The following is a 57,671-nucleotide window of genomic DNA, read 5'->3' on the forward strand; positions in this document are numbered from 1 at the left end:
GGGCGCTTGGATCGCTGGGGCTGACCGGGTTGGAACAGGGCTCATGAGGCGGGCTCGGGCTGACGACGACCGGGCCATTGTGGCCCGGCGCCGGCAGCAAGCCCGTTGCCGCGCCGATCAGTCGCCGAAGACCACCGGCTTGCGCTGCGAGGCCCAGCCTTCGAGCTTGGGCCCGTAGACCTCTTCGATATGGTTGCGCTTGACCTTGAAGGTCGGGGTGATGAAACCGTTGTCCACCGTCCAGGGCGTGGTGATCACGGTCACGCAGTCGAGTTGCTCATGCGGGTCGAGCTTGGCATTGACGGCGGCCAGGTGGGCGCTCAGGCCTTCGCTGATGGCGCTGCGGTCGGCCGCGCTGGCGCTGGCCACGGTGGGCGAGAGCATCACGATGCCGACCGGCTGGCCCAGATTGGCGCCGGTGACCACGCAGGCCTCCACGCCGGGGTAGGCGCCCAGGCTGTCTTCGATCGGCGCGGGCGCCACATACTTGCCCTTGCTGGTCTTGAACAAGTCTTTGACCCGGCCGGTAATGTGCGCGCAGCCATGCTCATCAATCTTGGCCTTGTCACCAGTGCGGAACCAGCCGTCCTCGGTCATGACCTCGGCGCTGAGCTTGGGCTCTTTGTAATAGCCCAGCAACAGAGCCGGGCTGCGCATCTGCAACTCGCCATTGGCGGGGTCGATGCGGCATTCCACACCCTTGTAGGCGGGGCCCACGCTGCCGGTCTGGTCGCGCCCGGGGATGGTGATGTGCGAGACCGCCAGGTTCTCGGTCATGCCATAGCCCTCGTTGATGGGCAGGCCCAGGCGGCGGTACCAGTTCAGCAGAGCCACCGGCATGGGTGCGGCGCCACCAGCGGCGATGCGGCACTGATCCAGGCCCAAGGCCTTCATGATCTTCTTGCGCACCAGGCCACCGATGATGGGTAGCGACAGCAGGAGCGCCAGCTTTTTCTCCGGCATCTTGGCTTGCACACCTTGCTGGAACTTCACCCACAGGCGCGGCACCGAGAAGAAGATGGTGGGCCGGGCGCGCTGCAAGTCAGCGGCAAAGCTCTCCAGGCTTTCGGCGAAAAACACCGAGAAGCCAAAGTGCAGCCAGCCATGCTCGACCAGCACGCGCTCAACGACGTGGGCCAAGGGCAGATAGCTCAGCATGCGGTCTTGTGCGCCGATATCGATGCGTTCACGCGCCGCGCCCATCGCCCAGGCAAAGGCGCCGAAGCTGTGCATCACGCCCTTGGGCGCGCCGGTGGTGCCCGAGGTGTAAATCAGCGTAGCCAGCTCATCGGCCTGGCGTAGGGGCTGGCCCTGGATGGGGGTGTTGCGGGCGCAGATGGCGTCCCAGCCTTCGTAGGCTTTGATGGCTTCAGGCGGCGACAGCGGGTAGCTGATGCAGGGCAAGCCTTCAGGCACGCCGGCCTTCATGCCGTCCCAGCCATCGAGCTTGCCGATGAAGCAGGCACGCGCCTCGCTGTGGGTCAGGATCTGGCGAATGGTCTCGTGGGCCAGGGTCGGGTAGAGCGGCACCGAGACATAACCCGCCATCCAGATGGCCAGATCACTCATCAGCCACCAGGCGCAGTTCTTTGACAGGATGGCCACTTTGGCGCCGGGCTCCCAGCCTTGTGCGCGGCCCATCGCCTGCAAGTGGGCGGCCATGCGGCGGGTTTGCTCACCCACCTCGGCCCAGGTGAATTCCTTGACCTGGCCGCCGCCCATGGGCTGCGTTAGCACCACACGTGTCGGATCGGTTTTTTCCCAGTGATAGAAGCGTTGCAAGGCCAAGCTATCGGCGGCAAGGGTAGGCATTGTGTTTGTCTCCTGTCTTTTATGTCACGCAATCTAGCGCGTTCGGGCGATTGAGATTAGCGGGTAATCCGGGAGAAGGCGTCGATTAGAGCCGCGGCTCGAACAATCGTGCTGTTTGCGCCCACTCGCCAAGGGCTGCGCCTGCGCTAGCGCGCAGTACAGGCGGTCTTAAGGTGTCGGGGAACCGCCCCTGGCCCGTTTGCTGGGCAGGGGCAGGGGAGGTAGCGCGGCCGGGTCGGGGCGATCCGGGCCGATCAGCCGGCTTCGGCCTGCTGCAGCGCGCTCAAGGCGGCATTCAGCACGGCCGGGTCGGCGGCCAAGTCCGCTTGCTGGGGCAACTCGGCCAGGGCTGCGGCGCCTTCGCGCTTGAGGCGGGCCACCCATTGCCCGGCGGCACGGCCTTCGGCAAAGCCCTGGCTTTGCAGCAGCAGCGTGCCGTCGACGGCGTTGAGCTTGAAGTAGAACTGGCCGTCGGCCTCGCGGTATTGCTTGAAGACGGGCAGCGCCGGCTTGGCCGCCTTGGCGTGGCCCGCTTGCGGGGCGGCAGCGCTGGCCACAAAGCTGCGTAGGCCCACGGCCTCGCGGGCACGCGCCAGCAAGGGGCCGGCCAGGCGGCGCGCCTTGGCGGCACCTTCTTGCAGAATGGCTTCGAGGCGCTCTGGGTGAGCCATCAGCTCGGCATAGCGGGCACGCATCGGGCCAATCTGTGCTTCGATCAATTCGAACAGCTGGTGTTTGGCCTCGCCCCAGGCCAGGCCAGCGCGCAAGGCGGCGCGGAAGTCGGCGCGCTGCTGCGGCGTGGCGAAGGCGTCGTAAATGGTGACCAAGGCCTGGCCCTCGGGGTCCTTGGGCTCACCGGGCAGCTTGGAGTCGGTGACGATGCGCGCAATCGCTTCCTTCAGCGCCTTGGCGCCGCCTTCGAACAGCGGAATGCTGTTGTCGTAGCTCTTGCTCATCTTGCGGCCGTCCAGGCCGGGCAGCAGGGCCACATCGTCCTCCACATTCGCCTCGGGCAGCACGAAGAAGTCCTGGCCGCCGCCGAACTGGTGGTTGAAGCGCTGGGCCACATCACGCGCCATCTCGATGTGCTGAACCTGATCGCGCCCGACCGGCACGCGGTGGGCGTTGAAGATCAGGATGTCTGCCGCCATCAGGATGGGGTAGCTGTAGAGGCCCATGGTGATGCCGGCATCCACGTCCTCGCCGGCAGCGGTGTTCGCATCGGTGGCGGCCTTGTAGGCATGGGCCCGATTCATCTGACCCTTGGAGGTGACGCAGGTCAGCAGCCAGGTCAGCTCAGGGATTTCGGGGATGTCGCTCTGGCGGTAGAAGGTGACCCGCGAGGTGTCCAGACCGGCGGCCAACCAGGTGGCGGCGATTTCCAGGCGCGAACGCGCAATCCGCTCCGGCTCATCGCATTTGATCAGGGCATGGTAATCCGCCATGAAGAAAAAGCTCTCCACGCCGATTTCCTGACTAGCGGCAATGGCGGGGCGGATCGCGCCGACGAAGTTGCCGAGGTGCAAGGTGCCGGTGGTGGTGATGCCGGTCAGAACGCGTTGAGTCATGGTGGGTCAGGATGCTGTGCTTGAGATCGGAAACGCGGGCGGCGGCCAGCGCGGGTGGCGCCTGGGCTGCTGCCATGTCTACCCGCATTGTCTCAGCATGTGAGCTGCCCGAAATTGTTGCCCAAGCGATGCGCCAACTTGCTCAGCCGGCTGCGCGCCAGCAAGAATCATGTGGAGCTTGCCGTGCCAGCGGCTAGGATGGCTTTGACCTTTCCTCTTCACTGTCCTTGTGGCTTGCGTACCTTCTGCCGGCTAGGCTGCAATGCTTCTGGAGTTTCATGACCGCCCTGATCCTCACTGGCGCCGGACTGAATGCCCTTTTGGGGCTGGCTCTGTTGATGCTGTGGCGTCAGGCGCCGCAGCATCTGTATGTGCGCTACTGGGGTTGGAGCTGGATTTTGTTGTCGGGCGCGCTGGCTTTGGGCCTGGGTTTGTTGCCGGAACAGGACGGCAGCTTCGGCCACAAATTGTTGGTGGGCACGGCCGCCGCCCTGGCGATGGGCTCCATGGCTTTGCGTACCGGCGGTGCGCGGATTTACCGCCGGCTCAGCTGGAGGCGCCAAGTTTGGTTGCCGATTTTCCTGCTGCTGATGGGCAGCCTGATGGGCTTGGCGGAATTGGACCACCGCTACGCCGTGCTGGCTGCCTCTATTTATCTGGCCGTGGGTGCTTGGCAATGCGCTTGGTGGCTGGGCCGGGGAGGCAATTCGGGCGAACGTTTTGTGGCCATGTGCTTTGTCACGGCCGGGTTTGCCCATATCTTGACGCCAGTTTTTGACCCCCTGGGGCGCTCGGCCGTGCCGCATATTGCGGGCCTGTTTGTGCAAACCACCTTGTCCTTGGGGCTGATGTTTTTGTCGGTGGCGCGCGCGCACAAGGAAGCGCGCCAGCAGGCCGAGCGCTTTTCTCAGCTGGCCGAGCATTCCCTGCAAGGCCTGCTGGTGGTGCAGAACCACAAGCTGGTCTATGGCAACCCCGCGGCCAAGAGCATCTACGGTGTGACGGACGCGGACTTGGCGGTCAGCCGCAATCTTTTGACCCGTTTGGTGCCCCCAGACCAACAAGAGGCGATTCGTGAACGCAACCGCCTGGTGATGGCCGACCCCAAGGCCCGTATCGAATGGGAGGGCGGCCGCATGACCATGGACGGGCGGCAGATCTATGTGCGCGGCTTGTCCAGCCATATCCAGTGGGACGGTCAACCCGCCGAGCTGATGGTGATGATCGACGACAGCTCGCGCCAGCGTGCGGTGGACGCCTTGCTGCGCCAGGCCATGCACGATGAGTTGACCGATTTGCCCAACCGCAACTTCGCCGTCGAGCGCCTGCGTCAGCTCACCCGCACCGGCTCCGCGCCCTTTGCCCTGATCTCGGCCGACCTGGACCGCTTCCAGCTGGTCAACGAAAACCTGGGCCATGAGGTGGGTGACGCCTTGCTGCGAGCGGTGGCCAAGCGCCTGAGTCTGGAGTTGCCGGTGGAAGCCACCTTGGCGCGCCTGGGCGAAGACCAGTTTTTGGTGCTGCTCGAAGGTGTGGCCGAGCCGCAGGCGGTGCAGAGCCAAGTCGAGCTGCTGCTGGATTTGCTGCACAGCCCCTTCGCCGTGGAGGGTGCCGAGTTGTATGTGCACATGTCGGTGGGCGTGGCGCTGTTCCCGCGCGATGGCCTGGACGGGGCCAATCTGCTACGCGCCGCCGATGCGGCCATGCACCGGGCCAAGGCGCGGGCCGGCACGGCCTTTGTGTTTTTCGAGCCCAGCATGAAGGGCGATTCGCGCGCCCGCCTGGAGGCCGAACAGGCGCTTGGCCGCGCCATCGCCGAGCAGCAATTTGTGCTGGAGTACCAGCCCAAGTTCTTGTCGCACTCACGCAAGCTCTGCGGCTTTGAAGCCCTGGTGCGCTGGCAGCGCCCCGACTGGGGGCGGGTCAGCCCGGCGGACTTTGTGCCCGCGGCAGAGCGCACCGGTCAGATCAATGCCCTGGGCGGCCTGATCCTCGATATGGCCATGCGCCAGCTGCGTGAATGGCAGGACTTGCATGGGCGGGTGCTGAGCCTGGCCGTCAATGTCTCGCCGCTGCAGTTCGAGGATGGCGCTTTTGCCAGCGGCCTGCTGGGCGAGCTCAAGGCCCGTGGCCTGCCCGCCACCTGCCTGGAAATCGAGATCACCGAGACGGCGGCCATCGCTCATCTGGATCAGGTGATGCCGCAGCTGCGCCTGCTGCGCGCGGCCGGCGTCTTGTGCGCGCTAGACGACTTCGGCACCGGCCAGTCCTCGCTGACCATGCTGCGCAATCTGCCCATCAGCGCGATGAAGCTGGACCGCAGCATGATCGCCCCGCTGCCCGAGGCCGGCGCCAGCGCCGTGGTCAAGGTGACTTGCGCCCTGGGTCAGGCGCTCAGCCTGGACATCGTGGCCGAAGGGGTGGAAACCGAAGAACAGGCCGCCGCCGCCGAGCAACTGGGCTGCACCCAGCTGCAAGGCTATTTGCTCGGCCGGCCTTTGTCAGCCGAGCAGGCGGGCGCTTTGCTGGCGGATTGGGCAGGGCGCGCGGCCTAGGCAAAGGGCAATGCCGGGGACGCAGCGCGGGTCAGCGTCCGCCTTCGGAACTGCTTACCTTGTCGCCATCACCTCACCCAGGCGCACCGGCCCGGCCGGCTGCCACGCCGGGTTGAAGGCCAGGGCATCGCCCTGCCCCTTGGGGAAGAGCATCACCACGGTGGAGCCCAGCAGGAAGCGGCCCAGCTCATCGCCCTGTTTGAGCACGATGTTCTGATCGGCGTATTGCCAGTCCCGCAAATGGCCCGGGCGCGGCGGGTTGACCACGCCATGCCACACGGTGGCCATGCTGCCCACGATGGTGGCACCCACCAGCACCATGATCCAAGGGCCTTGCGGCCCTTCGAACACGCAGACCACGCGCTCATTGCGCGCGAATAGGCCCGGCACGCCCTCGGCCGTGACCGGGTTGACCGAGAACAGCTCGCCCGGCACATGGATCATGCGCAGCAGGCGGCCATCGCAAGGCATGTGGATGCGGTGATAGTCGCGTGGGCTGAGGTAGAGGTTGGCGAACAGGCCGTCGCGGAACTGCGCGGCCAGCGCCGCGTCACCGCCCACCAAGGCGGTGGTGCTGAATTGATGGCCCTTGGCCTGAAAAATCTGCTCGCCCTCGATGCGGCCGAACTGGCTGATGCGGCCGTCCACCGGGCAGATCAACTCGGCCGCCGCAAGCGGGCGGGCGCCGGGCTTGAGGGCGCGGGTGAAGAATTCGTTGAAGCTCGCGTAGCTGGCGATATCGGGATTGGCCGCTTCGGCCATATTGACCTCGTAGCGGGCGACGAAGCGGCGGATCACACTGGTGGTCAAGCCACCCAGTCGGGCCGAGGCGAATTTGCCGGCGATCCAGGTCAGTGCCTGCTTGGGCATCAGGTATTGGGGCAGGACTTTGATGCGGGCGTTAGGCACAGTGAAGACGGGTGAGCTGAAGCGGTGCGGGATTGTAGGTGGGCGCTGGGGGCTCTGGCGGGGGTGGTTACGATAGTCACTTAAGAATCAAATCGTATGGACAGCATGGAAATCTACCTCGACGCCAATGCCACCACCCCGGTGTTGGCGCAAGCCGCACGCGCCGCTATGCAGGCCATGGCGGACGACTTTGGCAACCCCAGCAGCGTCCACAGCACCGGCCTGAAGGCCCGCGCCATGATGGACGCCACGCGTGAGCGGGCCAAAGCCCTGCTGGACACCGGCAGCGGCCAATTGCTCTTCGTCAGCGGCGCCACCGAGGGCATTCAAACCGCCGTGCTGTCGGCCCTGCACGCCTTGCGTGAGCGCCGCGATGGCGGTGACCTTCAGGCTGAACTGCTGCTCTACGGCGCCACCGAGCACAAGGCCGTGCCCGAGGCGTTGCGGCATTGGAACGATGTGCTGGGCCTCGGCCTGCAGGTCCTAGCTATTCCGGTCGACCGCCTGGGCCATCACGATTTGGACTGGCTGCGCCGCGAAGCGCCGCGCGCCGGCCTGGTCTGCACCATGGCCGCCAATAACGAAACCGGCGTCATCAGCGACCTGGCCGGCATTGCTGCCGCGCTGGGCAGCAGCCCCTGTTTCTGGATGGTGGACGGCGTGCAAGCCCTGGGCAAGCTGCCGCTGAAATTAGCCGGCACGCGCATCGATTACGCGCCCTTCTCCGGCCACAAGCTGTATGCGCCCAAGGGCATTGGCCTGCTCTATGTACGTGAGGGCGCGCCCTTCACCCCGCTGATGGCGGGCGGCGGGCAAGAGGGCAGCCGCCGCTCGGGCACCGAAAACATGTCCGGCATTGCCGCTCTGGGCGCCGTGCTGGCGGCGCTGCACGATGGCCAGACCTTCCGTGACCACGCCACGCTGAGCGTCTATCGCCAGCGCTTGGCCGATGCCTTGCTGGACGCCTTCCCCGGCCTGGTCTTCAATGTGCCGCTGGATCAAAGCCTGCCGACCACGCTCAATTTCGCCGTGCCGGGCCTGAGCTCGCGCCTGCTGCAAGACTTGTTTGACGCCGCCGAATGCCGCATCAGCGGCGGCTCGGCCTGCAGCGCCGCCAAGGCCCAGCCCAGCTTTGTGCTGCAGGCCATGGGCTTGCCGGATTGGCAGGCGGCCGGCGCGGTGCGCCTGTCCATCGGCCCGGCGGTGGACAAGGCCTTCATCGACGAAGCCTGCGCCCGCATCCGCGCCTGCGGTGAATCGCTGCGCCGCAACTGCATGAGCCCGGCGGACAACCTGGCGGTGGAGGGCGAAGGCATCACCCGCTTCACGCTGGAAGGCGCTTGCTGCTATTTGATTGCCGATGCCGCCGCCAAGCGCTGCGTGCTGATCGACCCCTTGCCCGAACAAGTGCCACGCCTGGCGCAATTGCTGGCTTGCCAGGGCTATCCGCTGCTGGCCGTGCTCAGCACCAGCGGCGACGCCCTGCATGCCGAGGCGCGCCAATTGCTGGCGGAGGAGCTGCCAAGCTTGGGCGCGGATTGCGTGCAAGACATCGACGCCCTGGGCTGGCCGGCGCCAGCGACGAGTATTGATCTCGGCGCCCAGCAACTCAGCCGCGTGCGCCTGGGCTCGCCAGGCGATCGCCCGCAACAAGCCCTGCTGCTGAGCCGTGAGGGCCAAGCACCCCACATCGTCTTCACGCCGCTGGGCGTGGAGGAGCTGCCGGCTGAAGCGCTGGCGCAGCTGCCGGCCCACGCTTTGTTTGCGCCGGCGCAGGACGCGGCACAAACACTGGCGCAAACGCTGGCGCAGCGCGCCGCGCCCGATAGCGCCACGCCGGACCTGCAACTCGAGGCGGCCCAGCTGGCCGAGTTTGTTGCGAAATATCCCGATGCGCTTTTGATCGATGTGCGCGAGCCCTATGAGCAGTTCCTGACCAATAACCTCGAACTGGCGGGCCTGGGCCCACGCCAGGCCGTGCCGCTGTCGCGCCTGCTCAATGCCCTGCCGGATTGGTTGGCCGCGCCGCGTCCGCTGCTGCTGTACTGCCGCAGCGGCAACCGTAGCCGCCAGGCCGCGCAAGCGCTGGCGCGTTTGGGCCACACGCAGGCTTGGTCGCTGAGCGGTGGGTTGGCATTGTTGCCGGCTCAGGCCGCCTTGGGCGCCGCGCTCAGTGATCCAGCTTTGATGGTCTGAGGCCGGCTCGGCAAGGGGCGCCAAGCGGGCAAGGTGTCCGAACCCGCCGCGCCTGGCCCAGCAATGAATGGTCAAATAGGCGTTGGCTCGGCAGCTCTTGCTGGGCCAGAACTTTCTTGCTCCAGCGCCCATGTCAGACCTTTCCGATTCCCATATCCACAGCTCGTTTTACCGCTTTGTCACCCTGGCTGAGCCGGAGCGCGTGGCGCAGCGCCTGCGTGAGATCAGCACTGAGTTGGGCGGCAATATCCTGGTCGCGCCCGAAGGCATCAGCGCGGCGATTGCCGGGCCGGCGCAGGCGCTGGCCAAGTTCGAGCTGGCCTTGCAGCAAGATCCCGTTTTCGACGGTGCCTTCACCGGCATGTGGTTCAAGCACAGCGCTTGCACGACCAAGCCTTTCACCCTCATCAAAGTGCACACCAAGCCCGAAATCGTGGCCTTCGGTGTGCCGGGCGTCAGCGGTTTGCCGGATGCCAGCAAAGCCAATACCCATGTGCCGCCGGCGCAGTGGCGCGAGCTGATCGCCCAGCCCGATGTGCTGGTGCTGGACAACCGCAATAGCTTCGAGTTCAAGCTCGGCCGCTTCAAGAACGCGGTGGACCCGGAAGTGGCGCATTTCCGCGACTTCCCGGCCTATGTGGCCAGCCATGCTGAGGAATGGAAGGCCGAGGGCAAGCGCATCGCCATGTATTGCACCGGCGGCATCCGCTGCGAGAAGACCAGCGCCTGGATGCAGGAGCAGGGCCTGGACGTCTACCAACTCGATGGCGGCATCGTCAACTATTTCAAAGCCCTGCCCGACGCCGAGCGCGACTGGGAGGGCGAACTCTTCGTGTTCGACAAGCGCATCGCCATCGACACCAAGCTGCAGGAAACCTCCACCACGGCCGAAGAGGTTTACGCCGGCCTGCCCGATGAAGCCTGGCGCCTGGCCCGGGCCAAGCGGCTTGACCCTGGCGCCTGAGGTCTTCAGCCCAAACACGGATAATTGCACTCGCCGCCCCTGCTTGCGGGCGGCCCATTCCCTACACGCCCACGCCTCATGTCCAATTTGATCGTCCACGGCGGCACGCCACTTGCCGGCCGCATCATTCCTTCGGCCAATAAGAATGCCGTGCTGCCGGTGCTGTGCGCCACGCTGTTGACCCGTGAGCCGGTGCGCCTGCGCGGCGTGCCGGAGATCACCGACGTCAAGAAGATCCTCGAGGTGTTCCGCAACCTGGGCAGCTTGGTGTCCATGGACTACGCCAGCGGCGTGCTCGATGTGCACCACCGCGACACCCATTTCGACGCGGCCAAAGACCGCCTGCCCGAGGAAATGCGCAGCTCCATCATGCTGGTGCCGGGCCTGATGGCGCGCTTCGGTGCCGCCCGCATCGAAGACGATGTGACCGGCTGCACCCTGGGCGTGCGCGAGATTGACCCGCATGTGGAAGTGTTCCAGCGCTTCGGCGCCGAGGTGACGCGCCAGCCCGACGGCCTGGTGCTGCAAGTGGCCCAAGCCAAGCTGCGCGCCAACGATCACTGGACCGACTACGCCTCGGTCACCACCACCGAGAACTTCGTGCTCTGCGCCGCCCTGGCTGCTGGCCGCTCCACCCTGACCAATGCCGCTTCCGAGCCGCATGTGCAGGAGTTCTGCACCTTCTTGCAGATGTTGGGCGCCAAGATCGACGGCCTGGGCACTTCGCGCCTGAGCATCACCGGCGTGGACGCCCTGGGCGGCGGCGAGTTCACCTTTGCCGAAGACTTCCACGAAATCGTCACCTTCTTGGCCCTGGGCGCCATCACCGGCGGCCAGGTCGAGGTGCGCAACTCCACGCCCGAGCAGTTCCCCTTGTTGGACCGCACTTTCGCCAAGTTCGGCGTGCAGATCGTGCATGAGAACGGCTGGTCCCGCGCGGTGACGAATGGGCCGCTCAAGGTCAAAGAACCCTTTACCCGCAACATCTTGCAAAAGGTGGAAGCTGCTCCCTGGCCCTATGTGCCGGTGGACCTGCTGCCGATCTTTGTGGCCCTGGGCATCAAGGCCGAAGGCAGCGTGATGTTCTGGAACAAGATTTACGACGGCGCCATGGGCTGGACCTCGGAGCTGAGCAAGTTTGGCGGCCATGCCTTCTTGTCTGACCCGCACCGCATGGTCACTTTCGGCGGCAAGCCCCTGCATGCCGCCGAGGTCGAAAGCCCCTACATCATCCGCGTGGCCATCGCCCTGCTGATGGTGGCGGCCAGCATCCCCGGCCGTTCAGTGATCCGCAACGCCACGCCGATCCGCCGCGCCCACCCGCAGTTTGTGGAAAACATCTGCAGCCTGGGCGCCCGCATCGAGTGGGTGGAAGGCGAGTAAGGCTAGGTGGCGGTGCTGTTGTTCTTGATGCGCGCCAAGCTGGGTGCGGCGCAAGCGACGCTTGCGGCTTTGGCGGGCATGGCCATGGCCCTGAGCGCTGGCGGCGCAGCTGCTGGCCCCGTGGTGGCCGCTGCGAACGCATCTCCGGCTGCATCGCCCGGCGCGTCGTTCGCGCCGACGGTGGTCGCCGCTGCCGAGCCACCGTTCACGATGCAGTGGCTGGTGCAAGACTACCCGCCTCATTTCAGCTACATCAATGGCCGCGCGCCGCGCAGCATCGACGACATTGGCCGCGGTGAGATCGACGGCTTCTTGCGGCTCATGGTCGAGCGCATGCCGCAGTTCCGCCATGGGTTTGTCGATGCCGGCATGCCCCGCTTCGAGACCCTGGTGCGCCAGGGCCAGACCATCTGCTCGGTGCTGCATGTGCGCACGCCGGAGCGCCTGAGCTGGCTCTACTTCACCCATATGTATCCGCCGCAGTTTTCGCGCCAGATCCACGTCATCGTGCGGCGCGACAAGCTGGCCCAGTTCACACCGGACGCCGCGCAGCCTTTGAGTTTGAGCGAGATCTTGCAGCGCAAGGACCTGGTGGGCCTGCTGCCGCGCGGGCGCTCCTTCGGCCCCAAGATCGATGCCTTGCTGCAGGCCCAGGGCGAGCAAGCGCCCAAGACCTTGCCCAGCGGGCGCGGCAACCATTTATTGGCCATGCTTCGCGCGCAGCGCATGGACTACACGCTGGAATACCCCTCTATCGTTGACGAGTTCGACAAAAGCGCCGAGGGCAGTGCGGCTGGCCCCGAATTGGTCAAGCTGCCGATTGCCGAGGGCCGCAGCACGGCGGTGGCCACGGCCGCATGCAGCCGCACGCCCGAGGGCCGCAAGGCGATTGCCGCCATCGACCAGGTCGTGCGCAAGCTGGCACAAGATCCGCAGCGCGAGGCCTGGATCCGCGCCTGGCGCGGCCCGCAGGCCGACGAGCAGGACCTGGTCAATATCCGCCGCTATATGGATGAACGCGCACGCAGCGGGCCGCAAATCGAATGAGTCGCTAGTGAGTCAGCCGTGAGCCGCCCGCCCAAGCTTGATTTGCCGCTGCGCAACGGTGTGGCCGCCAGCGCGCTGGCTTGCCCGGCCGGGCATTGGGCCACGCTGCTGGACTTTTTGAGCGAGCGCCTGCCGCGCGTCAGCCGGGCCGATTGGCTGGCGCGTCTCCAGGCGGGCGAGGTGCTGGATGCTGAGGGTCAGGTCTTGCCTGCCACGGCGCCTTACCGGGCCAGCAGCCGCATCTACTACTGGCGCCACCTGGCGCAAGAGCCGCAGATTCCGTTCGAGGCAGAAATCCTGTTTCAGGACGAGTATGTGTTGGTGGCCGATAAGCCGCACTTCCTGCCGGTGCTGCCGGCCGGCCGTTATGTGCAGCAGACCCTGCTGACCCGCTTGCGCCAGGCCACGGGCCTGGCCGAACTCACGCCTGCGCACCGCATCGACCGTGAAACCGCCGGCCTGGTGCTGTTCAGCCTGAAGCCGGCCACGCGCGGTGCCTATCAAAACCTGTTCCGCGACCGCGCCGTCAGCAAGGTTTACGAGGCGATTGCCCCCTTCCGGCCAGAGCTGAGCCTGCCGCTGCTGCGCTGCAGCCGCCTGGAAGAACGCAGCGAGGCCTTTATGCAGATGCAGGAAGTGGCGGGTGAGCCCAATGCCGAAACCCAGATCGCGTTGCTGGAGCGGCTGCCCGATGGTTTGGCGCGTTATGAATTGCGACCGAAAACCGGGCAAAAGCACCAGCTGCGCGCGCAAATGAGCGCCCTGGGCCTGCCGATTCTGGGTGACCGCATCTATCCGCGCCTCTTGCCGGAAGAAACCGAGCCGGACTATCGCCAAGCCCTGCAACTGCTGGCGCGCAGCCTCAGCTTCACCGACCCGGTGACGGGCCAGCTGCGCCACTTTGAGACGCGGCTGGCGCTGACGGGGGCGGTGCCGCTGACGCTGACGTAGTTGCCGTCGCCGCCGTCGCCATCCCCATCGGCGTGGTCTCCAGCTTGCGCCTGATCATGGCGATGTGGGTGCGCAGGGCGTAAAGCTCGTCGGCATAGCTCAGTGGCACCTTGATGCCGGCCACATGGGCTTCGATTTGATCCAGCTCCTGCTTGAGCTGATCCGGCGCGCGCTGGCCGGCCGCCAGCTCCAGCTGACGTAACTGGCCATACCAGCGGAACACGCGCGAACGCAGGCGCAACTCAACGATGGGCGGCAAGAAGCGGGAGGCCGGCAAGAGCACGGCCAGCAAAGGCAGCAGCACGATCCACATGCGGTCGAAGAAATTGGCCAGCCAGAAAGGCAGATAGCGCTGCAACCAGGGCGGGCCGCTGCGGTAGAAGCGCTCGGCCTCGGGTGAGACCGGGAAGATGGGTGCTTGCAGATTGGGGAACTCACCCTGGCGGCTGAACCAGCCGGCCTGGCTGTGCACCTTGACGGCCGCTTGCACCAGCAATTGCACCAGGGCCGGGTGCAAGTCTTCCCGCACCACCAGGGAGGCGGTGGTGGCGATCATGCGCACCTCTTTGGCCGGGCGGTCGGCCGCGGGGTCGATCAGGCCGCGCGGCATGCGCAGCGGGTGCAGAAAGCCGAGCCGGCGCACATAGGCCTCGGCCTGCTCAAACTCGAACAATTGCACGCCGGGCGTGTGCAGCAGGTATTGCACAAACGGCGCTTCCGGGGCGGCGACCATGGCCAGCGCATCGTCCTGGCCCTGCACCAGGCTGACGACACCGTTGACCGTGCCGGCGCCGCCGCGATGCAGGGTTTGCGCCGGCACGCCGCCCAAGGCCGCAATCTGGCGGAACATCGGCCCGGTGCCAGCACCCGCCGGGCCGCTATTGATGCGCCAGTTGCCGAGCTGATTCAAACGCGTCAGCGGCTTGCCGGCGAGCAGGCGCTGGGCGCTGTCTTCGCGGTAAAACAGCCACAGCGGCTCGTAGGCCACGCTGCCCAGGGTCACCAGGGTGGGCTCGGGGTTGTCGCGATCGGGTGGCTCCACGCCGCCCTGCACAAAGGCGGCATGCACGCCGGAGCGGGGGTCGCGCAGCAAGGCCAGGTTCTCGGCCGACCCTTGCGTCGGCCGCAGCTCCAGCTTGACGCCTTGGGCTTGCAGCAAGGGCACATAGCGCTTGGCAAACTCGGCATAAGCGCCTTGCTCAGGCCCGGTCGCCACCACGATGCGCTTGGCCGGCGTGGGATCCAGCAGCCAATAGGCCAGCACGAGCAGGGCGGCAGTCAACACCAGCACAAAAGCCAAGGCCCAGGGCCCGGGCTCGGGCAGGAAGCGCGGTTGCTGGCGGGGGGCAGGCGTGGACGTTGGGGCGGCGGTGCTCATGGCGGCACGATAGCGCAGGGGCTGGCTTGATGGGCGCTGAGTTCGCTTAGGCCAGCTTGCTTGCAGCCTCGGCCGCTTCCAGTGCGCCCTCCAAGTAGCCCCCCGAATGCGGTGCGAATTCGGTGCCAGCCAACCAGAGTCGGCCTTGCCAATCGGCCGGCACGCGGCCGGGCGCATAGCTGGGGTGATGGCCGAGGGGGGCATGGTCCAGGTGATGCGCGGTGTAGGGCTCGCTGGCCCAGTCCTGCAGCGCGGTACTCAGCGGCCGTCCTGCTTGAGGCCCGAACAAGCGCGCCAACTGGGCCAGCGCCCGCTGACGCAATGCTTCTTCGCCCATGCTTTGGCGCTGGGCGGCTGATAAGCCGATGAAGCCGAACAGCGCAGCGGCCTCGCCGCTTGGGCTGGAGGCGTCGTGGATCTCCGCCATGGGCCCGCGCTGGCTCATGGCCGCACCCGACAAGCCTGCCTCGCGCCAAAACGCACGTTCATAGACTGCAACAAACTTGGCTTGGCCGGCCATCCAGGTCGGCGTCCGGCGCCAGGCTTGCACTTGTTCGGGCGGCCAAGCGGGCTGTGCCGGCAACTCCGCCAGCAGGCGCGGCGGCAGCGTGCTGATGACGCCAGCGGCCGGCTGCACATCGCGGCGCTCGCCTTGGCGCAGCAGCAACTCCACGCCGCCTGCGGGCCGCAGCTGCAGCCCTTCCACCACCGTGCCGGGCCGGTAATCCACATCGCTCAACAAGGCTTGTATGCCCGAGACCAGGGCGGCCATGCCGCCGGCAATGCGCATCGAACGCGGCGCTTGCTCCCAGCTTTGGCCCAGGCGGCGCAGGCTGCCATCCTGCCCTTCGAACAGGCCGGCGCCCTCGCTGTGCTGCGGGTAGCTGCTGAGCCCCAGGCGTTGCACCCAAGCACTCAGCAGGGGGTTGAGCTCGGGCCAGTACCAGGAGGGGCCCAGGTCCAGCTGATGCGCGGCGGCCTCAGCACCGGGCAGGCTCAGGATGCGGCCACCCGCACGCTCGCGCGCCTCCACCAGCAGCACCGCGCGGCCGGCCGCTTGCAAACGCCAGGCGGCATGCAGGCCGCTCAGGCCCGCGCCGATCACCACGATGCTTGATTCAGACACGTCTTGCTCTCTCTTGCATTTTTTGACTGTTGCCGTTCGCGATGGTCAGCACGCATTCACTCAGCCGCGCAACAACTCCGCCAGCGCCTTGGCATCCAGAACGGTGGCCTCTTCCTGCCCTTCCAGAATGCCATCGGCCAGGCCGCGCTTGTCGCGGTGCAGGTCGATGATGCGCTCTTCCACCGAGCCGGCGGTCACCAGGCGGTAGACCGTCACCGGGCGCTTCTGGCCCATGCGGTGGGCGCGGCCGGTGGCTTGGTCTTCGGCGGCCGGGTTCCACCAAGGGTCGACGATCAAAACGTAATCCGCCATGGTCAGGTTGAGGCCGAAGCCGCCCGCCTTCAGGCTGATCAAGAAGACCTCACCCTCACCGCGCTGGAAGGCCGCCACACGCTTGGTACGTTCGGCCGCCGGGGTGCTGCCGTCCAGGTATTGGTAACTCACGCCCATGGTGTCGAGTCGCTCGGCCAGCAGCTTCAGGTAGTCGGTGAACTGGCTGAACACCAAGGCCTTGTGGCTGCCGTCGACCAGCTCGCGCACCACGCGTTCGAACTCGGCCATCTTGGCGCCCACCAGGCCCAGCTCCGGCGCCACCAAGCGCGGGTCGCAGGCGGCGCGGCGCAAGCGCATCAGCTCGGCCAACACCTGCATGGGCGCGGCCTGGCCACCCGCGGCGGCCTTGGCCACGGCCTCGCTGGCATTGCGCCGCAGCGCTTCCAGAAAGCTTTTTTCCTCGCTGCTGGGTTGCACCAGATGGACGATCTCGGTGCGCGGGGGCAGGTCTTGCAGCACTTGCGTTTTGGTGCGGCGTAGCAAGAAGGGGCTGACAAGGCGGCGCAGGCGCTGGCGGGCGGCGTGATCCTGGTGCTTCTCGATCGGCGTCGCGAAGCGCTCGCTGAACTGGCTGGCCGTGCCCAGCAAGCCGGGGTTGATCAGGTTCATGATGGACCACAAATCGGCCAGGCGGTTTTCCACCGGCGTGCCCGACAAGGCCAGGCGGAACTCGGCCTTGAACTCGGCCACCGACTTGGCCCGCTTGGTGGCTGCGTTCTTCAAGGCTTGCGCCTCGTCCATCACCAGCGTGGCCCAGGGCTTGTCGGCCAGGCTCTCGCCATCGATCTGCGCCAAGGCGTAAGAGACCACGATCACATCGCCCGGCCCGGCCGTGGCGATCATGGCGGCACGCTCCGCCGCGTTGGCGCTTTCGCCGTAGATTTTGCAAGTTAGGCTGGGGGCGAAGATTTGCGTCTCGGCCTGCCAGTTGCCGCACACCGAGGTGGGCGCCAGCACCAGGGCCGGCCCGGCTTCGGCGCGGGTCAGCAGCAGGGCCAGGGTCTGCACGGTTTTTCCTAGGCCCATGTCATCGGCCAAGCAGGCGCCCAGGCCGGCTTGGGCCAGCCGGCTCATCCAGGCAAAACCCTCTTGCTGATAACTGCGCAATTCAGCGCGCAGGCTTGGCGGCACGGCGGGCTGAAGGGCCGCGGCCTGGGCCAGCGCGTCCATGCGGGCCTGCCAGGGTGAATCGCCGGCCAGCTGCATATCGTTCAAGGTTTCTTCCAGCCAAGAGGCCGCCGCCTGGGGCAGTTGCAGCTGATCTTTCTTGGCCACGGCCAGGGCGTCGAGGTCGCGCAATTGCTGGCGCAGCTGCTCGCTCAGGGCCAGGTATTCGCCCTCGCCCAGGCGCACAAAGCGGCTGCGCGAGGCACGCGCCAAGCTCATCAGCTCTTGCAGGCTGAGCACGCGTTGCTCGTCCAATTTCGCCTCGCCCTGCAGGCCCAGCCAGTCGCGCCCGCTGCTGACCTGCACATTCAGCGCCGGGCTGGCCAGTGGGCTGACGCGCAGGGGCTTGCCCTTGGGCCAGTCCAGCGCGGCGATGCCGGGCAGGCCGGGCAGCAGCTCGACGGCGTGCAGGGCTTCTTCCGGGTCATTCAACTGCCAGGGCGAGGCGGGGCTGAGTTCAGGGTCCAAAAACGGCAGGGCTTCCAGCACCTGCTCGCGGGCAGCTTGCTCGGCGGCCAGGTCGCGTTCAGTGGCCAGGCTCACGCCTTCGTGCATGCACATCAGGCGGGCGCGGCCCTGGCCCGGGGTGACGGCGGGGCCGAAGGCGCCGAAGGGCTGGGCCACCAACTGCAGCTGCAAGCCCTCGCCCAGGGGTTTGAGTTGGGCGCGCAAGCGGCTGTCGCCCGCCACCACCTGGCCGGCTGTGGCGTCGCTGTGCAGCTGGAAATGCGCGCTCAGCACTTGCAGGGCCGCACCCAGCTCAGCGGTGGCGCTGGCGGGCACGGTCCAGCCCTGCGCCACCAGTTCGGCCACGCGGCGCTGCGCCGCGCTGATGCGGATCAGGCGGGCACGTTGCGGGCCGTCGCGCACGATGCGCAAGGCCTCGCGCTTGGCGCTTTCCAGCTCGTAATTCGTGCCCATCCAGCCGTCCAGCCGGGGCGCGCCGCGCGGGATCAGATCGGGCAGGATGCGGAATTCGAAATGTTCCCCGTCGGCGCCGGTTTTCTTTTGCACTTCCAGCTCGGGTTGGGCTTCGAGCAGTTCCAGCCATTGGCCGGGCGCGTCGGCCAGCATCACGGCGGGGTGGCCGACCAGGGCGATGGCCGCCTGCGTCACATCGAGCTGAAAGCTGTTGGCGCCGCTGTAGGGGCTGCGTTCGATGTGGCGCAGCACGGCGTTGTCGCGCGCATGCGGTTGGCTGTTTTTCTTCAGCTTGGCGAGGCTGATGGGTTTGAGCTTCTCGACACCGCGCGCGCTCACGCTGCGCTCCAGCGGCTCCAGCTTTTGCACGCGGGCTTGGCTGTCGAGGGTGAGCGACCAGGCCAGGTCGAGGGCACTGGCCGTTGCACCGGCTTTGCCTTCGGGCTCGATCGCCAGCGCGGTGATGGCGGCCAGGGCGTCGCGCCAGGCTTCGCGCGGGCCACCGAGGAAGGAGACGGGTGCTTGGGCTTGGGCTTGGCCGCCCAGCGCGACCGTGATGCTGCCGAGTTCCAGCCGTTCGGCGGCCTGGGCAGTCCAGGCGGCATGCCAGAGCTGGCCGGTCTTGGTCAACTGGTTCACCAGGGTTTGGGCGGCCAGCGGCTCCCAGCCCGGCGCTGGCTTGCCCAGCCAGGCGGCGAGCAAGAGGCGGTCGGCCGCCTGGGGCAGGCCATGCTCGCGCACTTCCAGGGCGGGCACATATTGCAGGCAGGCCGGGTCGAAAGTGACCTCGCCCAGCCGCGCGCCAATCACATGGGCCCAGCGGCCCCATAACTCATGCGGCGAAGGGCTGCGCGAGCCCGATTCGCTCACGCAGTATTTGCGCGCTGCGTCCCAGAGCTTGGGATCGTCTTGCGCCAGCAAGCAGCACACATAGATGCGCGACAGGTCTTCGCTGAGCGGCGCGCGGCGCAGCTTGTGGGCCTTGCGCACTTCCTTGATGCCCAGCTCAAAAGTGGCGGCGGCCTCGGCCCATTGCCCGCGGGCGGCGGCTTCTAGGGCCTCGAAGGCTGGCAGGGCCGGGTCCTCCAGGCCGGCCAGCAGCTCACGCATGGCTTTGAAGTTCAGGCCCAGCGCTTGCCGCTCGGCCAGCATGGCGCGCTGCGCTGCCGGCACGTCCAGCGGCTTGCTCGTGAAGCGCGCCAGCAACCATTGCTCCAATTGCAAGGCGCGGGCGTCGTCCGCCGGCAAGATGCGCAGGGCTTGGGCCAGCAAGGTTTCCAGCAAATCAGGCGCCACCCGGCCCAGGGCCTCGGGCATCCAGGGGCGGCACAGCACATCGCTCATGCGAGCGGGCTCTTGCAACTCATGCCAATAGACCAGGCGCGACTCGAAGTCGACCCGCGGCATGCCCGAGAACATCAGCAGGCGCAGCAGTTTGCTGCATTCATCGCCGCTGCGAAAGCTCAACCAGTTATTGGGCTGCAGCGGGCTGCCGTGGCCCCCGGCCAGCACCCAGGCCAGCCAGCGCCAGTAGTCCTTGGCCTCGGGCCGCAGCAGCAGGGTTTGCAGGCGTTCGCTGTGTTCACGCACATCGGCCACATAGCCGCGCCCTTGCTGCAGATGCAGCAGGCCACGGCGGTGCAGGGACTTCAGGCATTTGCTGATCTCGGCCGGCGTGAAGGCGCGGCCCGAGGGATAGCGTTGCGCATCGGCCGCTTGCAGCCAAAGCCGCAGGCCTTCCACCCCGCGCGTGTTGCCGGCCAGCAGCAGGGCGTCCAGCAGCACTTGTTCGTCGGCGCTGAGTGCACCGGAAGGCGGGGTGTCGTCAGCATCGTCGTCTGAATCGCCTTCGGCCTCGTCCTCCGCTGCTTCGTGCACTCGCCCGGAAGCGCCTGTGTCTTTGGCTTTGCGCCGCTCAAGCTCACCGGCCGCTTTCAAGGTGCGCGCTTGTTCCAGCAACTCCTCCAGCGTCATGCCGGTCTTGCCCGTGGGGGTGATGAATTTCAGGCTGGTAGCGCCCTTGTTTTTGTCATTGGTAGCCATGATGCGCCCAGCAGTGAAGGGCGGAGTATGCCAAGGGCTGGCGCGCCTGGCCCGGGGTGTCAGGCAGCTTTGCCGACGTGAAGGAAATCACGCATTCACGCCGGGGCATACGCGGGGCGTTCGCCTGCCGGAAAAAACCGGTATTGCGCACTTGCGTGTCTTGGCTGGGTGCGTACATTGCGGTCTCTGGGCGCGTTTCTGCGTGAGAGCACAGCATCTCACACATGCCGCGGCAGGATCCCAAAATCCCCATTTGACCCCCTTCATGAAAATTCGCGTCCTCGGTTGTTCAGGCGCTATCGCCGCCGGATTCAAGACCACCGCTTTCCTGCTGGACGACGATGTGCTGATCGACGCCGGAACCGGCGTGGGCGATTTGTCGCTGGAAGCGCTGGCTCGCATTGATCACATCCTGGTCAGCCACTCCCATCTGGACCATGTGCTGGCCATTCCGCTGCTGGCCGATTCGGTCTTGCGCTTGCGCGCCGCGGCCGGCCGCCCGCCGATTCAGGTGCATGGCCTGGCGCCCACGCTCAAGGCGCTGCGTGATCACATCCTGAACGGTGTGATCTGGCCCGACTTCACCCGTCTGCCCTCGGCCGAGCATCCGGTGCTGAGCCTGCATCCTTTTGAGATCGGCGATCGCCTGCAATTGGGCGAGCGCCAGGTCGAGGTCTTGAGCGCCGCGCACACCGTTCCTGCGGTCGGTTTTGCCGTGGACGGCGGCCCGGCCAGCGGCCACGCCCACTGGGTGTTCACCGGCGACACCGGGCCCAACCCGGCCCTGTGGCGCCGCTTGGCCGAACTCAAGCTCTCGCACCTGGTGATCGAAACCGCCTTCAGCGACGAGGAACAGCAAGTTGCCACCGTCAGCAAACACCTCTGCCCCGCCTCGCTGGCCCTGGAGTTGCAGCATCTGCAAGGGCCGGTGGAGGTGCACATCACCCACATCAAGCCCGGCGAGGTGGACGCCGTGATGAGCGAGATTGCCGCCCTGAGCACCGCCCACAAACTTGCACCTTTGCAGGCCGGACAGGTGATGGTGCTGTAGCCCTGCACCCACGATCTCCTTTTATTGGGGTCAGAGTCGATTAATCCTTGCTGCGATTAATCGACTCTGACCCCAAAATTTTTTCTGGCGCCGCGTAGTGCGGACGTAAATTGTCACTTCCTTGTGCCTCAACCTCTTTGTGTCACCTGGGTTGACAATTTTTGTCAGCCCGTGAGGCCCTTGCCCAGCCGGAGCGTGACGAAACGCACGAGAAGAGCGTTGAAACAAGCTGGCACGACCCCTGCATTCAAGGGGGTTGTCCCCCACCCCTCAACGGCTTTTTTATTTGGCTTCGGCCAGGAGATCTCCATCATGAACATGAAGCGCGTCCAACAAGGTTTCACCCTGATCGAACTGATGATCGTCGTGGCCATCATCGGTATCCTGGCTGCTGTGGCCATTCCTCAGTACAAGGACTACACCTCCAAGACCAAGGCCGGCTCGGCTGTGTCCAGCATGGACGGTGTGAAGAAGGCTGTTGCTCTGTGCGCACAGGAAAATGCCGGGTTGGCTGGTTGCAATTCTGGCGCGTTTGGTATCCCTGCCTGGACGCCCACCAACATCCTGACTACGGTTGTTGCCACGAATGGCGTCATCGTCGCTACCTTCACGCCTGCAGCCAATGTTGGCGCCGATCTGGGTGGCAAGACAATTACCTTTACCCCAGTGTTGACCGATGCGCGTCTGTCGTGGACGGTTGCAACCAACGTTGACCAGACAGCCGCGAAGGCTGTGTATGACTCCATCATCAAGAATTCGACCGCTGCTGGTACCTGATACTGATAGCGAGTCCAGGGTCGACATCATGGTCGGCCCAATCAAAAAAGCGCCTCTTGAGGCGCTTTTTTTTGCTTACCCGGCGGCCGAAACCGCTGGCATGGCAATCTCGGGCTATATCGCCCCTTAAGTCGCTCCTGGGCTTCGCCATTCGAGCCGACATTTGCTGCCGGGCTTGCTGGATGGCGCAAAGGGTCACTCTTTGCTGGCATCGACGGCTTGTGTCATCTTTGTTGACGCGTTTGGTCAGCGCCGGCCTGGTCCTCAGGACGATTCCGTGTGGAAACTCACAAAATGGCCTTGGCCAGGCTTGGCACGCGCCATGCGTTGAAGAGTTGGCGTCGCCCCATTTTCGTCAACCCTCCGCTGCAATACCAGGTGCCTCACATCATGAACATAAAGCGTTTCCACCAAGGTTTCACACTGATTGAATTGATGATCGTCGTGGCGATCATCGGCATCTTGGCTGCGGTAGCGATCCCCCAATACAAGGACTATGTCGCCAAGAGCAGGGTCGCGTCGGCCATCTCCAGCATGGACGGTGTGAGGCTGGCTGTCGCTGTTTGCGCCCAAGACAGCGGCACCGTCACAGGCTGCAATACGAGTAGCAATGGCATCGCTGCCTGGACGGCCACCAATGTGTTGACCAACGTTGAGGCCACAGACGGCGTGATCGTGGCCACCTTCATGCCGGCCACCAAGGTGGGGGCCGATTTGGGTGGCAAGACGATCACGTTCACGCCCAACTTGCAGAATTCACGCCTGTCTTGGGCGGTTTCGACCGATGTAGATGTGGCGGTGATCAGAGATGCGATCGTCAAGAATTCAACGTCTTGATGCTTTTTTGGGCGCCCCGATTCGCGTGACCAAAGCATTGGCTTTTGCCGCAGCCGGCCAGGGCTGCTTTTTAGCTAAATAGAGAACGACGAGCTTGTTGATGCGAGAGATTGAGCGCGGCCGCGATTGGCGTGAAGCACTGGCCGCCGCCATTGTTTTTGTCTTGCCCCTGCTACCGGCCTGTTGGCTGAGCTGGCAAACCCAGGGCCGCGAGGTCGCCGCTATTGACAGGGCCATGCCTTTGCTGCTTTGCCTGTCGGTGACGCTCTGGTTACTGGCGCTCGTCGGCCGCAGTCGCTATTTGCTGGTCTTGCTGGTGCCAAGCGCTTTGTTGGCACCGTTTGAGCTTTTCTATTTGATTCATTTCGCCCAACCAGCCGGCGCCCATGTGTTTGGGGTGATCGCGGAAACCAATCGGGTTGAGGCTTTGGCTTGGATTGGCCCGTGGTTGGGCGCGGTGATCCTGAGCGTCGGCATGATCAGTGCTGCGGTCTTCTGGGCTGCGGCCGTGATTTGGTCGCGCGATAGGCGTTGGTCTCACCGGTCCCGCTACTGGGTGGCCATTGCCGGTACCTTGCTGGTGCTCGGCCAAGCCTTGCTGCTGTGGGCGGAAAAAGACCTGCAGCGCGCGGATGAGACAGAGCTCAATCCCTATCTGACGCATTCTCTGGAGCAGGCCAAGCCCGACTTTCTGCGCGAGTTGGAACCCTTGTTTCCTTGGGGCCTGCCGCTGCGATGGGCGCGCTATATGGAGCACCGCCAAGCCTTGCACGACCATCGCGCGGCGATTGAGGGTTTTGACTTTGGTGTCAAAGCCCGCGAAATCAGCTTTGCCGGTCAGCCCCAGGTTCACATCTTGGTGATTGGTGAGACAGGCCGCCCCGACCGCTGGCATTTGTTTGGCGCGCAGCGCGCCACCACGCCGCATCTGTCGGCACGCCAAGACCTGCTCTTGTTCAAGGATGCGGTGAGCGCAGCATCGGCCACCCGTGAGTCAGTGCCTCTGATGCTGACGCGGCGGCCACCTGAGAATATGTTGGCCCCGCCGGTTGAGGCCTCTTTGTTGACGGCCTACAAGCAGGCCGGCTTTAAAACCTACTGGCTCAGCACGCAAGGCGCGGCGGGGGCGCATGAAACGCCGATCTCGGTATTGGCCAGAGAGGCCGACGAACAGTTCTTCATCAATGCAGTGGATTACCGCGGTGCGGGGGCCTTGGACGGCGATTTGCTGCCGCATCTGAAGCAGATATTGGCGCGCCGCAAGGAAACCAAGCAATTGATTGTTCTGCACACCCTTGGCAGCCATATGCACTACGGGCATCGCTATCCTGAGGGGTATGCGAAGTTCCAGCCGGCGCTGGCTTGGGCAGACAAAGGTGATTTGTGGCGCAGCAGTCAGAAGGATCTCTTGCTCAATACCTATGACAACAGCGTGCTGTACACCGACACCGTGCTGAATCAGGCGATTGAATTGCTGGCGCAAACTGGCCAAATTGCCAGCCTGGTTTATGCGGCCGACCATGGAGAAACATTCTTTGACGGCAAGTGCCCGCGCGGCGGGCACGGCTTTGCGGCCGAGAAGAACTACCGTGTGCCGATGTTCGTTTGGTTGTCGCCCCAGTGGCGCCAAGCGCGTGGCGATGCGTTGGCTAGCTTGACGGACAACAGCCGCCGCGCGGTCAGTACGCTCTCCATCTTCCCCAGCATGTTGGGGTTGGCGGGCATTGATATCGCAAAACCCAATGCACACCCTGATTTGACGAGTTCAAGAGCGGGCTCGGCCACGCGCTTGCTCACTCATTTCGGCGATTTTGATCGCGGTTTTAAACAGCACGCCTGCGATTGGCAGGGGCCGTAATTGCAAGAGCCTTGCTAGTCCGGCTTTGCCTCAATCTTTGTGCGGAGTGGCCGGAAGCCAGTTCTCCAACAGGCCAAACAGAGGTTGACGGCCATGACGAAACTCGGTCAAGAGGTTTTGGTCATGGATGGCTGCGGGCGCGGGATTGCGCGCTTCATTGGCAAGAAACTCGGCGGCGCTTTCCAAGCGATCATGCGTCAAGCGGTGGCCCAGCGATTTTTCATTGAATAACTCGGCTGAGAATGCCGGCAGGGAACCGAGGCGAGCCTGCCGCAGCACCTGTTCCGCATCGGCGCGTTTTTGCAGCGGCATTTGGCTCATATAGGCGAAATTGCTGTATCTCACCACATGCTTGAAATTCTGCTGAGCCGTGAAAAACACGTCAGCGCTGCCGGTGGTATTCATGGCGAAAATGCCACCAGTATTCAAGTGGCCACTCACCTGCTGCATGAACTCGCCTGACAAAAGCAGCGTCATATAAGCGCGCCAGTGAAAGGTGCTGTTCATGAAAACGAGGTCATAACGCGCTTGAGGATGGGCGCGTAACCAGCGCCGTCCATCGTCAATATGAATGTTGATGCGTGGATCCTTGAGCAGACCCGAGAATGCTTCATATCGCCCGATCAACTCGAGATAAGCGGGGTTGATCTCGATGACGTCGATATGCGCAACATCCGGCAAACCAGCAATCACGCGGGTCCAGGCGCCGCTGCTCAGGCCGATCACCAGCACCCGTTTGGGTTTGGGGTGCATCACGGCCATCAAATAGGCGCGATCCAGGCGGTTGGAATTGATATGCAGATCGGTGCTGATCTTGCCATCATACATATTGTTGCCATAGGTCACGTCGCCGCCGGGCTCCCCATCACTCGATTTCACATGAATGATGCCGTGCTTGTTTTGAATAATATGTTTGATGGTGCTGCCGTCGGCCGCCAATAAATCATGGATGACGGGCGGTGGTGCGCTGGCGACGTATGCGGTAAGCCCACAGAATAAGACCGCAGGTATCCACCATTTTTTGGCGCGACTTCGTGTCGCGAGCAGCGTAATCAAGGCCAAGACGGCGCCCGCGCAAGCGATCAAGGCAAACGAGCGTTCGACCGAGACCCGGTCGAGCAGCACAAAGCCCGTCATTAGCGGGCCTAAGGCAGCGCCCAGCACATTGGCCATATACACATGGGACACGGAGCGCCCGACCCGCTCCGTAGCGGCTTGACTGCCCATGTGATGGACCAAGGGGAAAAGCATGCCTTTGAACATTGCGCTCATGGCAATCAAGCCGAACAAGCCCATCAATTGAAATGGGGCGTAGGTCAGCGCCGCGGAGGCAATGTAGAGGCAAAGCAAGTCCAGTGCGGCGGCTTGCAGCAATAGCCGGGTGGCAGCCCGAGGCAAATCGGGCTCGCGCTGGCAGATCCTCTTGCCCGCAATGGCACCGAGAGCGATACCGATCAGAAAGGCCGTCAACACAATCGAAAATGCCTGCGGGCGACCATGCTGGCTGAAGCTAACCAGGCGCACCCACAGGATTTCTTGGCTCAGGCTTAGAAAGCCGACGCAGAAGGACAAGAATATGGACAAGGCCTTCATTTCAGCGCTTTCCAATAAAAGTGCTGGCCACAATCAGGCTGGCAAGTAAATTGATACCGGCGGCGATACTGATGGTTTGTCGCAAGTCCAGCCAATACAGCAGGAAAAAACCCATGCCAACGGCACCTAAGGCCGCACCGAGGGTATTGATGAAATAGAGGGAGCCAGTCGCGACGCCGACGGTGGCCGATTGGCGCACAGCATGCGCTACCAACATCGGCAAAGTGGCGCCCATGCACATGGTGGGCAGTAGTAGCAGGCAAAAACTCAGCGCGGCTGCATCGCCTCGGCTGAGTTGGCTGAAGGCCAAGGCGCTGGCATTCAGCAGGTCAAAACTCACGTAGCCGTAACTGCCAATCAGCAATTCAAACAAACAGAAAATTGCCAGCACCCGCTTTGGAAAACGGTCAGCCAGCCAGCCTCCGAGCCAAGCGCCGAGGCCTAGCCCCAGCATGAAGGTGGAAACGATGATGGTGATGGACTCGATGTCAACGCCAATGATGACAAACAGAAGCCGCTGCCAGCCGATTTGATAAATCAGCGCCGATGCACCGGAGAGAAAAAATGCTGCAGCAATCTGAGATTGACCCAATGTTCTGTTTTTCACCGTGCCTGAGCCAATTGAAGGATTCGGCGGATTGTCTTTGAAACTAGGCGCGTTTGGCTGGCCGGTAAGGCTGCAATTCCCGGCGGATTTCATCGAATGGCCCGGCGATTGTTGTGACGCCCGCCTGAGCAAAATCGAAGAGGAAACGAAATTCCGACTTTGCCATCAAGCCATTTCAAGCTCTAAATGCAAGCGCGCATCCTCATCCATCTCCTCAATGATGAGCAGCCCCTGGCTCAACTCATAACTGGAGTCAAACCAGCCGCAGCTGCCGAAGCGATCCTCATCCGACGCCGTTTTGGCCTTGAGTTGTGACGCTGCGGCGGCGCTGGCCATGATGGCGGTGTGTGCAAGCTGCCGGCTCTGGCAGAGGTTCTGGAACAGGCTTTGAAATCTCATTTTGAGCTCCATCATTCCTAAAGACATGTGGGCTGACGCGGAGGGAAGGGCTTGACTGCTTGGGATCTCTGCGTCGTCAGTGGCACAAGTATTCGGCGCTGGCCTACCCGTTTTCCATCACTCCGGAGGGGGAGTGATGGGGGATACGCGGGGGGTGTCGCGGCGGGTTCCCTCCAATGGGGGGATGTGGAAGTCGGTACCTGTTTTTGCTATGGAAAGCGGCCTAGCCAACATCAATCTGAGCGATTGACCCGGCCACAACGGCGGCAGAGCAAACGTCGACCGTCTCAGCGCCGTGTCGGCAGCCGCCACAGCCAAGTGGCCACGCAGGCGCAACACAGCGCCGGCAGCCAGGCCCATTGCGTGGGCAAGGTGATGGCGGCCCACACCGAGCCGATCGCCATCATCATGCTGGCAAATTGTTTGGCGCGCAGAGGTACGGCGCGGGTGGCACGCCAGTCGCGCACCATGGGGCCGAAGGTGCGGTGATTGAGGATCCAGGCTTCGCAGCGGCTGCTGCCGCGTGAAAAACAAAACGCCGTCAGCAAGATGAAGGGGGTTGTGGGCAGCAGCGGCAAGAAAATGCCTGCGATGCCCAGTGCCAAGCTCAGCAAGCCGGCCAATAACCAGATCACCCGCTGCCACATGGGCCGGGCTTTCAGCAGGGCTTGGGTCGGCGCGGCGGCGCAAGCAAGTGGCGTTTGTTCATCAGGCATGGATCAATGCGCAGGGCCGGCAAGTGGGGCCGGCCATTGTCGCCGCCCTCTCACCTTCCGGCAGCCCTTGAAGGCCCGCATCAACGGTGCGATGCCACCTTGAAGAACCACTTCCGCAGGCCCTCGGCTTCAAAGGGTTGCCAGCTCTCGGGGTGTTGGGCCAGCCGATCAGCCAGAACGTAAAAGGCCAGCGGGTTCAGCCCCAGGCCGATGTGGCTGGCCGGCACTTCGATGTTTTCGCACAGCGGGCCGGCTTCATTGAGGCTGCAGCGCCAGGAGACGATGCCGTCGCTGCGCGAATAAATGGAGGTGGTGGGCACCGGCGGGGCGCGGCGGATCTGGGCCATCATGGCCGGGTCACCCACTTTGTGGCCGCTGACAAACTCGAAAAAGCGCCAGGCATTGGTGGCCCGTGGGTGTCCGGTGAAGGGCGTACCCAGGGTGACGACGCTGCGCACATGGTCTGGCAATTCTTTGGCCAACTCGCGGGCGTAAATGCCGCCCAGGCTCCAGCCCACTAAGCTGACCGGCTGGGCATGATGCTTAAACAGGCGCTTCACATCGGCCGTGCATTGCTCCAGCACGCCGTGGCGCGGGCCGAAGTTGAAGCCCTGGCCCCAGGGATGGGTCTCATACCCCAACGCTTCCAAAAAGCTGCGCAGCGGGCGGGTACTCAAGTCATTGGCGCCGAGACCCGGAAACACGATCACCGGATGGCCATCGCCACGCGGCAGCCGGCGCAGCCAGGGGATAGACGCCAGCAGGCTGGCGAACTCCCAGGGCGCGCGGGCTTCCAGCATCAAAAGCAGCGCATTGGGCGCCGTCATATGCAGATGATGATCGTGGCCCGCGTGCTCGTGCGCCGGCGCTGCTTCAGCAGGTCGAGCCGTTCGACGACGCGGTTTTGATTTTTGAGGCGTGACGCTCATGCGGTGTGCGGGGCAGTTTCGGGCGAAGGGGCAGGATTGCCGCTACCGCCTATGGTCACAGATCGTAGCGACTGCGCACCAGACAAGTGCGGGGATTAGGGGCGGCAATCCATTCCACACGATAAATCGACTCTGACCCCAATTCAGGGCTTTTTGCTCAGGTCAATGTCGACGAAGTGCCAGAACTCGTTGCGGAATATGGGGCGGCGGTAGCCCAGCAGCCAGGGCTGGGTGATGTCGCTGCGGATGCGGTGCACATGGGTTTTGATGGGGAGGTAGGCGGCCTGGATGCGCTTGGCTTGTAGGAACAAGGCTTCGCGCTCGGGCCCGTCGGGCATCACCAGCATGCGCTCGTACAAGGCATCAAACTCCTTGTTGCGAAAGCGCGAGATGTTCTGGTTACCGGATTGCGGGCCGTACAGGTACTGCAGCGCTTCCAAGCCGTCGGGTGAGCCGGCGGAATTGCCCATCATCCAAAGCATCAGCTTGCCGGCGCGCGCCGCCTTCATTTGCTCGGGCCATTTGCCGGCAAAGAACTTCACCCTGATGTTCAGCGCATTGAATGAGCGCTGCCATAACTCGTCATATTGGCGGCTTTGGGCGTCGGGCTGGGTGGCCACCTCCAGCAGCAGGGGCGAGCCATCGGGCATCTCGCGGTAGCCGTCGCCGTTGCGGTCGATATAGCCATAGGCGTCCAGCAAGGCGGCTGCGCGGGCCGGGTCGTAGGTGCTCATCTCCGAGCGGTATTGCGGGTCGTAGCCCGAGGTGTGTGGCACCACATGGCTTTGCGCCACCATAGCCTGGCCGCGCCGCACCTGGCGGATCTCGCGTTCCACATCCAGCCCCAGTGAGATGGCGCGGCGCAGCGCCACTTTCTCGGGGGTGTAGCCGCCCACCGTGGGGTTCTCCATATTGAAGAAGGTGAAGGCCTCATCCGCCGCCAGCACCCGGTGCAGCACCATGCCGCGCTTAGCCAGATTGGGGGCCAGCTTGTTGCCGGGCAAGGCGGTGGTGACGAAGTCGTTTGGGACGATGTAGCAAAGGTCGTGTTCGGCGTTCAAAAAGCTCAGCCAGCGCGGCTGCGACTCTTCGATGATGGAGACCTCCACCCGGTCCACCATGGGCAGGCGGCGGCCCTTGAACTTGGCCAGCAAGGCCTGACCCTCGGTATCGTCGGCGGCCGGTTGGGCCTCGTAATAACGCTCACGATAGCCGGGGTTTCGCTCCAGCACGATCAGGCTGGAACGGCGCCACTGCTTGAGCACAAAAGGCCCGGTGCCGACCGGATGCTCGGCGATATTGCTGCCGTAAGCCTCCACCACCTCGCGCGCCACCGCTCCCAACAGATCGGAGGACGACAGGTTTTCCAGCAGGCGTGGCCGCGGCTGTTCCAGCTCGATCCGCAGGGTGTAACGGTCCAGTGCGCGCAGGCCGGCAATCGGCTTGTCGTAGTCCAGCGCGCGCTTCTCGGCCATGGCCTGTTTGCGCAACTCCAGCAAGCCCTTGATGCCCAGTTCTTCGACGCCGGCGTACAGCGGCGCATTGATCTTGGGGTCGGCAAAGCGCTTGAAGCTGTAGACGTAGTCCTCGGCCGTCAACTCGCGCCGCTTGCCTTTGAAGGCCGGATCGTCCGCGAAGAAGATGCCGGGTTTGAGCTGGATGGTCCAGGTCTTGAAATCATTGCTGATCTCGGGCAAGGCCGCTGCCGTCAGCGGCACCGACTTGACCGGCATGGCTAAGTAGTCGAAAGCGTAGAGCGCCTCGAAGATGTGCGGGGTGATGGTGCGTGAGTAGTCGTCGCTGACCTGCGCCGGGTCAAAACCCGTTTCCGCGATCTGAAAGGCATAACGCAGGGTCTTGACGGCAGCAGCGCTCTCGCCTTTGCCGGCAATCTCCGCCGTATTGGTGGGCGAACTGGCGACAGCGCTCAGCGGCCACAAGCCCAGCGCTGCCGCTCCTGCCCCCGCGGCTAGGAGTTGGCGGCGCCTAGTCTTGCTCTTGGCTGCTTGTTGTTTCATCTCAGGGCCGCTTGCTGTTATCAATGTCCACGTACTGCCACCAGTCGAGCGCAAACGCCGGCCGGCGGTAGCCGCTCACCCAGGGTTGCGCCAGGTCGGTGATGATGCGGTGGCCGCGCGCCCGATAGGGCGCGTAGGCCACGCCCAGGCGCTTGGCGGCCAGAAACACGGCATCGCGTTCCGGCCCATCGGGCAGGCCATTGGTCTGCTCGTAGAGCCGGTCCATGGCGGGCAGATTGAAGCGGGCGTAGTTCTGGCCGCCGATGCGCGGGCTGTAGAAAAAGCCCAGGGCGTCTTGCCCATCGGGCGTCGAGGCGCTGCTGCCCAGCGACCAGATCTGGAACTTGCCGGCGCGCAAGCTCTTCAGGTTCTCCGGCCACTTAGCGGACTTGAACTTCACCTGCAGGCCGATCTGGGCCAGGCTCTTGGACCAAATCTCATCGACCTGGCGCTGGAAGCTTTCGGGCGTAGTCAGGCTTTCCAAGACCAGCGGGCTGCCGTCGGGGCGTTCGCGCCAGCCGTCGCCGTCGCGGTCCACAAAGCCGTAGAGGTCGAGCAAGGCACGGGCGCGTTGCGGGTCGTAGTCGCCGTTCTCGCTCTTGAACTCGGGGTTGTAGCCGCTGGTGTGAGGCAGCATGATGGACTGCGCGCTGATGGCCTGGCCACGCCGCGCAATGCGCATTTCGCGCTCCGCATTGGTGGCCAGTGAGATCGCGCGGCGCAGCGCAATCTGTGCCGGCGCGAAGCCGCCCACCACCGGGTCTTCCATATTGAAGACGGTGAACAAAACGTCTGAAGCCACGATGGTGTGCTTTTGCATGCCCTTCTTGGCCAGATTGGGTGCCAGCTTGCCGCCCGGAATGGCCTGGGCGGTGAAGTCCTCGGGCAAGGTGTAGAGCACATCGAACTGGGCGTTCAGAAACGACAACCAGCGTGGCTGGTTCTCTTCAATGATGGCCACCTCCACGCGGTCGATCATGGGGAGGCGCCGGCCCTTGAACTGCGCCAGCATGGCCTGACCCTCGGCGTCGTCCGCGTTCGGTTCGGCCTCGTAATAGCGCTCGCGGTAGCCGGGGTTGCGGCGCAACTCGATCAGGCTGCTGCGCCGCCAGTCGCCCAGCATGAAGGGCCCGGTGCCGACCGGATGCTCCATGCTTTTGTCGCCATACGCCTCAATCACTTCGCGGGCCACTGCGCCCAGCAGGCTGCCATCGGCCAGGGTTTGCGGCAGGCGGGGCCGCGCTTCGGCCAGCTTGAATTGCAGGGTGTAGCGGTCCAGCGCGCGCAGGCCTTCGATGGGCTGGTCGTAGTTGAAAGGCTTTTTGCTCTTCTCGACTTCGGCGCGGTATTCGTTGAGGCCCAGCAGGTGCAACTCTTCCAGCCCGTCCCAGGTGGGGCTATTGGTCTGCGGGTCGGCAAAGCGTTTGAAGCTGTAGACATAGTCGGCCGCCGTCAGCTCGCGCTTCTTGCCTTTGAAGGCCGGGTCGTCGGCAAAGTAGATGCCGGGCTGCACGCGCACCGTCCAGGTCTTGAAATCGGCGCTGTGTTCGGGCAGGGCCGCTGCAGTCTGAGGCTTGAGTTTGTAGGGCCGCGCGAGGTAGTCGTAGCTGTAGAGGCCTTCGAAGATATTGGCGGTGATGATGCGCGAATACAGGTCTTGCACCTTGGCCGGGTCGAAGCCGGTCTCGGCCACTTTGAAGGCGTAGCGCAGCACCTTCTCGCCGGCGGGTTTGCTGCTAACAGCACTCGCTGGCGCACTGGCTGCGGGGGCAGCGGCAATGCTGGCCGGACTCAGCGCCAAGCTGCCCAATGCCAGCAAACTCAAGAACAGGCCGCTGCGGCGGGACAGGCAGAAGGTGGAGGCGCGGGGAGATGGGCTCATTTTTCGGGGTGACGCTCGCTGGCGATGTCGACGAACTGCCACCAATCCAACCAGAACAGCGGCCGGTAGTATCCGATCAGCCAAGGCTGGCTCAGGTCGGTGTAAATCCGGTGGACATGCGGTTTGTAGGGCACAAAGGCCGCGCCAATGCGCTTGGCTTGCAGAAACAAAGCCTCGCGCTCGGGGCCATTGGGCAGGCCTTGCAGGCGGTCGTAAATGGCGTTGAATTCGGGGCTGTTGAAACGTGCCAGGTTTTGCCCACCGGCCGAGCCGTAGAGGCGCTGCAGGGCTTTTTGCCCGTCCAACTGCTCGGCGCGTGAGCCCACGCTCCACATCATGAAGCGGCCCGCGCGTGCGGCCTTGAGGTTCTCGGGCCACTGGGCCACCTTCATGCTGAGCTTGAGGCCCAGATCGTTCATGGCCCTCTGCCATTGCTCATCGAGCTGGCGTGAGGCCGCGTCGGACTGGGTATTGCGCAGCAGGATCAGCGGACTGCCGTCGGGCTGCTCACGCCAGCCGTCACCGTCGCGGTCCACATAGCCGTAAACATCCAGCAGCGCTTTGGCGCGCGCCATATCGTGGCTGGACAAATCACTGCGGTAGTCGGCCGCATAGCCGGTGGTGTGGGGTGCCAGATTGCTTTGCGCTGGCACGGCCTGGCCGCGCCGCACCAGGCGGATCTCGCGCGGAATGTCCAGCGCCAGTGAAATGGCGCGGCGCAGCGCCACCTTCTCGGCCGCCATGCCGCCGACCAGCGGATCTTCCATATTGAAGACGCTCAGGGTCACGTCCGAACCCACCTGGCGCCGTGGCTGAATGCCGCGCTTGGCCAGTGTGGGCGCCAGCTGGCCGCCGGGCATGGCCTGGTCGATGAAGTCCTCCGGCACCTGCTCCAAAAAGTCTTGCTCGGCACTCAGAAAGGACAGCCAGCGCGGCTGCGCCTCTTCGATGATGCTGACCTCGATGCGGTCCAGCATGGGAATGCGGCGGCCCTGGAAGCGGGCCAGCAAGGCCTGACCCTCGGCGTCGTCCGCCGCTGGCTGGGCCTCGTAGAAGCGCTCGCGGTAAGCGGGGTTGCGCACCAGCACAATCTGGGAAGAACGCCGCCAGCTCTTCAGCACAAAGGGCCCAGTGCCGACCGGATGCTCACCGACCTTGCTGCCGTAATGCTCGGCCACTTCGCGGGCGACGGCGCCGAACAAGTCATTGCTGCTCAGCAGCATCTCTTGCAGGCGCGGCCGCGGCTGGGTGGTCTGCAGTTGCAGGGTGTAGCGGTCCAGGGCGCGCAGGCCCGGCACGGCGGCGTCGTAGTTGAAGGGCTTTTTGTCCCGCAGGGCGCGCTGGCGCAGCTCGGCCAGGCCGATCAGGCCGGCCTCTTCCACCGTGGTCCAGTTGGGGCTCTTCAGGGCCGGGTCGGCGTAGCGCTTGTAGCTGTAGACGAAGTCCTCGGCCACCAACTCGCGCCGTTGACCTTTGAAGGCGGGGTCGTCCGCGAAGTAGATGCCGGGCCGCAGGCGCACCGTCCAGGTCTTGAAATCGGCGCTGACCTCGGGCGGGCCGGCAGCGATCAGCGGCACGATCTTGGCGGGCCGCGCCAGGTGGTCGTAGCTGTAGAGTGCTTCGAACACATGGGCGGTGATGACGCGCGAGTAGATGTCGTTGATCTGGCTCGGGTCAAAAGTGGTTTCGGCGGCGCGGAAGGCGTAGCGCAGCAGCTTGGGCTCGCTCGCAGCGCCCGGCGCAGCGTTTTGTGACTGCGACTGCGACTGCGCCTGCCCCGGCGAGGGCAGCCCGAGTGCACAGGCCAGGGCCAGAACCCCTAGGAGTCTGCGCGGCAGAAGGGGCGTCGGCTGCGAAGTGGCCGCAGCGGTCCATTTTTCACCGGATTTTTGCCCCATAGCCCCGCTATGGGGCTGCAAATCCGGCAAAAACTGGCCTCGCTGGGGCCACTTCTCGCTATCGACGCCTTCTGCCGCGCAGACTCCTAGGCAGGACAACATCCTCATCTTCTTTTCCATCAAAAGACAAATCCTGTTGCCAGCGCCTGGTGCTGCAGGCGGCGCCGGTGGGGTTGCGGGCGGGCAATGCGGCCCGGCGGCCGCGCCGGGCTGAGGACTACTGCTGAGCCGCCTTTTGCGCCACGGGGTCGATGTCCACATAGTTCCAATAGGTGCGGACAAAGACATTGCGCTCGTAGCCCTTGACCCAGGGTTGCGCCAGGTCGGTGAAGACGCGATGCACGTCCATCTTGTAGGGCATGTAGGCAATCAGCAGGCGCTGGGCCTCGCGCATGACGGCTTGGCGCTCGGGGCCATCGGGCAGGGCTTTTTGTTTTTGGTAGAGCGCGTCATAGGCCGGCAGGTTGAAGCGGGCTTTATTGCCCTTGCTCTTGCTGTCGCCCAAGGCCAAGAAGGTGTCGTTGTCCGGCGTGCTCGCCACCCAGCTCACGCCCCACATCTGCAGCTTGCCGGCATTGGCGGACTTGAGGTTCTCTGGCCATTTGGCAGACTTGAAGACCATCTTGACCTGCAAAGCGTCCAGGCCCTTGTTCCAGAGCTCGATCAGCTGGCGGCTGGTGCTGTCGGGCTGGGTTGCGTACTCGATGCGCAGCGGCGAGCCGTCGGGCATATCGCGCCAGCCATCGCCATTTTTGTCGGTATAGCCATACAGATCCAGCAAGGCCTTGGCCTTGGCCAGGTTGTACTCGCTCATCTCCGATTTGAAGGCCGGGTCATAGCCGAACACACCGGGGATGGACGGGCCTTGCACCGCGATGGCCTGGCCACGGCGGGCCAGGCGGATCTGCTTGTCCACGTCCATGGCCAGGGAGATGGCGCGGCGCAGCGCGATCTTCTCCGGCGTGTAGCCGCCCACCGTCTTGTCTTCCATATTGAAGTAGGAGAAGGCGATCTCGGGGTAGATGAAGCGCGACATCTGCACGCCCTTCTTGGCCAGCGTGGGGGCCAGCTTGTCGCCTGGGAAGGCGATGCCAGCAAACTCAAACGGCACCTCGGGCAGCACATCGGCCTCATCGCCGACGAAGGACAGCCAGCGCGGCTGGTTTTCTTCGATGATGGCGATTTCCACGCGGTCGATCATGGGGATGCGTTTGCCCTGCAAGGCCTTGGCCTGGGCGGCCAGTTCGGGTTTGTCGGCGGGGGCTTGCTCGCGGTAGTACTCCTCGCGGAAGTTGGGGTTCTTCTCCAGCACGATCTTGCTGCTGCGGCGCCATTCGGTCAGCGCCCAGGCATTGGTGCCCACCGGGTGTTCCATGATTTTGTCGCCATAGAACTCCACCACCTCGCGGGCGACGGCACCCAGGAAGGCATGGTCAGCAAACTGGTAGACAAAGCGCGGGTCGCCCACGCCCAGCTTGACCTGGAATTTGTAGCGGCCGAGCTCCTGCAGGCCTTCCACAGGCTGGTCGTAGTCAAAAGGCTTTTTGGCCTTCATCAATTTCTGGCGCAACTCCGAGAGGCCCAGAATCTTGACGTTCTCCAGCAGATAGAGGTTCTGGCTCTTCCAGCGTGGGTCGTAGTGGCGCTTGATGGAGTAGATGTAGTCGGCGGCGGTCAGCTCGCGCTTCTTACCTTTGAAGGCCTCGTCGTCATTGAAGAAGATGCCGGGCTTGACTTCAAAGGTGAGGGTCTTGAAGTCGGCCGAAATCTCGGGCATGGCCACCAAGGTGTTGGGCAGCAGCTTGGGTGTCTTGGACAGGTACTCGTACTTCAGCGGTCCATCGAAGATGCCCGCAGCCACGGTCTTGGAATAGGTGTCAGAGATCTGCGCCGGGTCAAAGCCGGTTTCGGCCACGCGGAAGGCGTAGCGCAGAACTTTTTGTGCCGCAGCCGGCTTGGCCTGAGTTTGCGTTTCTGTGGCTTGCGCCAGCACGCTGTCGCTGGACAGTGCGCAAAGCGCGGTGGCCAAGGCGAGTGCCGGGACGGTAGCGAAGGCGGTCAAGCGCTGGCGCAAGAGGAAAGGCCGGGGCCGGGCCGGATGGGCCGTGGTGGCGTGAATCACGATGTTCGGTTCCTGGAACGACAAAAAAAGGAGCGGGCATTCTTTTGGACCGCCTCGCCAAACGCGCAGTCTACGGCGGCGCCGCTTGACAAATGGGCGCACTCCGCCCGCGCGCTGCTTTATTTGCGGACCACCGGACAAATGCCAGGGCAGCGGGCGCGCTCATTCGACTAGACTCGCGCCACATTTCTTTCCCGACCCCCTTTTTCGAGTTCAGGGCCCATCACAAGCGGGTTCAGACTCACCGCCGTGCCAGCGCACGGCCGTTTCTTGGAGATCCGTAGTAATGGTGGCCTATCTGTTCAGGCGCCTGTGGCAAATGATTCCGACCCTGTTGGGGGTCGTGCTGCTGGTGTTCTTTCTCTTCAAATTCTTCGGCGGTGACCCGGCCGAAATCATGGGCGGCTTGAATGCCAGCCCCGAGCAGATCAACGCCATCCGCGAGCAGCTGGGCCTGAACAAGCCGCTGTGGGAACAGCTGTGGATCTTCATCAAGCAGATCATCACTTTTGACTGGGGCAAGAGCTGGGCCACCAACGAGCAGGTCTCCAGCCTGTTTGCCAGCCGCCTGCCGGCGACGCTGACCGTGATGCTGCCCATCCTGATTCTGGAAGTGTTGCTGGCGATTCCTTTCGCCCTGGCCGTGGCCTATGTGCGCGGTAGCCTGACCGACCGCACGGTGATGATCGTCAGCACCGTGGCGGTGTCGATTTCGCTGCTGGTCTATGTGATCGTGGGCCAGTATGTGTTCGCCTTCCGCCTGGGCTGGTTCCCGGTGCAGGGCTGGACGGACAGCGTCTGGACCAACCTCACCACCTACGCGCCCCTGCCCATTTTTGTGGCGGTGGCGGTGGCGATTGCGCCCTACACCCGCTTGTATCGCACCTTCTTCCTGGACGAAATCGGCCACGACTATGTGCGCACCGCGCGCGCCAAGGGCCTGACCGAGCGCACGATTCTGCTCAAGCATGTGCTGCGCAACGCCATGATTCCCATCATGACCAATATCTCGGTGGCACTGCCGGGCGTGTTCGTGGGCAGCTTCTTGCTGGAAGTGTTCTTCTCCATCCCCGGCCTGGGCCGTGAGATCTTGCTGGCGGTGAACCGCAGCGACTACCCCGTGATCCAGGCGTTCGCGATCTACATCGCCTTCCTGACCATGGTGGTGAACTTGATTACCGACCTGCTTTACAAGCTGGTTGACCCACGGGTGGTGCTGAAATGAAACTCAAGAATTCTTCTGTTTCATTCCGCTTCGGAGTTGCGAAATGAGTGCGGTTTTGTCATCCAATCACAAGGCGGCACCCAAGGCCGTGAACAAGTCCGAGGGCGTCTGGCACGCCGCCTGGCGCCGGCTTCGCAGCGACAAAGTCGGCATGGTCTCGATGGTGGTGGTGGGCTTTTTCCTGCTGCTGGTGATCGCCTCCAGCACCGGCTTGGTGGCCAAGAACTGGCAAAAGGAAGTGGGCGTGCCGAATGCGCCGCCAACAATGATGGGCCCGGCGCCCGCCGAGGCGCAAGGCGCCCTGGTGGCGCCCAAAGGCCCCAATGTGGACCTGAGCGATATCGACCCGCTGGCGCCGAAATACGCCGAATGGGAAGAGCGCGCCAAGGCCTACAAAACCGAGGTGACCGTCAAGGCCGAGACCCTGCCCCTGGGCGGCGACCGCCTGGGCCGCGATGTTTTGGCCAAGGTGATCAAGGGCGCCGAGGTGTCGATTCTGGTGGGTGTGCTGGCGGCCGTGGTGGCCACCATCATCGGCACCGTGCTGGGCGCCCTGTCGGGCTTCTTCGGCGGCAAGGTGGGCGACTTCCTGGAGTGGGTCTACAACGTCTTCACCGCCATCCCCAGCATCTTGCTGATCTTCGCCTTTGCGGTGATCTTCGGCCGCGGTGTCTTGTCCGTGGTGATGATTCTGGGCCTGGCCGGCTGGACCGGCATTTACCGCCTGATCCGCGCCGAGTTCATGAAGCACTCGGTGCGCGAATATGTGCGCTCGGCTGAGGCGATTGGCGCCAGCAAGTTCTCGCGCATGTTCAAGCACATCTTGCCCAATGTCTCGCATGTGGCCTTGGTGCAGCTGAGCTTGCATGTGGTTGGCTTCATCAAGAGCGAAGTGATCCTGTCTTACCTCGGCCTGGGCGTGGGCGTGGACCAGGTTTCCTGGGGCACCATGCTGAGCGAGTCGCAGAGCGAGCTGATCCTGGGCTACTGGTGGCAGCTGGCGGCGGTGACGGCCGTGATGGCCATCTTTGTGACCGCGTTTGCGCTGTTTACCGATGCCTTGCGGGATGCGCTGGACCCCAAACTGCGCGGCCTGGAGTGATTTGAAAATGTTGTTGAGTATTCAAGACCTCAAAGTCGCTTTCCGCATGGGCCGTTCTAACGGCCAAATGCAGCGCACCCTGGCCGTCAAGGGCGTCAGCTTTGACGTGCCGGAGAATTCCACCGTTGCCCTGGTGGGCGAGTCGGGTTCGGGCAAGAGCGTGACCGCCATGTCCATCCTCAACCTGCTGCCCGAGAACGCCGAGCGCCAGGGCAAGATCCTGTTCCAGGGCCGTGACCTGCTGCAGACCTCGCTGAGCGAGTTGCAAGGCATCCGCGGCCGCGAGATCGCCTGCGTGTTCCAGGACCCGATGAGCTCGCTCAACCCGGTGTTCACCGTGGCTGACCAGATCATGGAGTCGCTGATCAAGCACATGGGCATGAGCAAGCGCCAGGCCCTGGTGCGGGCCGAGGAGCTGCTCAATGAAGTGGGCATCCCCGACCCCAAGCGCCGCTTGCACAGCTATCCGCATGAAATGTCGGGCGGCCAGCAGCAGCGCGTCATGATTGCCGTGGCCCTGGCTTGCTCGCCCAAGCTGCTGATCGCCGACGAGCCCACCACTGCTCTGGATGTGACCATCCAGCGCCAGGTGATGGAGTTGCTGGCCAAGCTCAAGGAAACGCACAAGATGAGCTTGCTGTTCATCTCGCACGACCTGGGTGTGGTGGGTGAAATCTCCGACCAAGTGGTGGTGATGCGCCATGGCGAGATCCGCGAGAAGGCGCCCGTGGCGCAGATCTTCAAGAGCCCGCAAGACAGCTACACCAAGGCCTTGCTGGCCTGCCGCCCCTCGCTGGAAGAGAACCCCGACCGCCTGATGGTGATCGACGACCACATCGCCGGCCGCGTGGCCACGGCGGCCGTCAATCGCAAAGATCCCAACGCACCGGTGATTCTGGAAGCCAAGGGCCTGAAGAAGAGCTTTTTCTTCAAGTCCGGCCTGTTCAGCAAAAAGGAGTTCGTGGCCGTCAAGGACGTCAACTTCAAGCTGCGCAAAGGCTACACCCTGGGCGTGGTGGGCGAGTCCGGTTCGGGCAAGACCACCATGGGCCTGACCCTGCTGCGCTTGCATGAGCCCACCGGTGGCGAGGTGCTGTTCGAAGGCAAAGACCTGTTGAAGATGAGCGGCCCGGACTGGCAGCAAATGCGCCGTCGCATCCAGGTGGTGTTCCAGAACCCCTATGCCTCGCTGAACCCGCGCTTCACCATCGCTCAGACCTTGGTCGAGCCGATGGAGATCCACAATATCGGCAAGGATTACGAGGAACGCCTGGCCCGCGCCAGCGCCTTGTTGAAGAAGGTTGGCTTGGATGATTCGGTGCTGGGCAAGTACCCGCATGAGTTCTCGGGCGGCCAACGCCAGCGCATTGCCATCGCACGCTGCCTGACGCTCAACCCCGAGGTGCTGGTGCTGGACGAATCGGTGTCGGCGCTGGACGTGTCGGTGCAGGCCCAGGTGCTCAATCTGCTGAAGGATTTGCAGGACGAGTTCGGGCTGTCCTATATCTTCATCAGCCATGACCTGGCGGTGGTGAAGTTCATCTCCGACGAAGTGCTGGTGATGCAAAACGGCGATGTGGTGGAGCAAAGCGAAACCCAGGCCCTGCTGAAAAATCCCAAGCAAGAGTACACACGCCGCCTGCTCGGCGCCGTGCCGCGCGGCTACCAGCCGGCGGCAGTGACTGCCAACGCGGCCTAAGTCTCTACTTGTGGTCTGAGAGCGAGCTCAAAGGCGGCACTTGTGCCGCCTTTTTTCATGGTTTTGCGCGGTGATTCTTCGCGATAAACCCGTAGAAGCTGGCGCCGATGCCCATATCCGGTGCCGGCGTGACCTACCATGCAAGTGGATGATTACTTTGATCATTACGTCACGTTTGAGCGCATGGCTGAGTGGTCAAGATTCAAGCATCGCTGCCGATAAAACTGCGAATGAGCATGGCTTGCTGGGACTATGAATCGAAGGGCGCGCACGTCTCGGGGGAACTATCGCCCCGATGGACGAGTTGCAGCCTGCGCGGCGCCCTGCTGAGCCTGGCCCTGCTGAGTGCTGGCTGCGGGCCGCAGGATGCGGCGCCGACGGGGGCGTCTCAATTGCAGCAAGGGCAGGTCGCAAGTTCGGCTTTCAAGCAGCCGGCCGATGCTGACTTGCTGCGGGAAATTGAAGCGGTGGAGCGGCTCGCCACCAGCAATTACGCCCGCAGCGAGGCTTTGCTGAGCGAGTTGCAGGCGCGCAGCGCGCCTGGCAGTGCCGAGCGCCTGCAGATCCTGACCATGCGCGGTGAACAGGCCGCGGGGCAAAAGAATCAACAGTTGGCCGAGCAGATGCTGTCCGCCTTGCGGACCTGGCCCGAGGGGCCGGGTCGCGGCTTGGCCGAAATGGCGCACAGCTTTTTGCAGGCTAAATTGCTGTCGGAAAAGGGCGAAAGGCAGCAAGCCATTCGCACCATGGCTGCGCTGCCGGCTTTTCTTGACAGCCAGATGCCCAAGCCGATGCTGCAGCGTTTCTACCTCTTTCTGGCCTTGGAAAAGGCCGATGTGGGTGATTTCGACGGCTCCATTGCGGCTGGTTTGGAGGCCCTGAAGGTCGCCGACCGGATGGGCCAGTCCTGGCGCCGTGCCGTCAACCTGGCGCAGCTATCCTCCCTTTGTGCCAATGCCCAGCAGTTTGAACGTTCGCAGCAATTGGCGGATGAGGCACTGCTGGAGGCGATGAAGGATCCCGACCCGGTCTTGCTCTACTCGGTCCATAACTCGCGTGCCATTGCCTTCACCGAGCGTCATGATCTTGAACAGGCCAGCCAGGCTTCGGCGCAGGTCATTGCCAATGCCCGTCAGGTGGGATCCGACAGACTGCTCGCCTTGGCCTTGGCCAATAGCGCCGATGTGATGCTGAAAATGGGCCGCTATGCCGATGCGATCAAGGCGGCCGAAGAGGCTTTGCCGCTGGCGCTGTCCAGCCACGACCAAGTCGCCGAGTTGGTGGCGCGCTACAACATCGGTTTTGGCAATATCGGCCTGAAGCGGGTCGAGGAAGGTCGGCGCGAAGTGCTTCAGGCCATCGCCCTGGAAAACAAGGCGGGCTCCGTCAGCGGGGCGGCCAGTGGCTGGCTGGAGCTGGGTGGCTACCTGGACCGGGCGGGCGATGCCAGTGGGGCCATCGCGGCCTATTTGCAGCACCGGCGCTGGTCCGATGAAGCGTTTCGGGAAGACACCCGCAAGACCATGCTGGAAGCGGATGCCCGTTACGACGACGAGCGCCGCAGCAAGGCGCTGGATCTGCTGGGCCGTGACAACAACCTCAAAGCCGAGCGCCTGCGCGCGCGCGATCTGCAGCTCAAGCTCTGGGCCGCGGTGGGCGCTTGCGTGGTCTTGTCATCGGTCTTGCTGGGTCTGGCCTACCAGCGCATTCGCAAGACCAATCAGGCGCTGGCGCGCAGCAATGAGGCCTTGAAGATTCAAAGCGAGCGTGACCCGCTGACAGGCTTGGCGAATCGGCGGCATTTCCAGGCCGTGATCCAGCGCGGCGAGGGCCAGCCGCAGTTCAGCGGCGCCCTGTTCCTGATCGACATCGATCATTTCAAGCGCATCAACGATGTGTTTGGCCATGCCGCGGGTGATGCTGTTTTGATCGAGGTGGCCAAGCGCTTGACCGCTGCCTTGCGCGAGCTTGACTTGGTGGTGCGCTGGGGCGGCGAGGAGTTCTTGATTCTGGTGGCTGCCCATGAGGCGACGGATGCCAAGCTGCTGGCGCAACGCCTGCTCGACTTGATAGCCAGCCAGCCCATCAAGCATGGCCGCGACAGCATTCATGTCACCGCCTCGATCGGCTTTGCCAGCTTGCCGGTGCAGCCGCATGGCTTGCTGCCAAGCTGGGAGCGCGCCATCGACCTGGTCGATACGGCCATGTATATGGCCAAGGCGCATGGCCGCAACAAGGCCTACGGCATTGAGAGCATGCAAGCCAAGGACGAGCCCGAGTTGCAAGCCCTGGCCGCGCAGATGGAAGCTGCCTGGCAGGCCGGACATATCAGCGTACAGACCTTGCATGGGCCGGTGGCGTCGCCGGAGGTGCCGGCATGAGGGGTGGCGCTTTGCAGGGCGGGTGGCATGTGCGGCAATTGGCCTTTGCCCTGGTGTTCTGGCCAGCGGCGCTGTTGGCGGCCGCGCCCAACCCAGTTAACTCGGCAAGCAGCCCCAGCGCGACCACCACCGCCACCACCGCGGCGTCTCAGCCGCCGGCCGAGTTGCGGCTGGAGCCGGTGCTGGAGGCCCAACTCTTGCGGCTGGTCTGGCGCGCCTATGACCGGCCGGAGGAAGCGCTGCGGTCTTTGCAGCAGCTGCCGTCTGAGCCCGCTAACCCAAGCCATGCGCTGCAACTGCGCTTTGCCGAGGCCCGCATCGCCGTGTTCGGTGCCGACTTTGTCAAAGCTCAGGCCTTGGCCACCGAGCTGGACGCTGTGCCGGGCTTTGCTGGCCATGCGGCCTTGCTGCGCGCCGAGTTGCTGGAGCGGCAAGGCCAACATAAGCAGGCCGTTGAATTCGCCCATACCGCTGTAACGATCCTGGAGCGCGGCTGCCCTGCGGACGATTTGCGCGCCAGCGTTGCCAGCAATGCCTGTGACTTCCGGGCCATGTGGGCGGCGCTGCGTATTCTGGAACGCCAGCAGCACCGACAAGGCGCGCTGCCCTTTGTCGAAGCCACGGCAAAACGCGCCCTGGCATTGGCTGAGGCGGGTGACAGCACCCTGCTGCAGGTGTTCAGCCTGGGCGGCTTGGCGCGCACCAGTCAGGCTCAGCAGCAGGTTGAGGCGGCCCGGCGCTGGTTGGTGCGTGCCTTGCAAACCGCGCAGGGCGACCCGGTGGCCATGGCCCACGCAAAGATTTATGAAAGCGCGCAGGCGGCCCAACAAGGTAACCCCAAGTTGCAACTCAAGGTGCTGGAAGAGGGCCTGGTGTTCGCGCAGCAGGCCGATGCCGTGCGGGTGCTGACACGGATTCAGGTCTCTCTGGCCGACACCTATCTGCATCAAGGCCAGCCAGAACAGGCGCTCAAGTGGGCCTATCAAGCCCTGCCGGTGACGCTGCAACTCCAAGACCTGGATGCTGAACGTAGCCTGCGCCACAACCTGGGAATTGCCTATATCTTGCTGCGCAAGTTTGACCAGGCGCGACAGCAAATGGCGCGTGCTGAGGCCTTGCGTCAGGGCAAGGCCGACCAGAGCCAGCGTCTGGCCGAGTTGCGTGAGGAAGGCGAAGCTTGGGCCGCCGCCGGCCAGTCCAAGAAAGCCATCGAGGTTTATCACGCCGAGCGCAAGCTCAATGCTGAGTTGCAGGCCAATTACCGTGCTGCCGCGCTGAAGCAGCTGCAAATCAAGTACGACAGCGAGCGCAAGCAAAGCGTGCTGGAACTGCTGGCGCGTGACAACGCGCTCAAGGACAGGCAGCTGACCAACCGCAGCCTCGTCACCCAGGTCGGTGTCGCGGTGGCGGCGCTCTTGCTGCTGTCGCTCTTGCTGACCACGGTGATGGTGCGGCGGGTGCGCGCGGCCAATAAGCGCTTGAAGGCCAATGAGGCCTTGCTGCGGGCTCAGAGCGAGCGTGACCCGCTGACCGATCTGGCCAACCGCCGCCACTTCCTCGGCGTGATGGCGGCGAAGCCGGGCGAGCGCTTCAGCGGCGCCTTGCTGATGATAGACATCGACCACTTCAAGCATGTCAATGACGAGCATGGCCACGCCGTCGGCGATGTGGTGATTTGCGAGGTGGCGCGGCGCATCAGCCATGCGGTGCGCCAGGACGATCTGGTGGTGCGCTGGGGTGGTGAAGAGTTTCTGATCTACGCCGCCGACGTCACGCTTGAGCGCCTGGGCCAGTTGGCCGAGCGCATTTTGCAAACCGTAGGCGGTAGCCCGGTGCTTGTGCCCAAGGGGCAGTTGCGGGTGACGGCCTCGATTGGTTTTGCCCAGTTCCCCTTGCCGCCGACAGGCCTCGCTCTGCATTGGGAGCAGGCGGTCAACTGGGCCGATATGGCGCTTTACTGCGCCAAGGCCAAGGGCCGCAACCGCGCCATGGGCATTCAAAGCGTGCTGGCCGAGGACAGCAAAGATCTGTCCCAGATCGAAGCCGATTTTGATGCTGCCTGCAGCGCCGCGCGCGTCAGCCTGAGCGAGGTGCGTGGACCCCAGGCCGGATAAATCCGGACAATGGCTGCATGAAACAGAAACTGGCCGCTTGGCACCGCGGCGTGATTGACCAGCATAGGCAAACCTGGGCGGCGGACTTGCTGGCCGCCTTTGTTGTCAGCGTGCTCCTGATTCCCCAAAGCCTGGCCTACGCGATGTTGGCCGGCTTGCCGCCGCAGGTGGGCTTGTATGCCAGCTTGCTGCCCTTGCTGGCCTATGCAGCCCTTGGCACCAGCCCGGCCCTGGCCGTGGGGCCGGTGGCGGTGCTGGCGCTGATGATCGCGCAGACCCTGGGCAAGCTGCCCGCCGGGGTCAGCCCCAGCGAAGGCGCGCTGGTGCTGGCGGCCGAGATGGGCCTGATCCTGCTGCTGGCCGCGGCGCTGCGCCTGCATGCGCTGGCGTCTTTGCTGTCGGTGCCGGTGCTGCATGGTTTTGAAACCGGCGCCACCTTGAGCATCGCGCTGAGCCAGATTCCGGTCTTGATCGGCAGCCCGGTGCAGGGCGCGGATGTGCCCGCCTTGCTGCGGGAAGTCTGGTCGCACGGCGTGAGCTGGCATGGCCCGACGCTGGCGTTTGGCGTCATGACTTGCGCGCTTTTGCTGGCCGCGCGGCGCTGGCTGCCGGGCGCCTTGGCGCGGCTGGCCCCGCTGGTGCTTTTGCTGGGTGCCATGTTGCTGGCCTGGCAGCTTGATGCGCTTTCGTTTGGTGTTCGCCTCCTGGGCGGCCTGCCGCCGCTGACGCTGGGCTTGAGCCTGCCGCGGCTGGACGCTGCGCTGTGGTGGGACATGCTGCCGAACGCCCTGCTGCTGGCACTGATGGCCTATGTCAGCAGCCTGGTGGTGGCCGAATCGCTGGCGCGCAAGCGCGGTGAGCGGATCAATGCCGCGGCCGAGTTGCGCGCCCTGGGCTTGGCCAACTGCGTGGCCGCATGCAGTGGCGGCATGCCGGTGGCGGCTAGTTTTTCGCGCAGCGTTTTGCTGCACGACGCGGGCAGCCGCACCCGCCTGGCCGGCGCCTTGGTGGCGGTGTTCATGCTGTTGGCCTTGTGGCTGTTGGCCGATGTGCTGGCCTGGCTGCCCAAGACCGTGCTGTCGGCCACGATTCTGGTGGCCGTGTTGTCGGGGCTCAAGCTGCAGCCCTTCGGCCAGGCTTGGCGTTATGCGCGCCCGGAGGCGCTGCTGATGCTGCTGGTCACGCTGACCGTGCTGGGCGTGAACTTGTCGGTCGGCCTAGGCCTGGGTGTGCTGGGCTCGATCGCCCTGCTCTTGCAGCGCAGCGCGCGGCCTCATGTGGCCCAGCTCGGCCGCGTTTACGGCACCGAGCATTACCGCAATGTCGAGCGCCATGCGGTGGAGTTGCAGGCCGATGTGCTGGGCCTGCGCATCGACGAGAGCTTGCTGTTCACCAATGCGCGCAGCCTGGGCGATGTGGTGCAGGGCTATCTGGCTGGGCAACCGCAGGCGCGGCGGGTCTTGCTGATGATGTCGCCGGTCAATAGCATTGACTTCAGCGGCCTGGAAGCCTTGCGTGACCTACAAGCGACCCTGAAGTTGCAGGGTGTGCGCCTGGATCTCTCCGAGGTCAAAGGCCCCGTGCTGGATCGCCTGCGCGCCAGCGGCTGGCAAGAATGGTTTGAGGGCCAGCTCTTCCTCAGCTACCACCAGGGCATGGTCGAGGGTGAGCGCCCCATGCGGGATGACCCGAGCCCGGTTATTTAGGGTTTTGCGTGACAGACCGCCCGAAGGTAGGCCTGAGCAGCTCTGAGGCTGCACAGACAAGCCGGAAGGCTTGGCTCGGCTGCCGAAGGACTTGCCGCGATACCTGCGGCAAGGCTGTCACCCACTGATTAAGCGCAACTGGCTACGGATCAAATCCGCAGCAGTTTTTCCTCAGCCAGAGCCAGTGCCTCCGGCACGCCGGCCAGAACCAGGGTGTCGCCACCGCTGAGCAAGAGCGTATCGCTGGCCGGCACCACCGCACCGCTGGCGCGGCGCAGCGACACCACCGAAACACCGGTGGCGTGCAGCGCCAACACGGCCAAGGCCTGCCCGGCATAGGCGCTGGCTGCAGGCAAGGTGACCGAGCGCAGGCGGGCGTGATGGCGGTCTTCCGCCGTGTCGTCGTCGGCGCCATGGAAGTAGCCACGCAGCAGGCCATAACGCGCATCTCGCGCGTCACGGGTCAGGCGGATCACCCGCCGCATCGGCACGCCCACCAGGGCCAGCGCATGGCTGGCCAGCATCAGCGAGCCTTCGATCGCCTCGGGCACCACCTCGGTGGCGCCGGCGGCGCGCAGGCGTTCCAGATCGCTGTCGTCAATCGTGCGCACCACCACCGGCACCTGCGGCGCATGCTGCTGCACCAGATGCAAGATCTTCAGGGCCGAGGGCGTGTCGGGGTAGCTCACCACCACCGCGCTGGCGCGGGCCAGGCCGGCCGCCATCAAGCTCTGCAGCCGGGCGGCGTCGCCGAACACCACGCTCTGGCCAGCGGCTGCCGCCTGACGCACCCGGTCTGGGTCCAGGTCCAGCGCCATATAGGGAATGTGCTCGCCTTCCAGCAAGCGCGCCAGGTTCTGGCCGCTGCGGCCGTAGCCGCAGATGATCACATGGGCATCGGCCTTGATCGCCTTTTTGGCGATGGTGGTGAGCTGCAGCGACTGCATCATCCAGTCGCTGCTGGACAGCTTCATCACGATGCGATTGCTGAACATGATCAAGAAGGGCGTGGCCAGCATCGACAGCACCATGCTCGCCAGCACCGGGCTCACATACTGCGGCGGAATCAGCTCATGCTGGCTGGCCAGGGTCAGCAGCACAAAGCCGAACTCACCCGCTTGCGCCAGATAGATGCCGGTGCGCAGCGCCACGCCAGTGGGCGCGCGGAACAGCTTGGCCAGGCCGGTGATGAGGGCGAACTTGGCCAGAATCGGCAGCACGCTGAGCAGCAGCACCAAGGGCCATTGCGCCAGCAGCAAGCGCCAGTCCAGCTTCATGCCGATGGTGATGAAGAACAGGCCCAGCAGCACATCGTGGAAGGGCCGGATGTCGGTTTCCACCTGGTGCTTGTATTCGGTCTCGGCGATCAACATGCCGGCCACAAAAGCGCCCAGGGCCAGCGATAGGCCCGCATGCTCGGTCAGCCAGGCCAGGCCCAGGGTGACCAAAAGGATGTTGAGCATGAAGAGCTCTTCGCTCTTGCGCCGCGCCAGCAGGGTCAGCCACCAGCGCATCACCTTTTGCCCACCCACCAGCAAAATGGCCAACAGGGCGATGGCTTTCAGGCTGGCCCAGGCCAGCGATTGCACCATCTCCGCGCCGCTGCTGTTCAGCGCCGGAATCATCACCAGCAAGGGCACCACTGCCAAGTCCTGAAACAGCAGCACGCCGATGACGCGCTTGCCGTGCTCGCTTTCCAGCTCCAGCCGCTCAGCCATCAGCTTGACCACGATGGCCGTGCTGCTCATCGCCATGGCCGCGCCCAGCACCAGGGCGCCCTTCCAGCCCAAGTCCCAGGGCAGGTGGAAATAGTCCGCCACCGTGTCCAAGAGCCATTGCCCGGCCAGCGTTCCCAGCATGGTCAGCAGCACCTGGCACAGGCCCAGGCCGAACACCAGGGTGCGCATGCTGCGCAGCTTGGGCAGATTGAACTCCAGCCCGATCACAAACATCAGGAACACCACGCCGAACTCCGCCAGGTAGCGGATGCTGGTGGTGTCGCCGGCGAAAGCCAGGGCGTGCGGCCCGATCAGCACGCCCACCACCAGATAGCCCAGCATGGGCGGCAGCTTCAGGCTGCGGCAAGCCACCACCCCCAGCACGGCGGCGACCAGGTAAAGCAGGGCAAGATCGAGTGAGGACACCATGGGCCGATGTTAAACGGCGTTAGGGTGGCGCTAGGGCCTTACTCCTTTGGAAAAGGGCTTTCAGACCGGGCTGCGCGCCAGCCAGTCAGCCCGCGTCACATCGTGGCGGGCCATGTCCATGTCGTACCAGTGTTCCACGCCTGTGTAGCGCATGCCCAGACGGTCCATCACCCGGCCGGAGGCAAGGTTGTCAGGCATGCGCACAGCGCACAGCAGCGGGGCGTTCAAGTCATCGAAGGCGAAGGTGGCCATGCGCTGGGCGGCTTCGCTGGCATAACCCTGGTGCCAGCGGTCGCGCCGCAAGCGCCAGCCAATTTCATGCGGGCCGCTGATCACCCGGCCCAGATGCTGGATGCAGCCCGCGCCGATCAGCTCGCCGGTGCTTTGCTCGATGAAGGCCCACCAGGAATAGCCCCATTCGGCCCAGCGCGCCTTGACGCGGTCGATCATCAGCTGGGTGTCTTCCGGTGTGTCGGGCTTGCCGGTGATGTAGCGCATCACCTCGGGGTCGCTGTTGAGGCGGTGCAGGCCGTCGAAGTGGGCGTCGGTCAGTGGTTCCAGGCGCAGGCGCGCGGTAGTGAGCAAGGTCATGCGGGCGATCCTCCTTTTGAGCGCGAGGCCTGACTTTCGCACACTCGTCATTGGTGGCGGGGTTTCCGCCAATCAAACGGCCGTGGCGGCAATTCGTCGCATGGCACAGCGCAGGTGCGGGCAAGGCGGAGATACTCGGCCCGCCAAAGCGATTGGCGGCCAGGTAAATTTTCCGCTTTACCGACCCCGCCGCTTGAATTGCCGGGCCGCAGCCAGACATGCGGCCAAGCCCATTAACCCAAGCCCAAGCCTGCGTGCCTCCCAGCAGCGCAGGCAGGAGAAGCAATTGACCAAGTTGAAGAAGCGCCTGAGCCTCGGCCTTGCCGCCCTGGCCCTGCTGGCCGGTGGCGCCGGATGGATGCAGCAGCAGGCGGGTAAGAACCCCAAGCCCTCGCCCTTTCGAGTCAGCGAGGTGGACGAAGGCGCCATCACCCAGGTGGTGATGGCCAATGGCAATTTGCAGCCGGTGACGGTGGTGACGGTGGGCTCGCAGGTCAGCGGCACCGTCATCACGCGCTTGGTGGACTTCAACGACAAGGTCAAAAAGGGTCAGGTCTTGCTGCGGCTGGATCCGGCCAATTTCGAAGCCCGGGTGCGCCAGGCCAGGGCCAGCATGCGCTCGGCCGAGGCGCAGGTGGCATTCACCCGCGGCAATTACGAGCGTAACGAGTCCTTGGTCAAGCAAGGCTTTTTGTCCGCCCCTCAGCGCGACCAAAGCCGCCGAGAGCTGGACGCCGCGCTGGCGCAGGTAGAAGTCAGCCGCGCCCAGCTCGACGCCGCGCAGACCGACCTGGCCAATAGCGTGATTCGCTCGCCGGTGGATGGTGTGGTGATCAAGCGCAGTGTGGATGTGGGCCAAACCGTGGCCGCCAGCTTCCAGACGCCGGAGCTGTTCCTGATCGCCAAGGACTTGCGTGAAATGGTGATCCAGACCAATGTGTCCGAAGCCGATGTGGGCCAGCTGCGTGAAGGCCAGCAGGTGCGCTTTGTGGTCGATGCCTTCCCGAGCCGTGAGTTCGAAGGCCGGGTGCAGCAGTTCCGCCTCAACGCCACCAATACCCAGGGCGTGGTGACCTACACGGTGATTGTGGATGTGCCCAATGAAGACGGCGAACTCAAACCCGGCATGACGGCGCAAACCCGCATCGTCGTGGCGCAGCGCCCCACAGCCCTGCGCCTGCCCACCGCGGCGCTGCGCTTTGTGCCGACGGAAGAAGAACTCAAGCTCAATCGTGACAAGGCGGCCGGCGCTGCCTCCGCGCCGGCATCCGCAGCTTCTTCCGCATCCGCTGTACAAGTCAACCGGCCCGATGACGACGGCGTGCTCTCCACCCTGCGTGGTGGCGCGCGGGTCTACCGCGTTTACACGTTGGACGCGGGCAAACGCCTGCAAGCGCACGAGGTGACGGTGGGCATTGCCAATACCAAGTTCACCGAGCTGATCAGCAGCGGCAGCCTCAAAAAGGGCGATGCGGTGGTGACGCGCCGCGTGCTCGTGGACGGCAAGGCGGAACTGTAATGTCGGCCGTCTTGGCCCTGCGCGGCATCACCAAGAGTTACCGCAGCGGCGACATCGTCACCCCGGTGCTGCACGGCATAGACCTGAGCGTGCAGCGCGGCGACTACCTCGCGCTGATGGGCTCCAGCGGCTCGGGCAAAAGCACGCTGATGAACTTGATGGGCTTGCTGGACCGCTGCGACAGCGGCGAGTTGCTGCTGCAGGGGCGTGACGTCAGCCAGCTGGGCACGGCCGAGCACGCCAGCCTGCGCAACCGCGAAATCGGTTTTGTGTTCCAGAGCTTCAATCTGCTCAAGCGCATGACGGTGTTGGACAACGTGGCCCTGCCGCTGATCTATGCAGGCAAGCCCCGTAGCGCGGCGCGCGCGCGTGGCCAGCAGCTGCTGGATCAGCTGGGCCTGGGTGAGTTTGCCAAGCGCATGCCCAATCAGCTCAGCGGCGGCCAACAGCAGCGCGTGGCGATTGCGCGCTCGCTCGCCAACGAGGCGCCCTTGTTGCTGGCCGACGAACCTACCGGCAATCTCGACACCCAAACCACCGCCGAGGTGCTGGCCATTCTGGCGCGGCTGAACCGCGAGTTCGGCCTGACCATCGTGCTGGTCACGCATGAGCCCGAGGTCGCCCTGCAGGCCAAGCGCTTGGTGCGGCTCAAGGATGGCCGCGTGGCCTTTGACGGCCTGCCCTCGGAACAGGCGCATTTATGAACCCGATTCAAATCTTCATCGAAGCCCTGCGCTCGCTCAATGCCAATCGCCTGCGCAGTGCGCTGACCATGCTGGGCGTGGTGATCGGCATCGCCTCGGTGCTGATGATGCTCAGCGTGGGTGATGGCGTACGCAACTTCATCGCGAAGGAGCTGTCGGTGCTGGGCAGCAATCAGCTGATCGTGCAACCCGGCACGCCGGTGGACGGTGGCGGCGTGCGCCGACGCAGCGGCGAGGTGCCCAACCTCACCGTGGATGATGCGCGCGCGCTGGCCCAGCTGCCCTCGCTCAAAGGTGCGGCCCCGGCGTTGCAAGGCTTTTTCCAGCTGCAGTACGGCGACAGCAATAGCAACCAGACCGTGCTGGGTGTCACCCCCGCCATGATTGCCCTGCGCAACTGGCGGGTGGAAAGCGGCGTGCCGCTGGATGAGCGCGATGTGCAGGCCGCCAGCCGGGTGGTGGTGATCGGCTCCAAGCTGGCCAGCACGCATTACGCCGGCCGCGATCCGCTGGGCCAGGTCTTGCGCATGGACGGCCAGCCCTTCACCATCATCGGCGTGATGGGCGGCTCGGGCCGCACGCTGGACGGCACCGAACTCGGCGAACTGGTGCTGGTGCCCATCAGTGCCATGCCCCTGCGCCTGGCGCGGCCCGGCCTGGTGCACTACATAAGCTTGCAAGTCAAAGACGCAGCGGGCATGGCCGACGCGCAGCAAGACGTGGCCGAGCTGCTGCGCGACCGCCACCACATCACCGGCGACAAGCCGGACGACTTCGCCATCACCGACCTGGCCAGCATCGCCAAGACCGGGGCGGCCATCGGCACCGGCTTGTCCTTGGGCCTGGGCGTGATCGGTGCAATCTCGCTGCTGGTCGGCGGCATCGGCATCATGAACATCATGCTGGTCAGTGTGAGTGAGCGGGTACGCGAGATTGGCATCCGCATGGCTATTGGCGCCAAGCCGCGCGATGTGCTGTGGCAGTTCCTCGGCGAGGCGGTGCTGCTATGCCTGGTGGGCGGCCTGATCGGCCTCGGCCTGGCCGCGCTGGGCGTGGCGGCGGTCAATGCCACCGGCAAGTTCGAAATGGTGCTGGCCTTCAAGCACATCCTGGTGGCCGTGGGCTTTGCCAGCGGCGTGGGCGTGTTCTTTGGCTACTACCCGGCGCGTCGGGCGTCCAAGTTGTTGCCAATTGAGTGCTTGAGGCAGGATTGATTCCGCGGGCGGATCGGCATTTGGCCTGAAGTCGGACGGCCCCGCCCGGTGTCCCGTTCGGCCAATCGGCCGAGCGCGAGGGGCATGGCCGGCTCGACTGGCCGGCGCGGCATAGGGCGCAAAACGTGAGCCGGGCGTTCGTTCAGGCCTTTGTCTTCAAGCTGTCTTTGTCGAACCCCGCCAGGCGCTTGTAGCGCTGGGAGATGGCTTCCAGCGTTTGGCGCGGAATCACCTCATCGATGTTTGTGAAGCCCTGCGGTGCGCGCGACTCGGCCATCTGCATAACCTGTTCCGGCCCGTTCATGCGGTTGCGCAAGACGATGCCGGTGGTCTTGGGCAGACGCTCGGCTTCGTACTCGCGCAGTGCATATGAAGTGTCGGCGTCATCCGCCAGGCAGTCGGCCAGGTAGCGCGCGTCCAGGATGGCCTGTGCACTGCCGTTGGAGCCGATCGGATACATCGGATGCGCGGCATCGCCCAGCAGCGTGACGCGCCCGAAAGTCCAGCGCGGCAAGGGGTCGCGATCGACCAGCGGGAACTCGTAAATTTCCTTGGCGCCGTCGATGATGGCGGGGATGTCGATCCAGTCCCATTTCCAGTTCTGGAAGGGCGCCGCGAAGACGGATTTGTCGACCTTGCGATTCCAGTCTGTGCTGGGTAATTCGCCATTGGGCACGCGCAACTCGGCGATCCAGTTGATCAGCGAGCGGCCGCCGCGGCGCAGGGGCTCCGAGATCGGATAGCAGACGAATTTCTGATCCTGATGCCCGGCCATGAACATGCTGCGCCCGTCCATATAGGGCTCAGCTTCCGTCACCGCGCGCCACAGCATGCGCCCTGAAAAACGGGGCTGGTCGCCATTCGGATAGAGGAACTTGCGCACCGACGAATGGATGCCATCTGCGCCGACCAACACATCGCACTCCGATTGCACCGTGGCGCCGTCTTCACGGCGCGTGAACTGGCCGACGACCTTGTCGGCGATTTGTTCAAACGATGTGAAAGCGTGGCCGCTGTGAACCTTGTCCTTGCCGATGCGCTCTTGCACTTTCGCCAGCAAAGCCATCTGCAGTTCGCCGCGATGGATGGAGAACTGCGGGGAGTCGTAGCCGGCCGCACGGCCGCGGGCCTCGCGCCAGATCTCTTGGCCGAACTGGTTGAAGTAAGCCAGGGTGGAGGTCTCAATCGCATTGGCAGCCAAGGCGTCTTCCAGGCCGAGCTTGCATAGTTGCTGGCTGGCGTGCGGCAGCAGGTTGATACCAACGCCGAGTGGCTTGATGGCGCCAACGGCCTCGAATACTTCCACCTCGATGCCGCGTTCGTGCAGCATCAGTGCCAAGCTAAGCCCGCCGATACCGGCGCCTGCAATTGTGACTTTCACGCCCGTCTCCAATTCATGTTGTTGCTTCAGCATTAGGAAATGACGTTCTCGCTGAATTGTTATATCCTATAACAGTTATTTCGCGGAACACAAGCGCCGGATGGGCGCAGACGAGGAGACGGTTTGGCCCAGCGCATTCATTTCAATGCCAGCATCGACGGTGTGGCGTACGGTGTGCTCGACGACTTGGTCGGCTATGCGGTGCGGCGTGCGCAGCTGTCCATCTACGAAGATTTCGGCGCGACCATGGGGGCGGAAGAGATCACGCCTCAGCGCTTTTCTTCGCTGGTGATTGTTGAGAGCAACCCCGGAATTTCGCAGACACGCCTGGCCGAAGTGATGGGTATCGCGCGCTCCGGCGTGGTTGCGATCATCGACGACTTCGAGAACAAGGGCTTGATCGAGCGCCAGGCTTCTGGCGACCGCCGCTCCTACAGCTTGCTGCTCACCAAAGCCGGCGCACGCCAGCTCAAGCGCTACAAGCAAGCGGTGAAAGAGCACGACGAACGTATCTCTGCCGCCTTGAGCCAGGCCGAGAAAGAACAGCTGCTTGCGCTGCTGCGCAAGCTGTGTGCCCCCGAGAGTTGAAAGCCGGCCGCGTGGCGTGCCCTTAGTTCAAACTAGCCAGGAGACATGATGATGAAGAAGTCGATCCGCCCTTTGCTTGTCGCGATGTTGAGTGCATTTACCTTCGTCGGCGCCGCGCATGCCGATATCACCATCGGCGTGAGTCTGCCGCTGACCGGCCCGGCCTCGGGCCTTGGCATCCCGACCAAGAACGGCATCTCCTTGTGGCCCGACACCATCGGCGGCGAGAAGGTCAAGCTCATCATGCTGGACGATGCCTCTGACACGACGCAGTCGGTCAAGAACGGGCGCCGTTTCATCACCGAGGACAAGGTGGACGTGATCGTCGGCTCCACCGCCACGCCGGCCTCGATTGCGCTGTCGGCTGTCGCGCTTGAAGGGCAGACGGTGCAGATCTCGACCTCGCCGGTCGATCTCCCCGAAGGCAAGGACGCCTGGACTTTCCGCGTGGCGCAGTCCACGCCCTTGATGGCCTCCGCCTTGGTCGAGCATATGAAGAAGAGCGGCATCAAGACCTATGCCTTTCTCGGCTTCTCCGACGCTTATGGCGAGACCTGGCTGAAGGCTTTCGAAGCGTTGGCGGCGAAGGCCGGTCTCACTTCGCTGGCGACGGAGCGCTTCGCACGGTCCGACACCAGCGTGACGGCGCAGGCAATCAAGCTCACCATGGCGCGCCCGGACGCCATCCTGATCGGTGCGTCGGGCAGCGGCGCCGCGATGCCGCACAAAGCCATGGTGGAGCGCGGCTACAAGGGCAAGATCTATCAGACCCATGGCGCCGCTTCGCGTGACCTGATCCGTTTGGGCGCTAAGGATGTTGAGGGCGCGATCGTGGTGGCTGGGTTGGCGGTGATGCCGGAATCTTTGCCAGCGGCGCATCCCTCCAAGAAGCTGGCGACCGAGTTCGTTGAGCGCTACGAGCAGCAGTTTGGCGCGGGCACGCGCAACCAGTTCTCGGCGCATGGCTACGACGCGCACCTACTGCTGCAGGCCGCGGTGCCAGTGGCGCTCAAAAAGGGCAAACCGGGAACGCCGGAATTCCGCGCCGCGCTCAAGGACGCGCTGGAGAACAGCAAAGGCGTGACCATCACCCAGGGTGTGATCCGCTACTCGGCCAAGGACCACTGGGGCCTGGAAGACAATGCGCGTGTTTTGCTGACGATCGACAAGGGCGACTGGAAGCTGGCGAACTAAAGCTGTCGGCGCTCAGGCCGGGAGGCCTTGGCGTTTGCGACCCACAAAGCCGGACGTAACTTGTTTCACAGCCGATGCCGCGCTTGGCTTGACCTTGTGCCGGCCCAAGCGCGCGCTGATCGTGGATGTGCCGATTGAGTTGGCTTGGGTCAGCATTGACCGCGATGAAGGCTAGCGTTAGCAGCACAGCCTTGGTGTACGCCATCACCCCGATGCAACGCAAGAAGCGGTGATGGGCTTGGCACCTTCCAAGCCCATCAAAGCCGAATAACCCTCGGCAGCTTCTCACAAGAAGTTGCGCTGAGAATTCAAATTCAGCGCCCGGCTTGGGGTGCCACAAAGCCTTCATTTGGCGCCGATACGTTGGTGATATGCTGATTTTGCTTCAGCGCCCACACCAGCTTTCCAGCTCAATTCGCCCTCGTGATGCAGGCTCGATTCATCGAGTCTCCGCGACGAAAAGACTGTGTCTGGCGCCGCCCGAAGCAATCGCTTCACCGGAGTCTTGATGATGCTTCGACCGCCTCGCCTCCTTCGCTTGGCCAGACCCTTGATGAGCACGTTGCGCAGCCTTGCCATGGCGGCGATGCGCCTGCCGCTGACGGTGCCCGCGAACAAGAATCTATCCGTCACTTCACCCCTAACTCAATCTCGAAAGGGACGTTTCATGAAAGCAAAGTCATTGGCTTTAGCCCTGTTGGCGCTAGCCATTCAGCCCAGCGCATTTGCCATCAATTCCAAATATGCCCAACAACTGGAGCGCTCCGGCTGCACACAGGTGTCAGAAGCCCAGGGCTGCGACATCCATAAGACCAAGGCGGAAAACGCCAAGGCTGGCTTCGTCAATGAGGCGGCTGCTCCCGCTGCAGCCGCTGCGCCAAAAGCCAGCCCGACGGTTCAGAACCCCTACGCTGGGCAATGGGTGGCCAAGGCAGACAGCGGTGCCACCGTCGCCACCATCCGCATCGACGCCAAAGAGCATGTTTGGGTGAATGGCAAGCAGGTCAAAGCCAAGCGCAGCGATGGCGGCCTGACCTTCAAAACCGGCACCATCACATACAGAATT

41 protein-coding genes (2 of these 41 cut by a window edge) are annotated in these 57,671 nt (G+C 64.1%); 22 read left to right on the forward strand and 19 right to left on the reverse strand.

Translation table 11 applies throughout. The annotated features are described in order from the left end of the window. The 3 genes from AABB87_RS00620 to AABB87_RS00630 form a co-directional block, all read right to left on the reverse strand. On the reverse strand, positions 1 to 45 hold the beginning of the coding sequence (locus AABB87_RS00620) for a patatin-like phospholipase family protein (protein WP_341969165.1). Its footprint begins 1,086 nt before the window's first position; 45 of the gene's 1,131 nt are visible here — the first part of the coding sequence; its start codon is at positions 43 to 45; its stop codon lies off the left edge, out of view. 72 nt (positions 46 to 117) lie between these two features. Then, positions 118 to 1,812, reverse strand: a complete 1,695-nt coding sequence (locus AABB87_RS00625) for an AMP-binding protein (protein ID WP_341969166.1) — start codon at positions 1,810 to 1,812, stop codon at positions 118 to 120. Between the two features lie 254 nt (positions 1,813 to 2,066). Then, on the reverse strand, positions 2,067 to 3,380 hold the full coding sequence (locus tag AABB87_RS00630) for a tryptophan--tRNA ligase (protein WP_341969167.1): 1,314 nt from the start codon (positions 3,378 to 3,380) through the stop codon (positions 2,067 to 2,069). A 278-nt stretch (positions 3,381 to 3,658) separates the two neighbouring features. Here AABB87_RS00630 and AABB87_RS00635 point away from each other — a divergent pair, with 278 nt between their 5' ends. Next, a complete protein-coding gene (locus tag AABB87_RS00635) occupies positions 3,659 to 5,935 on the forward strand; it encodes a putative bifunctional diguanylate cyclase/phosphodiesterase (protein WP_341969169.1) in 2,277 nt (758 codons plus the stop codon). A gap of 54 nt (positions 5,936 to 5,989) precedes the next feature. Here the strand turns inward: AABB87_RS00635 and asd are convergent, their stop codons facing one another. After that, positions 5,990 to 6,805, reverse strand: coding sequence for an archaetidylserine decarboxylase (asd, locus tag AABB87_RS00640; RefSeq protein WP_341969668.1), 816 nt, complete (start codon positions 6,803 to 6,805; stop codon positions 5,990 to 5,992). Positions 6,806 to 6,940: 135 nt separating this feature from the next. On the opposite strand from asd, the gene AABB87_RS00645 reads away from it, so the two are divergent. From AABB87_RS00645 to AABB87_RS00665, 5 genes are all read left to right on the forward strand, one after another. Beyond that, complete coding sequence (locus tag AABB87_RS00645) at positions 6,941 to 9,040, forward strand: aminotransferase class V-fold PLP-dependent enzyme (protein WP_341969170.1); 2,100 nt, start codon at positions 6,941 to 6,943, stop codon at positions 9,038 to 9,040. A 130-nt stretch (positions 9,041 to 9,170) separates the two neighbouring features. Beyond that, entirely contained in the window at positions 9,171 to 10,004 is an 834-nt protein-coding gene (trhO, locus tag AABB87_RS00650; RefSeq protein ID WP_341969171.1) for an oxygen-dependent tRNA uridine(34) hydroxylase TrhO, read from the forward strand. Positions 10,005 to 10,082: 78 nt separating this feature from the next. After that, the gene (locus AABB87_RS00655; RefSeq protein WP_341969174.1) at positions 10,083 to 11,387 is read left to right on the forward strand and encodes a UDP-N-acetylglucosamine 1-carboxyvinyltransferase; all 1,305 of its coding nucleotides are present in this window, start codon (positions 10,083 to 10,085) and stop codon (positions 11,385 to 11,387) included. A gap of 12 nt (positions 11,388 to 11,399) precedes the next feature. Further along, positions 11,400 to 12,434, forward strand: a complete 1,035-nt coding sequence (locus AABB87_RS00660) for a TIGR02285 family protein (RefSeq protein ID WP_341969176.1) — start codon at positions 11,400 to 11,402, stop codon at positions 12,432 to 12,434. An 18-nt stretch (positions 12,435 to 12,452) separates the two neighbouring features. Next, a complete protein-coding gene (locus AABB87_RS00665; RefSeq protein ID WP_341969178.1) occupies positions 12,453 to 13,385 on the forward strand; it encodes a pseudouridine synthase in 933 nt (310 codons plus the stop codon). On the opposite strand, the gene AABB87_RS00670 is transcribed toward AABB87_RS00665, so the two are convergent. The 3 genes from AABB87_RS00670 to AABB87_RS00680 are packed head-to-tail and all read right to left on the reverse strand — an operon-like array spanning position 13,303 to position 20,353. Then, entirely contained in the window at positions 13,303 to 14,763 is a 1,461-nt protein-coding gene (locus AABB87_RS00670; RefSeq protein WP_341969180.1) for a TAXI family TRAP transporter solute-binding subunit, read from the reverse strand. The genes AABB87_RS00665 and AABB87_RS00670 overlap by 83 nt on opposite strands. A 46-nt stretch (positions 14,764 to 14,809) precedes the next feature. Then, a complete protein-coding gene (locus AABB87_RS00675) occupies positions 14,810 to 15,889 on the reverse strand; it encodes a flavin monoamine oxidase family protein (protein WP_341969182.1) in 1,080 nt (359 codons plus the stop codon). A 60-nt stretch (positions 15,890 to 15,949) separates the two neighbouring features. Further along, positions 15,950 to 20,353, reverse strand: a complete 4,404-nt coding sequence (locus tag AABB87_RS00680; RefSeq protein WP_341969184.1) for a DEAD/DEAH box helicase — start codon at positions 20,351 to 20,353, stop codon at positions 15,950 to 15,952. Between the two features lie 265 nt (positions 20,354 to 20,618). Here AABB87_RS00680 and AABB87_RS00685 point away from each other — a divergent pair, with 265 nt between their 5' ends. From AABB87_RS00685 to AABB87_RS00700, 4 genes are all read left to right on the forward strand, one after another. After that, positions 20,619 to 21,404, forward strand: coding sequence for an MBL fold metallo-hydrolase (locus AABB87_RS00685; protein WP_058721261.1), 786 nt, complete (start codon positions 20,619 to 20,621; stop codon positions 21,402 to 21,404). A 312-nt stretch (positions 21,405 to 21,716) separates the two neighbouring features. Further along, the gene (locus tag AABB87_RS00690; protein ID WP_341969187.1) at positions 21,717 to 22,181 is read left to right on the forward strand and encodes a pilin; all 465 of its coding nucleotides are present in this window, start codon (positions 21,717 to 21,719) and stop codon (positions 22,179 to 22,181) included. A 294-nt stretch (positions 22,182 to 22,475) separates the two neighbouring features. Next, positions 22,476 to 23,018 (forward strand): pilin, encoded by a 543-nt coding sequence (locus AABB87_RS00695; protein WP_341969188.1) that lies wholly within the window; start codon positions 22,476 to 22,478, stop codon positions 23,016 to 23,018. A 100-nt stretch (positions 23,019 to 23,118) separates the two neighbouring features. Further along, positions 23,119 to 24,876: a phosphoethanolamine transferase gene (locus AABB87_RS00700; protein ID WP_341969189.1), complete on the forward strand. Its 1,758-nt coding sequence runs from the start codon at positions 23,119 to 23,121 to the stop codon at positions 24,874 to 24,876. A 30-nt stretch (positions 24,877 to 24,906) separates the two neighbouring features. On the opposite strand, the gene AABB87_RS00705 is transcribed toward AABB87_RS00700, so the two are convergent. The 9 genes from AABB87_RS00705 to AABB87_RS00745 form a co-directional block, all read right to left on the reverse strand. Further along, complete coding sequence (locus AABB87_RS00705) at positions 24,907 to 26,469, reverse strand: MFS transporter (protein WP_341969190.1); 1,563 nt, start codon at positions 26,467 to 26,469, stop codon at positions 24,907 to 24,909. 1 nt (position 26,470) lies between these two features. Next, positions 26,471 to 27,169, reverse strand: coding sequence for a fused MFS/spermidine synthase (locus AABB87_RS00710; protein WP_341969192.1), 699 nt, complete (start codon positions 27,167 to 27,169; stop codon positions 26,471 to 26,473). Between the two features lie 72 nt (positions 27,170 to 27,241). Next, a complete protein-coding gene (locus AABB87_RS00715) occupies positions 27,242 to 27,490 on the reverse strand; it encodes a hypothetical protein (protein ID WP_341969194.1) in 249 nt (82 codons plus the stop codon). Positions 27,491 to 27,762: 272 nt separating this feature from the next. Next, positions 27,763 to 28,191 (reverse strand): YbaN family protein, encoded by a 429-nt coding sequence (locus AABB87_RS00720; protein WP_341969196.1) that lies wholly within the window; start codon positions 28,189 to 28,191, stop codon positions 27,763 to 27,765. 80 nt (positions 28,192 to 28,271) lie between these two features. After that, entirely contained in the window at positions 28,272 to 29,018 is a 747-nt protein-coding gene (locus AABB87_RS00725; RefSeq protein WP_341969197.1) for an esterase/lipase family protein, read from the reverse strand. A 245-nt stretch (positions 29,019 to 29,263) separates the two neighbouring features. After that, positions 29,264 to 31,138, reverse strand: a complete 1,875-nt coding sequence (locus AABB87_RS00730) for an ABC transporter substrate-binding protein (protein WP_341969198.1) — start codon at positions 31,136 to 31,138, stop codon at positions 29,264 to 29,266. Between the two features lies 1 nt (position 31,139). Continuing rightward, complete coding sequence (locus tag AABB87_RS00735) at positions 31,140 to 33,020, reverse strand: ABC transporter substrate-binding protein (protein WP_341969199.1); 1,881 nt, start codon at positions 33,018 to 33,020, stop codon at positions 31,140 to 31,142. Beyond that, positions 33,017 to 34,918 carry an ABC transporter substrate-binding protein gene (locus AABB87_RS00740; RefSeq protein WP_341969200.1) on the reverse strand — a complete coding sequence of 634 codons (1,902 nt, stop codon included), beginning with the start codon at positions 34,916 to 34,918 and terminating at the stop codon, positions 33,017 to 33,019. Before AABB87_RS00740 ends, AABB87_RS00735 begins: the two co-directional genes overlap by 4 nt. A gap of 217 nt (positions 34,919 to 35,135) precedes the next feature. After that, entirely contained in the window at positions 35,136 to 37,040 is a 1,905-nt protein-coding gene (locus tag AABB87_RS00745; protein ID WP_341969201.1) for an ABC transporter substrate-binding protein, read from the reverse strand. A 286-nt stretch (positions 37,041 to 37,326) separates the two neighbouring features. Here AABB87_RS00745 and AABB87_RS00750 point away from each other — a divergent pair, with 286 nt between their 5' ends. The 6 genes from AABB87_RS00750 (at position 37,327) to AABB87_RS00775 (ending at position 47,267) form a co-directional block, all read left to right on the forward strand. Next, positions 37,327 to 38,265, forward strand: a complete 939-nt coding sequence (locus tag AABB87_RS00750; protein ID WP_341969203.1) for an ABC transporter permease — start codon at positions 37,327 to 37,329, stop codon at positions 38,263 to 38,265. A 43-nt stretch (positions 38,266 to 38,308) separates the two neighbouring features. Beyond that, positions 38,309 to 39,367, forward strand: a complete 1,059-nt coding sequence (locus AABB87_RS00755) for an ABC transporter permease (protein WP_341969206.1) — start codon at positions 38,309 to 38,311, stop codon at positions 39,365 to 39,367. Between the two features lie 7 nt (positions 39,368 to 39,374). Beyond that, positions 39,375 to 41,066: an ABC transporter ATP-binding protein gene (locus tag AABB87_RS00760; protein ID WP_341969208.1), complete on the forward strand. Its 1,692-nt coding sequence runs from the start codon at positions 39,375 to 39,377 to the stop codon at positions 41,064 to 41,066. 230 nt (positions 41,067 to 41,296) lie between these two features. Further along, on the forward strand, positions 41,297 to 43,447 hold the full coding sequence (locus tag AABB87_RS00765) for a GGDEF domain-containing protein (protein ID WP_341969210.1): 2,151 nt from the start codon (positions 41,297 to 41,299) through the stop codon (positions 43,445 to 43,447). Beyond that, entirely contained in the window at positions 43,444 to 45,561 is a 2,118-nt protein-coding gene (locus AABB87_RS00770) for a diguanylate cyclase (RefSeq protein ID WP_341969212.1), read from the forward strand. The genes AABB87_RS00765 and AABB87_RS00770 overlap by 4 nt, the downstream gene beginning before the upstream one ends. A gap of 17 nt (positions 45,562 to 45,578) precedes the next feature. Next, entirely contained in the window at positions 45,579 to 47,267 is a 1,689-nt protein-coding gene (locus AABB87_RS00775; RefSeq protein WP_341969213.1) for a SulP family inorganic anion transporter, read from the forward strand. Between the two features lie 149 nt (positions 47,268 to 47,416). Here the strand turns inward: AABB87_RS00775 and AABB87_RS00780 are convergent, their stop codons facing one another. After that, positions 47,417 to 49,414 carry a cation:proton antiporter domain-containing protein gene (locus AABB87_RS00780; RefSeq protein WP_341969215.1) on the reverse strand — a complete coding sequence of 666 codons (1,998 nt, stop codon included), beginning with the start codon at positions 49,412 to 49,414 and terminating at the stop codon, positions 47,417 to 47,419. Between the two features lie 60 nt (positions 49,415 to 49,474). Next, positions 49,475 to 50,005, reverse strand: a complete 531-nt coding sequence (locus AABB87_RS00785; protein ID WP_341969217.1) for a GNAT family N-acetyltransferase — start codon at positions 50,003 to 50,005, stop codon at positions 49,475 to 49,477. Positions 50,006 to 50,291: 286 nt separating this feature from the next. Between AABB87_RS00785 and AABB87_RS00790 the strand changes: the two genes are divergently transcribed. From AABB87_RS00790 to AABB87_RS00800, 3 genes are read left to right on the forward strand one after another with little or no spacing between them, the layout of a single operon-like run. Next, a complete protein-coding gene (locus AABB87_RS00790) occupies positions 50,292 to 51,524 on the forward strand; it encodes an efflux RND transporter periplasmic adaptor subunit (protein WP_341969218.1) in 1,233 nt (410 codons plus the stop codon). Then, positions 51,524 to 52,228: an ABC transporter ATP-binding protein gene (locus tag AABB87_RS00795; RefSeq protein ID WP_341969219.1), complete on the forward strand. Its 705-nt coding sequence runs from the start codon at positions 51,524 to 51,526 to the stop codon at positions 52,226 to 52,228. Before AABB87_RS00790 ends, AABB87_RS00795 begins: the two co-directional genes overlap by 1 nt. Continuing rightward, the gene (locus AABB87_RS00800) at positions 52,225 to 53,442 is read left to right on the forward strand and encodes an ABC transporter permease (RefSeq protein WP_058721244.1); all 1,218 of its coding nucleotides are present in this window, start codon (positions 52,225 to 52,227) and stop codon (positions 53,440 to 53,442) included. The genes AABB87_RS00795 and AABB87_RS00800 overlap by 4 nt, the downstream gene beginning before the upstream one ends. 142 nt (positions 53,443 to 53,584) lie before the next feature. On the opposite strand, the gene AABB87_RS00805 is transcribed toward AABB87_RS00800, so the two are convergent. Further along, a complete protein-coding gene (locus AABB87_RS00805; protein WP_341969220.1) occupies positions 53,585 to 54,823 on the reverse strand; it encodes a flavin-dependent oxidoreductase in 1,239 nt (412 codons plus the stop codon). A gap of 123 nt (positions 54,824 to 54,946) precedes the next feature. Between AABB87_RS00805 and AABB87_RS00810 the strand changes: the two genes are divergently transcribed. The 3 genes from AABB87_RS00810 to AABB87_RS00820 form a co-directional block, all read left to right on the forward strand. Next, positions 54,947 to 55,411, forward strand: coding sequence for a MarR family winged helix-turn-helix transcriptional regulator (locus AABB87_RS00810; RefSeq protein ID WP_341969221.1), 465 nt, complete (start codon positions 54,947 to 54,949; stop codon positions 55,409 to 55,411). 45 nt (positions 55,412 to 55,456) lie between these two features. Next, a complete protein-coding gene (locus AABB87_RS00815; protein WP_445944819.1) occupies positions 55,457 to 56,605 on the forward strand; it encodes an ABC transporter substrate-binding protein in 1,149 nt (382 codons plus the stop codon). Positions 56,606 to 57,191: 586 nt separating this feature from the next. Further along, positions 57,192 to 57,671 carry the 5' portion of a hypothetical protein gene (locus AABB87_RS00820; protein WP_341969222.1) on the forward strand. It continues 81 nt past the right edge of the window, so 480 of the gene's 561 nt are visible here — the first part of the coding sequence; it begins with the start codon at positions 57,192 to 57,194; its stop codon lies beyond the right edge, outside the window.

Source organism: Roseateles sp. PN1, from assembly GCF_038419725.1.
Lineage (GTDB): Bacteria > Pseudomonadota > Gammaproteobacteria > Burkholderiales > Burkholderiaceae_C > Paucibacter_A.

What these genes read in the sequence shown, in the direction of transcription:
- AABB87_RS00645 (WP_341969170.1), top strand. Translation starts at nt 6,941, where the DNA reads ATGGACAGCATGGAAATCTACCTCGACGCCAATGCCACCACCCCGGTG.
- AABB87_RS00715 (WP_341969194.1), bottom strand. Translation starts at nt 27,490, where the DNA reads ATGATGGAGCTCAAAATGAGATTTCAAAGCCTGTTCCAGAACCTCTGC.
- AABB87_RS00630 (WP_341969167.1), bottom strand. Translation starts at nt 3,380, where the DNA reads ATGACTCAACGCGTTCTGACCGGCATCACCACCACCGGCACCTTGCAC.
- AABB87_RS00635 (WP_341969169.1), top strand. Translation starts at nt 3,659, where the DNA reads ATGACCGCCCTGATCCTCACTGGCGCCGGACTGAATGCCCTTTTGGGG.
- AABB87_RS00800 (WP_058721244.1), top strand. Translation starts at nt 52,225, where the DNA reads ATGAACCCGATTCAAATCTTCATCGAAGCCCTGCGCTCGCTCAATGCC.
- AABB87_RS00765 (WP_341969210.1), top strand. Translation starts at nt 41,297, where the DNA reads ATGAGCATGGCTTGCTGGGACTATGAATCGAAGGGCGCGCACGTCTCG.
- AABB87_RS00670 (WP_341969180.1), bottom strand. Translation starts at nt 14,763, where the DNA reads ATGAGCACCGCCGCCCCAACGTCCACGCCTGCCCCCCGCCAGCAACCG.
- AABB87_RS00760 (WP_341969208.1), top strand. Translation starts at nt 39,375, where the DNA reads ATGTTGTTGAGTATTCAAGACCTCAAAGTCGCTTTCCGCATGGGCCGT.
- AABB87_RS00730 (WP_341969198.1), bottom strand. Translation starts at nt 31,138, where the DNA reads ATGAAACAACAAGCAGCCAAGAGCAAGACTAGGCGCCGCCAACTCCTA.
- asd (WP_341969668.1), bottom strand. Translation starts at nt 6,805, where the DNA reads ATGCCCAAGCAGGCACTGACCTGGATCGCCGGCAAATTCGCCTCGGCC.
- trhO (WP_341969171.1), top strand. Translation starts at nt 9,171, where the DNA reads ATGTCAGACCTTTCCGATTCCCATATCCACAGCTCGTTTTACCGCTTT.
- AABB87_RS00740 (WP_341969200.1), bottom strand. Translation starts at nt 34,918, where the DNA reads ATGGGGCAAAAATCCGGTGAAAAATGGACCGCTGCGGCCACTTCGCAG.
- AABB87_RS00815 (WP_445944819.1), top strand. Translation starts at nt 55,457, where the DNA reads ATGATGATGAAGAAGTCGATCCGCCCTTTGCTTGTCGCGATGTTGAGT.
- AABB87_RS00695 (WP_341969188.1), top strand. Translation starts at nt 22,476, where the DNA reads ATGGCCTTGGCCAGGCTTGGCACGCGCCATGCGTTGAAGAGTTGGCGT.
- AABB87_RS00680 (WP_341969184.1), bottom strand. Translation starts at nt 20,353, where the DNA reads ATGGCTACCAATGACAAAAACAAGGGCGCTACCAGCCTGAAATTCATC.
- AABB87_RS00755 (WP_341969206.1), top strand. Translation starts at nt 38,309, where the DNA reads ATGAGTGCGGTTTTGTCATCCAATCACAAGGCGGCACCCAAGGCCGTG.
- AABB87_RS00735 (WP_341969199.1), bottom strand. Translation starts at nt 33,020, where the DNA reads ATGAGCCCATCTCCCCGCGCCTCCACCTTCTGCCTGTCCCGCCGCAGC.
- AABB87_RS00685 (WP_058721261.1), top strand. Translation starts at nt 20,619, where the DNA reads ATGAAAATTCGCGTCCTCGGTTGTTCAGGCGCTATCGCCGCCGGATTC.
- AABB87_RS00780 (WP_341969215.1), bottom strand. Translation starts at nt 49,414, where the DNA reads ATGGTGTCCTCACTCGATCTTGCCCTGCTTTACCTGGTCGCCGCCGTG.
- AABB87_RS00705 (WP_341969190.1), bottom strand. Translation starts at nt 26,469, where the DNA reads ATGAAGGCCTTGTCCATATTCTTGTCCTTCTGCGTCGGCTTTCTAAGC.
- AABB87_RS00775 (WP_341969213.1), top strand. Translation starts at nt 45,579, where the DNA reads ATGAAACAGAAACTGGCCGCTTGGCACCGCGGCGTGATTGACCAGCAT.
- AABB87_RS00770 (WP_341969212.1), top strand. Translation starts at nt 43,444, where the DNA reads ATGAGGGGTGGCGCTTTGCAGGGCGGGTGGCATGTGCGGCAATTGGCC.
- AABB87_RS00750 (WP_341969203.1), top strand. Translation starts at nt 37,327, where the DNA reads ATGGTGGCCTATCTGTTCAGGCGCCTGTGGCAAATGATTCCGACCCTG.
- AABB87_RS00725 (WP_341969197.1), bottom strand. Translation starts at nt 29,018, where the DNA reads ATGACGGCGCCCAATGCGCTGCTTTTGATGCTGGAAGCCCGCGCGCCC.
- AABB87_RS00720 (WP_341969196.1), bottom strand. Translation starts at nt 28,191, where the DNA reads ATGCCTGATGAACAAACGCCACTTGCTTGCGCCGCCGCGCCGACCCAA.
- AABB87_RS00785 (WP_341969217.1), bottom strand. Translation starts at nt 50,005, where the DNA reads ATGACCTTGCTCACTACCGCGCGCCTGCGCCTGGAACCACTGACCGAC.
- AABB87_RS00795 (WP_341969219.1), top strand. Translation starts at nt 51,524, where the DNA reads ATGTCGGCCGTCTTGGCCCTGCGCGGCATCACCAAGAGTTACCGCAGC.
- AABB87_RS00625 (WP_341969166.1), bottom strand. Translation starts at nt 1,812, where the DNA reads ATGCCTACCCTTGCCGCCGATAGCTTGGCCTTGCAACGCTTCTATCAC.
- AABB87_RS00655 (WP_341969174.1), top strand. Translation starts at nt 10,083, where the DNA reads ATGTCCAATTTGATCGTCCACGGCGGCACGCCACTTGCCGGCCGCATC.
- AABB87_RS00690 (WP_341969187.1), top strand. Translation starts at nt 21,717, where the DNA reads ATGAACATGAAGCGCGTCCAACAAGGTTTCACCCTGATCGAACTGATG.
- AABB87_RS00710 (WP_341969192.1), bottom strand. Translation starts at nt 27,169, where the DNA reads ATGAAATCCGCCGGGAATTGCAGCCTTACCGGCCAGCCAAACGCGCCT.
- AABB87_RS00700 (WP_341969189.1), top strand. Translation starts at nt 23,119, where the DNA reads ATGCGAGAGATTGAGCGCGGCCGCGATTGGCGTGAAGCACTGGCCGCC.